General features: G+C 66.6%; 51 protein-coding genes and 2 tRNA genes (1 of these 53 running past the window's edge). 29 read left to right on the top strand and 24 right to left on the bottom strand.

Annotation, left to right across the window (positions count from 1 at the left end):
• Together RIT73_RS12465 and RIT73_RS12460 are read right to left on the bottom strand one after the other, a co-directional pair.
• Positions 1-680 carry the 5' portion of a 5-oxoprolinase subunit PxpA gene (locus RIT73_RS12465; RefSeq protein WP_309132398.1) on the bottom strand. Its footprint begins 136 nt before the window's first position, so the window shows 680 of its 816 coding nt (coding positions 1-680); the start codon lies at positions 678-680; its stop codon lies beyond the left edge, outside the window.
• 2 nt (positions 681-682) lie between these two features.
• Positions 683-1,927, bottom strand: coding sequence for a divalent metal cation transporter (locus RIT73_RS12460; protein ID WP_309132397.1), 1,245 nt, complete (start codon positions 1,925-1,927; stop codon positions 683-685).
• A 68-nt stretch (positions 1,928-1,995) separates the two neighbouring features.
• On the opposite strand from RIT73_RS12460, the gene RIT73_RS12455 reads away from it, so the two are divergent.
• Positions 1,996-2,694, top strand: coding sequence for a GntR family transcriptional regulator (locus tag RIT73_RS12455; protein WP_309132396.1), 699 nt, complete (start codon positions 1,996-1,998; stop codon positions 2,692-2,694).
• Here the strand turns inward: RIT73_RS12455 and RIT73_RS12450 are convergent.
• From RIT73_RS12450 to RIT73_RS12405, 10 genes are all read right to left on the bottom strand, one after another.
• Positions 2,682-3,554: an urea carboxylase-associated family protein gene (locus RIT73_RS12450; RefSeq protein WP_309132395.1), complete on the bottom strand. Its 873-nt coding sequence runs from the start codon at positions 3,552-3,554 to the stop codon at positions 2,682-2,684. The genes RIT73_RS12455 and RIT73_RS12450 overlap by 13 nt on opposite strands.
• 108 nt (positions 3,555-3,662) lie before the next feature.
• A complete protein-coding gene (locus RIT73_RS12445) occupies positions 3,663-4,370 on the bottom strand; it encodes a hypothetical protein (RefSeq protein WP_309132394.1) in 708 nt (235 codons plus the stop codon).
• Positions 4,367-5,653 carry an Nramp family divalent metal transporter gene (locus RIT73_RS12440; RefSeq protein WP_309132393.1) on the bottom strand — a complete coding sequence of 429 codons (1,287 nt, stop codon included), beginning with the start codon at positions 5,651-5,653 and terminating at the stop codon, positions 4,367-4,369. Before RIT73_RS12440 ends, RIT73_RS12445 begins: the two co-directional genes overlap by 4 nt.
• Positions 5,654-5,807: 154 nt before the next feature.
• Positions 5,808-7,193, bottom strand: a complete 1,386-nt coding sequence (locus RIT73_RS12435) for a hypothetical protein (RefSeq protein WP_309132392.1) — start codon at positions 7,191-7,193, stop codon at positions 5,808-5,810.
• Positions 7,190-9,190: a hypothetical protein gene (locus RIT73_RS12430; protein WP_309132391.1), complete on the bottom strand. Its 2,001-nt coding sequence runs from the start codon at positions 9,188-9,190 to the stop codon at positions 7,190-7,192. The genes RIT73_RS12435 and RIT73_RS12430 overlap by 4 nt, the downstream gene beginning before the upstream one ends.
• 208 nt (positions 9,191-9,398) lie before the next feature.
• Positions 9,399-9,474 (bottom strand) — tRNA-Lys (locus tag RIT73_RS12425).
• 149 nt (positions 9,475-9,623) lie between these two features.
• Positions 9,624-9,944, bottom strand: a complete 321-nt coding sequence (locus tag RIT73_RS12420) for a co-chaperone GroES (RefSeq protein ID WP_309132390.1) — start codon at positions 9,942-9,944, stop codon at positions 9,624-9,626.
• Positions 9,937-10,224, bottom strand: a complete 288-nt coding sequence (locus tag RIT73_RS12415; RefSeq protein WP_309132389.1) for a DUF3618 domain-containing protein — start codon at positions 10,222-10,224, stop codon at positions 9,937-9,939. Before RIT73_RS12415 ends, RIT73_RS12420 begins: the two co-directional genes overlap by 8 nt.
• Before the next feature lie 146 nt (positions 10,225-10,370).
• Positions 10,371-11,912: a hypothetical protein gene (locus RIT73_RS12410; protein WP_309132388.1), complete on the bottom strand. Its 1,542-nt coding sequence runs from the start codon at positions 11,910-11,912 to the stop codon at positions 10,371-10,373.
• A 109-nt stretch (positions 11,913-12,021) separates the two neighbouring features.
• Positions 12,022-13,740 carry a hypothetical protein gene (locus RIT73_RS12405; RefSeq protein ID WP_309132387.1) on the bottom strand — a complete coding sequence of 573 codons (1,719 nt, stop codon included), beginning with the start codon at positions 13,738-13,740 and terminating at the stop codon, positions 12,022-12,024.
• Between the two features lie 226 nt (positions 13,741-13,966).
• Between RIT73_RS12405 and RIT73_RS12400 the strand changes: the two genes are divergently transcribed.
• Positions 13,967-14,039: transfer RNA gene (locus tag RIT73_RS12400), tRNA-His, on the top strand.
• Here RIT73_RS12400 and RIT73_RS12395 read toward each other — a convergent pair.
• Complete coding sequence (locus RIT73_RS12395; protein WP_309132386.1) at positions 14,021-15,049, bottom strand: DUF2867 domain-containing protein; 1,029 nt, start codon at positions 15,047-15,049, stop codon at positions 14,021-14,023. The two genes, RIT73_RS12400 and RIT73_RS12395, sit on opposite strands and share 19 nt — an antisense overlap.
• A 56-nt stretch (positions 15,050-15,105) precedes the next feature.
• Between RIT73_RS12395 and RIT73_RS12390 the strand changes: the two genes are divergently transcribed.
• The 5 genes from RIT73_RS12390 to RIT73_RS12370 all read left to right on the top strand — a co-directional run bounded on the left by RIT73_RS12390 (position 15,106) and on the right by RIT73_RS12370 (position 18,895).
• Positions 15,106-15,711 (top strand): TetR/AcrR family transcriptional regulator, encoded by a 606-nt coding sequence (locus tag RIT73_RS12390; protein ID WP_309132385.1) that lies wholly within the window; start codon positions 15,106-15,108, stop codon positions 15,709-15,711.
• Entirely contained in the window at positions 15,711-16,544 is an 834-nt protein-coding gene (locus RIT73_RS12385; RefSeq protein ID WP_309132384.1) for a ribokinase, read from the top strand. The genes RIT73_RS12390 and RIT73_RS12385 overlap by 1 nt, the downstream gene beginning before the upstream one ends.
• A gap of 119 nt (positions 16,545-16,663) precedes the next feature.
• Positions 16,664-17,269 carry an XRE family transcriptional regulator gene (locus tag RIT73_RS12380; protein ID WP_309132383.1) on the top strand — a complete coding sequence of 202 codons (606 nt, stop codon included), beginning with the start codon at positions 16,664-16,666 and terminating at the stop codon, positions 17,267-17,269.
• The gene (locus RIT73_RS12375; protein ID WP_309132382.1) at positions 17,262-17,996 is read left to right on the top strand and encodes a phenylalanine--tRNA ligase beta subunit-related protein; all 735 of its coding nucleotides are present in this window, start codon (positions 17,262-17,264) and stop codon (positions 17,994-17,996) included. Before RIT73_RS12380 ends, RIT73_RS12375 begins: the two co-directional genes overlap by 8 nt.
• Positions 17,993-18,895 (top strand): EamA family transporter, encoded by a 903-nt coding sequence (locus RIT73_RS12370; protein WP_309132381.1) that lies wholly within the window; start codon positions 17,993-17,995, stop codon positions 18,893-18,895. Before RIT73_RS12375 ends, RIT73_RS12370 begins: the two co-directional genes overlap by 4 nt.
• Before the next feature lie 30 nt (positions 18,896-18,925).
• Here the strand turns inward: RIT73_RS12370 and RIT73_RS12365 are convergent, their stop codons facing one another.
• A complete protein-coding gene (locus tag RIT73_RS12365; RefSeq protein WP_309132380.1) occupies positions 18,926-19,744 on the bottom strand; it encodes a siderophore-interacting protein in 819 nt (272 codons plus the stop codon).
• Positions 19,745-19,806: 62 nt separating this feature from the next.
• Entirely contained in the window at positions 19,807-21,120 is a 1,314-nt protein-coding gene (locus RIT73_RS12360) for a glutaminase (RefSeq protein WP_309132379.1), read from the bottom strand.
• 99 nt (positions 21,121-21,219) lie between these two features.
• Here RIT73_RS12360 and RIT73_RS12355 point away from each other — a divergent pair, with 99 nt between their 5' ends.
• On the top strand, positions 21,220-22,032 hold the full coding sequence (locus RIT73_RS12355) for a hypothetical protein (RefSeq protein ID WP_309132378.1): 813 nt from the start codon (positions 21,220-21,222) through the stop codon (positions 22,030-22,032).
• Positions 22,033-22,040: 8 nt separating this feature from the next.
• Positions 22,041-22,874 (top strand): hypothetical protein, encoded by an 834-nt coding sequence (locus RIT73_RS12350; protein ID WP_309132377.1) that lies wholly within the window; start codon positions 22,041-22,043, stop codon positions 22,872-22,874.
• Here RIT73_RS12350 and RIT73_RS12345 read toward each other — a convergent pair.
• The 3 genes from RIT73_RS12345 to RIT73_RS12335 form a co-directional block, all read right to left on the bottom strand.
• Positions 22,868-23,254 carry an antitoxin gene (locus RIT73_RS12345; protein WP_309132376.1) on the bottom strand — a complete coding sequence of 129 codons (387 nt, stop codon included), beginning with the start codon at positions 23,252-23,254 and terminating at the stop codon, positions 22,868-22,870. The two genes, RIT73_RS12350 and RIT73_RS12345, sit on opposite strands and share 7 nt — an antisense overlap.
• 81 nt (positions 23,255-23,335) lie before the next feature.
• Positions 23,336-24,577, bottom strand: coding sequence for a Zn-dependent hydrolase (locus RIT73_RS12340; protein ID WP_309132375.1), 1,242 nt, complete (start codon positions 24,575-24,577; stop codon positions 23,336-23,338).
• A gap of 32 nt (positions 24,578-24,609) precedes the next feature.
• Positions 24,610-26,115: a SulP family inorganic anion transporter gene (locus RIT73_RS12335; RefSeq protein ID WP_309132374.1), complete on the bottom strand. Its 1,506-nt coding sequence runs from the start codon at positions 26,113-26,115 to the stop codon at positions 24,610-24,612.
• A gap of 240 nt (positions 26,116-26,355) precedes the next feature.
• Here RIT73_RS12335 and RIT73_RS12330 point away from each other — a divergent pair, with 240 nt between their 5' ends.
• On the top strand, positions 26,356-26,736 hold the full coding sequence (locus RIT73_RS12330) for a MerR family transcriptional regulator (protein WP_309132373.1): 381 nt from the start codon (positions 26,356-26,358) through the stop codon (positions 26,734-26,736).
• An 8-nt stretch (positions 26,737-26,744) separates the two neighbouring features.
• Here the strand turns inward: RIT73_RS12330 and RIT73_RS12325 are convergent, their stop codons facing one another.
• On the bottom strand, positions 26,745-27,476 hold the full coding sequence (locus tag RIT73_RS12325; protein WP_309132372.1) for a DUF2993 domain-containing protein: 732 nt from the start codon (positions 27,474-27,476) through the stop codon (positions 26,745-26,747).
• 70 nt (positions 27,477-27,546) lie between these two features.
• Between RIT73_RS12325 and RIT73_RS12320 the strand changes: the two genes are divergently transcribed.
• The gene (locus tag RIT73_RS12320; RefSeq protein ID WP_309132371.1) at positions 27,547-28,467 is read left to right on the top strand and encodes a hypothetical protein; all 921 of its coding nucleotides are present in this window, start codon (positions 27,547-27,549) and stop codon (positions 28,465-28,467) included.
• Positions 28,468-28,473: 6 nt separating this feature from the next.
• On the opposite strand, the gene orn is transcribed toward RIT73_RS12320, so the two are convergent.
• On the bottom strand, positions 28,474-29,079 hold the full coding sequence (gene orn / locus RIT73_RS12315; protein ID WP_309132370.1) for an oligoribonuclease: 606 nt from the start codon (positions 29,077-29,079) through the stop codon (positions 28,474-28,476).
• A 182-nt stretch (positions 29,080-29,261) separates the two neighbouring features.
• Between orn and RIT73_RS12310 the strand changes: the two genes are divergently transcribed.
• From RIT73_RS12310 to RIT73_RS12300, 3 genes are all read left to right on the top strand, one after another.
• Positions 29,262-30,881 carry a hypothetical protein gene (locus RIT73_RS12310; RefSeq protein ID WP_309132369.1) on the top strand — a complete coding sequence of 540 codons (1,620 nt, stop codon included), beginning with the start codon at positions 29,262-29,264 and terminating at the stop codon, positions 30,879-30,881.
• Between the two features lie 120 nt (positions 30,882-31,001).
• On the top strand, positions 31,002-31,943 hold the full coding sequence (locus RIT73_RS12305) for a tetratricopeptide repeat protein (RefSeq protein WP_309132438.1): 942 nt from the start codon (positions 31,002-31,004) through the stop codon (positions 31,941-31,943).
• 47 nt (positions 31,944-31,990) lie between these two features.
• Positions 31,991-33,691, top strand: coding sequence for a hypothetical protein (locus tag RIT73_RS12300; RefSeq protein ID WP_309132368.1), 1,701 nt, complete (start codon positions 31,991-31,993; stop codon positions 33,689-33,691).
• A gap of 79 nt (positions 33,692-33,770) precedes the next feature.
• Here the strand turns inward: RIT73_RS12300 and RIT73_RS12295 are convergent, their stop codons facing one another.
• Together RIT73_RS12295 and RIT73_RS12290 are read right to left on the bottom strand one after the other, a co-directional pair.
• Positions 33,771-34,181: a hypothetical protein gene (locus tag RIT73_RS12295; protein WP_309132437.1), complete on the bottom strand. Its 411-nt coding sequence runs from the start codon at positions 34,179-34,181 to the stop codon at positions 33,771-33,773.
• A 50-nt stretch (positions 34,182-34,231) separates the two neighbouring features.
• Complete coding sequence (locus RIT73_RS12290) at positions 34,232-34,582, bottom strand: hypothetical protein (RefSeq protein WP_309132367.1); 351 nt, start codon at positions 34,580-34,582, stop codon at positions 34,232-34,234.
• Positions 34,583-34,697: 115 nt separating this feature from the next.
• On the opposite strand from RIT73_RS12290, the gene RIT73_RS12285 reads away from it, so the two are divergent.
• A complete protein-coding gene (locus RIT73_RS12285) occupies positions 34,698-35,909 on the top strand; it encodes a cysteine desulfurase family protein (protein ID WP_309132366.1) in 1,212 nt (403 codons plus the stop codon).
• On the top strand, positions 35,906-37,099 hold the full coding sequence (gene mnmA, locus RIT73_RS12280; protein WP_309132365.1) for a tRNA 2-thiouridine(34) synthase MnmA: 1,194 nt from the start codon (positions 35,906-35,908) through the stop codon (positions 37,097-37,099). Before RIT73_RS12285 ends, mnmA begins: the two co-directional genes overlap by 4 nt.
• A gap of 247 nt (positions 37,100-37,346) precedes the next feature.
• On the opposite strand, the gene RIT73_RS12275 is transcribed toward mnmA, so the two are convergent.
• A complete protein-coding gene (locus RIT73_RS12275) occupies positions 37,347-39,035 on the bottom strand; it encodes a DEAD/DEAH box helicase (protein ID WP_309132436.1) in 1,689 nt (562 codons plus the stop codon).
• A gap of 509 nt (positions 39,036-39,544) precedes the next feature.
• Between RIT73_RS12275 and RIT73_RS12270 the strand changes: the two genes are divergently transcribed.
• The 9 genes from RIT73_RS12270 to RIT73_RS12230 all read left to right on the top strand — a co-directional run bounded on the left by RIT73_RS12270 (position 39,545) and on the right by RIT73_RS12230 (position 52,936).
• Positions 39,545-41,518 (top strand): prolyl oligopeptidase family serine peptidase, encoded by a 1,974-nt coding sequence (locus tag RIT73_RS12270; protein WP_309132364.1) that lies wholly within the window; start codon positions 39,545-39,547, stop codon positions 41,516-41,518.
• Positions 41,475-42,743, top strand: a complete 1,269-nt coding sequence (locus RIT73_RS12265; protein ID WP_309132363.1) for a hypothetical protein — start codon at positions 41,475-41,477, stop codon at positions 42,741-42,743. Before RIT73_RS12270 ends, RIT73_RS12265 begins: the two co-directional genes overlap by 44 nt.
• Complete coding sequence (ligA, locus tag RIT73_RS12260) at positions 42,740-44,917, top strand: NAD-dependent DNA ligase LigA (protein ID WP_309132362.1); 2,178 nt, start codon at positions 42,740-42,742, stop codon at positions 44,915-44,917. Before RIT73_RS12265 ends, ligA begins: the two co-directional genes overlap by 4 nt.
• Positions 44,918-45,044: 127 nt before the next feature.
• On the top strand, positions 45,045-45,626 hold the full coding sequence (locus RIT73_RS12255; protein WP_309132361.1) for a hypothetical protein: 582 nt from the start codon (positions 45,045-45,047) through the stop codon (positions 45,624-45,626).
• 65 nt (positions 45,627-45,691) lie between these two features.
• The gene (locus RIT73_RS12250) at positions 45,692-48,187 is read left to right on the top strand and encodes a molybdopterin guanine dinucleotide-containing S/N-oxide reductase (protein WP_309132360.1); all 2,496 of its coding nucleotides are present in this window, start codon (positions 45,692-45,694) and stop codon (positions 48,185-48,187) included.
• 220 nt (positions 48,188-48,407) lie between these two features.
• Positions 48,408-48,713, top strand: a complete 306-nt coding sequence (gene gatC, locus RIT73_RS12245) for an Asp-tRNA(Asn)/Glu-tRNA(Gln) amidotransferase subunit GatC (protein WP_309132359.1) — start codon at positions 48,408-48,410, stop codon at positions 48,711-48,713.
• Positions 48,713-50,215, top strand: a complete 1,503-nt coding sequence (gatA, locus tag RIT73_RS12240) for an Asp-tRNA(Asn)/Glu-tRNA(Gln) amidotransferase subunit GatA (protein ID WP_309132358.1) — start codon at positions 48,713-48,715, stop codon at positions 50,213-50,215. The genes gatC and gatA overlap by 1 nt, the downstream gene beginning before the upstream one ends.
• A complete protein-coding gene (gene gatB / locus RIT73_RS12235; protein WP_309132357.1) occupies positions 50,212-51,693 on the top strand; it encodes an Asp-tRNA(Asn)/Glu-tRNA(Gln) amidotransferase subunit GatB in 1,482 nt (493 codons plus the stop codon). The genes gatA and gatB overlap by 4 nt, the downstream gene beginning before the upstream one ends.
• Before the next feature lie 178 nt (positions 51,694-51,871).
• Complete coding sequence (locus RIT73_RS12230) at positions 51,872-52,936, top strand: hypothetical protein (RefSeq protein WP_309132356.1); 1,065 nt, start codon at positions 51,872-51,874, stop codon at positions 52,934-52,936.
• 50 nt (positions 52,937-52,986) lie between these two features.
• Here RIT73_RS12230 and def read toward each other — a convergent pair whose 3' ends face one another.
• Positions 52,987-53,559, bottom strand: coding sequence for a peptide deformylase (def, locus tag RIT73_RS12225; protein ID WP_309132355.1), 573 nt, complete (start codon positions 53,557-53,559; stop codon positions 52,987-52,989).
• 436 nt (positions 53,560-53,995) lie between these two features.
• On the opposite strand from def, the gene cysK reads away from it, so the two are divergent.
• From cysK to RIT73_RS12205, 4 genes are all read left to right on the top strand, one after another.
• Positions 53,996-54,922, top strand: coding sequence for a cysteine synthase A (gene cysK, locus RIT73_RS12220; protein WP_309132354.1), 927 nt, complete (start codon positions 53,996-53,998; stop codon positions 54,920-54,922).
• A gap of 35 nt (positions 54,923-54,957) precedes the next feature.
• Positions 54,958-55,641 carry a serine O-acetyltransferase EpsC gene (gene epsC / locus RIT73_RS12215; RefSeq protein WP_309132435.1) on the top strand — a complete coding sequence of 228 codons (684 nt, stop codon included), beginning with the start codon at positions 54,958-54,960 and terminating at the stop codon, positions 55,639-55,641.
• A gap of 380 nt (positions 55,642-56,021) precedes the next feature.
• The gene (locus RIT73_RS12210) at positions 56,022-56,978 is read left to right on the top strand and encodes a hypothetical protein (protein WP_309132353.1); all 957 of its coding nucleotides are present in this window, start codon (positions 56,022-56,024) and stop codon (positions 56,976-56,978) included.
• Positions 56,979-57,524: 546 nt separating this feature from the next.
• Positions 57,525-57,671 (top strand): LLM class flavin-dependent oxidoreductase (locus RIT73_RS12205; protein WP_309132434.1); only part of this gene is annotated, 147 nt, incomplete at its 3' end.

Below are 57,671 nucleotides of genomic sequence, written 5' to 3'. Positions count from 1 at the left end.
CTGTCACCGTGGAAGCAGATCGACTGGGCGTCGACCTTGACGATGGAACCGTCGACGGCCTCGACCTCCCCGGTCTCGACGAGGCGCAGCACCCGCTCGGCGACGACGGCGGGGTCGTGGAGGACCGAGCCCTCTTCGGTGCGGGAGACCAACGAGCCGTCGGGGTTGTAGGCGCGGTCGGCGAAGGCCTCTGCGGCGACGGTGAGGCCGGCCGCCTCGGCGACCTGATTGGACACGCTGCCGGCGAGGCCGAGGACGACGAGGTTCGGATCGATCGCCTTGATCGCGTCCATCACGACCTTCGCCTGAGCCTCGTCGTGGACGATTCGGTTGTAGAGGCCGCCATGGGGCTTGACGTAGGCGACCGTGCCGCCCACGGCCGTGGTCAGTCCGATGAGCGCCCCGATCTGGTACTCCACCTGCGCCTGGAGAGTGGCGGCGGGGACATCCATCGGCCGCCGGCCGAAGCCTTCGTAATCGTCGTAGCCCGGGTGGGCGCCGATCACGACTCCGCCGCGGGTGGCGGCGGCAACGGTTGCGCGGATGCCCTCGGGATTGCCGGCATGGAATCCGCACGAGACATTAGCGCTGGTGACGAGACCGAGCATGGCCTCGTCGTCACTGACGATGCGGTCAGGGACATTCTCTCCGAGGTCCGAGTTGAGGTCGATGGTTGTCATTGTCATCCTCCGATTCCGATCATTGCGAAGATTGGGCCGATCGACTGCACACCCATGTACCACGTGAGCAGTGTGGCCAGGGTACCGATGATGAGCAGCCAGGTGGGATAGGTGTCCGTATTGAGCAGGCGCGGCCGGAACCAGCCGATGTACATGAAGATCGTCAGTCCGATCGGCAGGATCAGTCCGTTGAAGCCGCCGACGAACACGAGCAGGGTGGCCGGTGGGGTGCCGAGCAGGAGGTAGGCCACGAGGGAGACGACGATGAACCCCACGGTCGCGATCTGCAGCGGCCACCCGGTCGCGAGCCGGTGCGAGAACGAGGAGAGGAACGTCGCCGAGGTGTAGGCCGCCCCGATCACCGAGCTCAGTGCCGCGGCCCAGAAGATCGCCCCGAAGATGCGCATGCCCGCCTCGCCGAGGACGGCGGCGAAGGCCTGACCGGCGGGGTTGGCGACCTGGCCGGTGAGGTCGAGGGTGACTCCGGAGGCGACGACGCCGAGGATCGCGAGGAACAGGACGTAGCGCATGACGCCGGTGACGAGGATTCCGGTCAGCGCTGATCGCATGACGCTCGGGGCCGCCTCGGGGCCGACGTTGCCGGAGTCGAGGTAGCGGTGGGCGCCCGAATACGTGATGTAGCCGCCGACGGTGCCGCCGACGATTGTGGTGATCGTCGCGAAGTTGATGGTGTCGGGGGCGACGGTCTGGCGCAGGGCCTCGCCGACGGGCGGCTGGGAGACGATGGTGACGATGACGGTGAGGACGATCATCCCGATGCCGAGGATCATGACGACGATGTCGACGACCTTGCCGGCGCGTTTGAAGAGGAAGATCGCAATGGCGAGGACTCCGGTGACGAGTCCGCCGAGTTTCGGATCGACGCCGAGGAGGGCGTTGAGCCCGAGTCCGCCGCCGGCGATGTTGCCGATGTTGAAGGCGAGGCCGCCGACGACGATGAGGACGGCCAGCACGATGCCGGAGCCGGGCACCGCGGACGAGGCCAGGGCTTGGGCCCGCTTGCCCGAGGAGGTGACCATCCGCCAGACGTTGAGCTGGATCGCGATGTCGATGAGGATCGAGACGAGGATCGCGAACGCGAAGGCCGCGCCGAGCTGGGCCGTGAATGTGGCCGTCTGCGTGATGAACCCGGGACCGATCGCCGAGGTGGCCATGAGGAAGATGGCGCCGACGACGGCGCTGCGGCTGACTCTGACCGACATTGCCGACGTGTTGGATTGATTCATGGCTGCTCCGATGATCCGACTGTGTGGTGGCGGTGAGCGAGTGGAGGGCGAACAGTTAGATTGAGTGTATGTCCGACTTTCATCTGACGCTTCCCTCGGAGGGGCTCAATGTCCACGCCTACGGTCCCGAGAGCGTGGCGAACTTCCTGCGGGAGACGATTTCGGCAGGTCGGATCCGCCCCGGCGCCAAGCTTCCCGAAGTGCAGTTGACGTCTCAGCTGAAGGTGTCCCGGCATACGCTGAGGAGCGCCTTCCAGATCCTGGCCGAAGAAGGGCTGGTCGAGCGGCAGCCCAACCGGGGGGTCTTCGTCCACACGCCCACCGCCGATGACATCCGGGAGATCTATCGGACCAGGCGGATCGTCCAGACCGGCGTGGTCCGCACGGTCGATCTGACCGAGGCCGACCTGAGCCGGCTGTGGGCGGCAGTGACCTCGGGACAGGAGGCACTGGAGTCCGGCGATGAGACGACCATGGCCTGGGCGAACCAGGAGTTCCACCGGGAATTCGTCGCCCTCGCCCGGACCCGGATGCTCTCCGTGCTCATGGATCAGATCCTGGCGCGGATGCGGCTGGTGTTCCTGGCCAAGGAGGGTGACGGCTCGTACCACGCGGAGTACGTCACCCGGAATCTCGACCTCGCGCGGCTCCTGACCCCAGGCCGGGAGCAGGAGGCGGAGGCCGCACTCCTCGACTATCTCGACCATGCTGAGAGCCAACTGCTGGCTCGCCTCGACGAGGTCGGGCCGGACGCTCAAGCCCGGTAGGGCTCCGCCGCCAGGCCGTGACGACCGTGCTGCCCCTGATACGCCGCTGTCTCCGGCGGCGTCCAATCCGCCAGAACATCGTCGGGCAGTGAGTAGACCTCGACGCCGAGCGGGTGGCAGTGCTCGAGCTGCTCCTCGGTACTCGCGGCCTCCGGGCCCCACATGTGGACCGAGAGGTCGCCGCCGGGACACGTCGACAGAGCGCACAGGAGGTCGACCTCGGCGAAGAACTCGAAGTGGTCGCCGGGTCGGGCCGGGCAGGAATCCATGAAGTACTCGCGCTTGTCGTTGAGTCCGGCGAACTGGAAGACGTTGAGGACGTCATGGACATCGAATTCGGTCAGTCCATGGGGGAGGACTGCGCGGGTGAGATTCGAGTGACAGTGGTAGTCGAAGTCGTAGTCGGCGAGCATGCGGTTGACGTACGGGTCGCAGCGGGTGCCGAGAAGGTCGTGGATCACCTCGGCGTCGGGGTGACCGGCCAGGGAGTCGGCGACGACGGTCGCCAGCGGACGCAGGTAGGGCAGTGTCGACCAGAAGCGATCGTAGGTGGTCATCGAGGCACGTTGCAGCTGCCGGGTCCGGGCGGCCCAGAATCTCTCCCGAGGGTTGTTCAGGTTCCACAGGTTGAGGTCGCCGACCTGCGGGCCCTCGACCGAGTAGAGGCGAACGAGGGATCCCGCCGGCACCTCCCACGCCTGCGCGGAGCGGATCGGGATCTCGAACTGCTGCGTCAGCGTCCTCTCAGCTCCCGCGACTCGGTCGTAGAAGCTCCGGTCCGGATCCAGAGGTCCGCCCGGCAGTGACTGGTAGGCGGCCGGCTGCGTGTAGCTGCGAGGTTCGGAGGGCTGAGGGGGCATTGTGCTCTGCTTTCTGCTGAGGTGGATGACTGGTTAAGGGTTGATGACTGGTGAAGGGCTCCGGTCGATGGCTGGCCCCGCTCAGTCGATGTCGCGATGCCGCTCGCGTCAGTCGCGGCCGGGTGGACGTGCCAGAGGCGCGAGTCGACCGGTGAGCACTTCTCCGACCACCGTGGCGGAAGCCGAATTGCTGCTGATCACCGGCATTCCGGTTGACTTCGAGACTCGCTCCAACTGCGACCTGCTCGGGAGGTTCGTGCAGCTGAGGAGGAGCATATCTGCCAGGTCGTCACCTGCTGCCAGTTCGTGCAGGCGGTGAGAAGTGACGTCTGCGATCGCCGTGTCGTCCGTCAGCCCCAGGCATGCCGAACTCGTGACCTCGAGACCGAACGTGCGCAGGTAATCCGCCTCCAACCGGGTGAGGTCCTGAGTGTAGGGGGTGCGCAGCCGGATCCTCCGCCCGTGCCGCGGCAGAACCTGGGCAAGAGACCAGGCGGTGGTGATCACCGGTGCAGTGACCCGTACTGCCAACTGCGCTGCGAACCAGCGTTCGTGCTCGGGGCCTTTGATGAAGGTGCCGCTCGTGCAGGCGAAGAGCACGAGGTCGGGGGAGACGTCGGCGAGGAGGTCCGCGGCCTCGAGCGCAGAGGCATCCATGGATGCCAGCCCCGCAGGAGTCACCTCGGACAGTCGCATGCGAGCGACATGGAAGCTCGCCGCGTCACCGAGGAACGCCGGTAGCTCCTGCTCAGCGGTCGTATCGGTCGAGGGGATGAGCACGCCGAGGCGCGCAGGAAGTCTCTGAACTGACGTCATCCGGTGACTCCGATGAGGCCGAGCAGGGAATTCAGCGACAGACCGATGACGACGAGGACGATGAGCGCTCCGACCGCATTCTGCAGCTTCGAGTTCGCATGGCGTCCCAGGAGTGTCCGGTTGTTCATCACCAGGAGGAGGGTGATCGCCAGGATCGGGAGGAGCACGCCGTTGGTCGCCTGAGCGAACAGGATCGCGGCGATCGGGTTGTCCCCGAGTGTCGCGACGATCGCCCCGTAGCCGAGGACTGCCAGCCAGATGGCGCGGAATCTCCACGACTTGAGGTCCTGTCCCCATCCCAGGGTCGTGCTGACGGCGAACGCTGCGGCCAGTCCGCCCGCGATCACGCTCGTCAGCCCGGCGGAGAAGAGTCCCGCCGCGAAGAAGTAGCGGGCGCTCGGGCCGAGCAGCGGCTCGAGCTGGGTCGCCATGGTGGCGGCGCTCTCGACGGGTATGCCGGTGGTGAAGAAGGCAGCCGCCGCGGTGGCCAGAATCGCCAGCGTGATCAGTCCTCCGAGCGTGATCGACAGCGCGGTGTCGGCTCTGGCCGACTTGATCGACTCCTTCAGGTGTTCGCCGCGTGGATAGTATTCGATCACTCCGGAGGAGTGGAGGAACAGGTTGTAGCCGACCACGGTCGTTCCGATCAGTCCGATGATGACGAATGCGGAGCCGTCGGGGACCGTCGGGACGAATGTGCCCTTGAGCATCGCGAGAGGATCGGGCCGGACCATGATCGCGGTGGCGACGAAGACGATCGCCATGATCGCGACCAGTACACCGAGGACCCGCATGATCAGGGTGAAGCGGCCCGTGAGCAGAAGGGCGGACACCGCTGCGAAGGTGATCAGCGGCCAGATCTGGGCAGGTGTTCCCGTGGCCTCGGACAGGCCGAGCGCTGTGCCGAGCATGTCTCCCTGAGCGTAGACGGCGCTGCCGATGCCGAGGGCGGAGACGACGAGCACGATGACCACCAGGCGCAGGATGGGCTGAGTGATGGTCCGGCGCAGCGCCTGGCCGAGGCTGAGACCGCTGGCAAGGCCGAGCCTGGCCGCCATCTCCTGGAGGACGATGGTGGCGAGGATGGAGAAGAGCACCGCCCACATCAGGGTCATCCCGAAATCCGCTCCCGCCAGGCTCGCGGTCGTCACCGTTCCGGGACCGACGAAGCAGGCGGTGACCATCAGTGCGGGGCCGGGCTTCCACCATTTGGGTGGGCGAGTCGCCTGGTGAGCTTCCTCCGGCCCTCCGGCAGCGGAGGCGGTGTTCGGTGCATGTTCCATGACTGACCTTTGGGCTCGAAGGCGTTTGCGTGCGGCGGCACGGTGCGTGCGCCGAGGTCGAGCCTATAAGTTGTTCGACAATTCAGTCAAGGGATTGTTGAGCAATATTTCAGGTAGGTGCGATGTCCGGTCGGATGCTCAGATGGTCGAGCGCTCAGGTGGCTGAGTCCGCGACGAGAGCGGCGAGCAGATCGTCTTCGGTCGCGCCGAAGAGCGTGCGCGCCCAGACGGTATCGCGACCGACATAGGGCTCGCCGTCGACTCTCAGCCACTGCGGCTGCACTCCCTTGGCGTGATCGGCCCGGCAGCGCGTGCACGCGGTGAGCCGCACGGACCGGCTTGCACCTGTCACCGCCTCGGCGGAGAGGTTGATCCGAGTGACCGCACTGCCGTGACGAGGGTCGATGGCGCACAGGCCGGTGTCACCCATCGCGACTTCAAGGCCCTTCTTCGCCCGGGAGCCTCTCGTGGTCCGGGAGGTCGGCGTCCCATCGGTGCCCGCGACGGCCTGGAGATCCTTCTCGGCCATGTCGAGCAGCACCAGTGCACCGGCCAGGTCATCTTCCTCGCATCCAGTATCGGCGCTGATCTTCCGAGCCCAGTCGTAGGAGTCGAGCCCATGCTGGACCCGACGCACCTGGGACGGGGCCAGATCCCGGGTCTCCTGTTCCCGCAGCGCAGCAGCCACCCGCGAGCTGTCGGAGTGGACCCTCTGCAGCAGACGCGATCGAGTGGCCTCTGCGGCGGAGGAGAGCACCGCCTCGGGGATCCGGTACTTCCTCGGGTTGCGCGCCTGGCGCCCGGCGAGGACCCAGATCGCCGCGCCCAGAGCTGCCGCGCCGATGAGGCCGATGAGGATCGAGCGGACTGGGTGGTAGACGACGAAGCCGAACACCCGATCGATGAGCGAGAGCTCGGTGGTGCCCACCTGCGGGTCGGCCAGTCGTTCGAGGACATCGAGGATCCATTCGATGTCGGTAATCGAGTGAGCGTCATCGAAGACGTACTGGAGGAACTGGCGCTCGAGAAGGTGGGCGTCGGGATCAGCCGGGTCGACGCTGCCGGCCAGACCCCCGGCCGTCGTCGAGACCATCCGCACCCGGGCCGCATCGCCGTGGAACGCCGAGACAACGGACAGCAGCTGGGTGCTCGACTGATGGTGTTCGTCGTACTCGGGGACGAGGGCGAGATAGACGTCGCCGTCGATCGCCTCCATCCGGGAGCGGATCTCCTCCAGCGTCGACGCCGGGTACATCTGCCGCGCCTGCGGTGAGGCGAAGAGCGGATCTGTCTTCCACTGTTCGGCGATCAGCTGGGCCAGTTCGACCTCGGTAGAAGGGAGGTCGGCCGTCTCCAGCGACGAAGCGGTGATTGCGGTCCCGGTCGGTTCAGCGGTGACCGGAACCGCGGTGGCTGCATCGGCGGCGACCGCGTTTGCTGCGGCCGGGGCGGCGACGATCGGCGTGCCGACGCTGAGCGCGCCGGCGATGAGCGCGCACAGCAGAGCCCGGGTCGGCAGTGGGAATGTGTGGGTGCTCACGGGTTCCTCCCGGACGGTTGGCGGTTCCAGGTCAGGCGGGATCCGAAGATCAGGGCAAGGGCTGCCAGCAGGGTGAGCCCGACGGTCTTGGCGATGCCGATGTTCCGGGCGCGGTCGTAGGCGGCTGTGTCGGGCTGTGGCATGTACTCGTGCATCTCTTCGATCGTGGTCTCGATCGGTGCGTCGAGTTTTTTCGGTGTGTCCGCGGCAGCGAGTGCGGTCAGCGTGGCCGAGACATTGTCGGCGACGACATCGGTCTCGTTCTCGGACCGGATGGCGAAGACATCGAGGGTGGAGCTGACCGGGCGACTCGAGGAGCCGTGGCTGACCACTGTGACGTCCGCGGGGCTCCTCCGCTGGATCAGTGTGGTGAGGGCAACGGATGATTCCATCGGCGCGTATTCCGGTTTGGGCCACACCACGATCGCGGCATCGAGGTCGATGCGGTCGAGAATGGTCCGGTACTCGTCGATGTCCTCCGGGCTGATCGACCACAGCATTGCCGGAGCCACTGCGATCCCATCGTCGCTGAGCTCGGTTCGGATCGTCGTCGCCAGGGCCCGGGCGGCAGGGGCGTCCAGATCGGTGACGCGGGAGAACGCCGGTGAGGCGCTCAGTGCTCGTTGGTCCGAGTTGTGGGCGGCGACCAGACCGGCAGTGGTCAGTCCTGCTGCCACCACTGCGACCAGAGCCGCGGTGGTGACCCACGGACGAGTTGGGCCGAGAGGTTCAGGTTCCGGCCGGTCGCTGCTCTGAGCTGCGTGTGCACGGAGGCCGGCGGACAGAGGCGTGAATGCTCCGAAGCCGCTGCGCGCGAACGCATCGTCCGTGGTCCAATACGGGCGGCCGCTCAGAGTGCCTTCGGCCGACAGGTACTCGGGCGTGCGGCCAGTGTCCAGCACCTCGGCGGCCTCGGCGCTGACGGGAAGCGCGATGTCGGACCCGACCGGCGACCAATAGCGGGTCGTCACGGCAGGGCGATCCGGGCGGAAGAAGCAGCGGGATGACGGGTACCGGCGGGAGGCATGGGCTCGCGTCTCGTCGCCGAGGATGTCCCAGGCGACGAGAACGCGCAGGTCATTGCTTGTCCCGGCAGATGGCAGCGACTGCGCCGCCTCCGCCATGCTCGCGGGCGTCGATCGACGGTTGAGGTGCTGCTGCGCTGACAGGGCTCGTGGGCGCAGTTCCTCCTGGGTGTCCTTGAGCCTGTCGAGTCGTTCACCTCGGTGACGGCGCAGGACCGACGCGACGCCGACCAGCACCAGAACCACGATGCCTCCGACTGCGATGACGACGACGCCGGCGACGAATCCGGGCAATGACAGGCCTGCCGGGGACTCCTTCCCCCAGTCGGAGGCATATCCCGAGGACCAGTCAGGGAGGAGAAGAGCCGGTGCCGCTTCGTCCTCGGTCGGGGTCTCTCCGGAGCCGGCGGGACCGGTGCGCAGTGCGTAGTGGAAGAAGGGACCGGGGACGTCGGTATTGACCTCGAGACCGGATGCAGCGGGAGCGAAGTCACGGACCAGCGCCCCATCGTCGAAGACGGCATAGCGGCTGCGGCCGGGGCTGTCGGGCACCCAGAAGGCGAAGACCGCGTCGCTGACGCCGAGATCTGCGGCGACATCCGTGATGATCTCCTGCCACACGCTCTGCATTTCCCTCGAGCTGACGCTCGAACCATCACGGTTGGTCTGCGGCTCGGCAGGCAGGATCGCCAGGTAGGTGTCGTAACCGGCCGAATGGGACACGGCGATTCCCTCAGCGGTCAGCTTCCGCTGACGCTCGTCCCAGAAGTCGGCGAGACCGGGGGCGATATGGAGGCCCGACTTCTCCAGGTCCGCGCTGAGGATACGTGCCCACGTGTCCTGGTAGTTCTCCTGCGCAGAAGCCATCCGGTCGGACACTGCCGAATCCGGTGCTGGGGCAGCGGTCGCCGGGCCCGCGGTCACCGCGGCTAAGAGAGTGATCCCGACGACGAGGGAGGTCAGAAAGCGCATGGTCGACAGGTTCGGAAGTTCACCCGGACAGTCTAATTTGAGCGAGTGCACAAAGACCAAACAGCCAGTTCTCAGCAAGCGGTGTTGCGTGATTATGAGAACCGCGGATTCTTCGCGTGAATGAGAAGAGTCGCTGACCGGTTAATGCGATCGCCGTGAATGAGAAAACCGCCGGCCGATTCGATCGACTGGCGGTTTTTCTGCTTGGTGGTGCACCCCCCGGGACTTGAACCCGGAACCCACTGATTAAGAGTCAGTTGCTCTGCCAATTGAGCTAGAGGTGCGTTCTTCGCTGTGCAGTTCCCTGCGCAACGAGAATTAATATTACTCAGGTCGATCCTCGTCTTGCAAACCGAAATCCGACCTTTCGACGGTTTGTGATCAAGGTCGCAGATCGGACCAGGTCAGCATGCCTTTGGGGTCGTCGATGGACTCACAGGTACATGCCTGCGCTCGACTGCTCGGCGGGCTCGGCGATGGCGTGGACGTCGCGCTCACGCAGGAGCACATACGCCTGGCCCTCAAGCTCCACCTCGGCGAGTTCCTCCGGATCGTAGAGGACGGTGTCACCGAGGTTCGCCTGCCTCACATGCGGGCCCGCGGCCACGACCTTGCCCCACACGAGACGCTTGCCCATGGAGGCGGTCGCCGGGATGACGATCCCGGCCGAGGACTTGCGTTCACCCGCCTCCTGGCCCGGATCGAGCAGGATCCGGTCGTGGAGCATGCGGATGGGAAGAGCGGCATCAGCCACGCCGGTTCCTTCCGGCCAGACCGATGACGAGTGCGGCGACGCCGAGGACGGAGCCTGCGGCCAGGGCGATCGTGTCGGTCTTGGGCTGACCGTCCTCGGTGACGACAGTGGACTTCGCCCGATCAACGGCCTGGGAGGCGAGCACCTTGGGGTGGATGCGACCCACCAGCTCGTCAATGTTCTCGGAAATGCGCTCTTCGCGCAGTCGGATCGACTCCGCCAGCTGGGCAGGGGTCGCGTTGTCCACGGTCACATCTGAGGTGTAGACGTTGTCAGTCATCGGATCGTCGCCTCCGGGTTGAATGCATTCACGCACGTGGCAGGGAGCCACAGTGCCTCGGCGTCAAGCTTAACCGCTGGATTCTCCAGAGTGGCAGATATCAGGGCGCCTGACGTGAAATGTCCTGCCTGAGCAGGCGCGTTCGATCAGGCCTGCTTGGAGCCGCGGCGTCCCACGAGGTAGATGATGAACCCGACGGCGGCCATTCCGAAGGCGGCCAGGACGAACACGGGCCACGAGCTGACGAGCGTGCTGACGATCGATTCGCCGAACGATGGGGACGGGGGAGTGTTGGCGCGGGGTGCGGGCTGGCTGCCTCCCGTGATGAGGTCCGTTTCGTCATTCGGCATCGAGGTGTCGGGGTTGCTCGGCACGGGGTCGGAGTAGTCCGGGCGTTGGGCCGGGCCATCGCCCGCGGGGACCCAGTCGGCCCCGATGTCACCGGGGATGGTGTCGCGGGTGTCCACCGAGCCGTTGCCCGTCGACGGGTCGGGGACCGATTGATCGCCGCCGCCGGTGCCGCCTTCGCCGCTGCCGTCGTCGCTGCCCGAGGAACTGCTGGCCTCCGTTCCGGGGTCCGAGCCGGGCGACGAAGGGGTGCCGGACTTCCCGGCGTCGTCCGTGGGGGTCGGCGTCGGGGTGCCGTCACTGCGATCGTCGGTGGCATCCTGCGCCGAGGTGATGTCGGAGGAGGCGCTGCTGTCGGCCGAATCAGTGCTGTCCGCGGTGCTGGTGGAGTCGGGATCGGACGAGCTGGTCGACCCGGATGCGTCGGAATCTGCCGAGTCCGCTCCGGCGGTATCGGTTCCGCTCGAGTCGGCGGTGTTGGCATCTGCGGTGCCGTCGGTGGAGGTGCTGTCCGACTCACCTGTTTCCGTGCCAGTGTCGTTGCCGGTCGAGGAGGCATCAGGGTCGGAGCCGGTGTCGGAACCGGTATAGGGCTCGCCGGTGACGCTGATCGTCTCGCCGTTCGAGTTGAACTTCCATCCAGGATCGTTGTCGAACCCCTCGAACTTCATCGGTTCATCACGGTTGGCCGCGTCGACGACGTAGCCATTGGAATCCAGAGAGTATTTCTCCGGTGCAGGTGCCGACGAAGCGGCAACAGGGTTCCCGCTGTCGTCGGTGTCAGTCTTCGACGCATTCTGAGCGGGCACCCTGATGGTGCCGTCATTCGATGGCCCGCTGAAGGTCTGGCCGACCCAGCTGTCGGGGACGTCGGATAAGCGGAGTGTCTGATCGGCGCCCCATGCCGCCGGAACGTCGCTGGCCGGAGAAGGTTTGCAGTTGGGATCCGATTCGAGTGAACACTCCTCGGATGGATCAGGATCCTCGGTCGGATCTTCGGTCGGATCCTTCGACCCGTCGGCCCCGTCCTCAGTGGAATCGTCCGCGTTGGCGGAGTCGGCTCCGGCGGACGCCTCCGCCCCATCCGCCTCTGCGGACGAAGAATCGCCCGAACCCGCGTCCGCCTCGGCGGAGGTGTCCGGCGAGGAAGAAGCGGAGCCGTCATCACCGGAACTCGCGTCTGCCGTGACAGCCGCTGTCGAGTTGGACGAAGTCTCCGTCGGGGGGTGGAGATAGATCGCGTTCGCGGGCGTCGAAATGCCGAATTGAGAGAGGACCAGGAGGGCAAGGATAGTGCCGAGTGCGGCCGCAGTGCGGCAGAGCTCATGGGTCGGGGGCACTGTATTCCTTCGCGATGGGGACTCCGGTCATCGAGCTTTCGGGAGGCCTGACACAGAGGCACGTCGGCCACCATCATAGTGGCATCGTTGAACGCGAGAAAGTTTCGTACTATTTGTCGGGCGTGCCGGGCTTCCTGTCGTAAGCGCGGATCTTGGAATCCGGGCTGTCGACGAGTGCCGTGTTCCCGGAGTCGGTCACGGCCAGCAGACGGGTCTCAGTCCGGTAGGCGTCATTGCCAGCGAGCAGGCACGAGGCGTCGCTCGCGACAGTGCAGGGGACGATCGTTCCCCGGGGCTCAGACAGGTGGATGTCGGCGCGCGAAGTGTCCATGAGCAGCAGGCCCGACTTCATATCGAAGAGGTAGGGGCCGATGTAGGCCCGTTCGCTTCCCTGGCCGCGAACCCATGACATCTCGCCGACGATGTCGGTCGTCGTGGTGACCGTCGACAGGATGGCTCCGTCCTCAAGGGAATGGACGACGAGCTGGATCCGATGCCCGCTGTTCGTCGATGCGCCCTGCTCGCCCCAGAGGGTGATGATCTTGCCGTGGCCGGCGGAGATCCATTTGATGATCTTGAGATTGTCGGAGGGCGCCTCGAGATTGATGTCGCGCTCGTCGCCGGTCTTGATGTTCGTGGCACGAACCGGTCCGTCGTAGTCGGCGCTGTAGAGCTTGTCGTTCTCGACCGCCATCGGGGTCATGCCCGATTCGGGAGTGGGGACGTCGATGAGTCTGTCCGCTCCGAAGGTCGAGAGCTTGTTGCCCGACTTCACAAGCACGCTCGTGCCCGCAGAGGAGATCCGCGCATTGTCCGGGAGCTGGTAGCGAATCGGCTTCTTGTCCCCGTCGAACAGTGCCTCGGCGGAGTCGCCGACCTGCCACAGCAGTGCGGGTCTGCCGTCGATGATCGTGTCGACGGCGAACGTCGGCGGCTGGCTGACCTTGCCTGAGTAGCGCACCTCGCCCGTCCTCGGATCGAGGACCTCCAGCTTCTCGTCGTTGACGACGAGGACACCGCGGTCCGATGCAGTCACCGAGGCGGCCTCGGGGACCTTGGCCTCCCACTTCGGGCTGTGGGCGAATCCGGGGACGACGTCCTTGGTGTCGGCGACGACGATGTCCGAATGGGGATTCGGCTGCGCTTCGGTGCTGATCGTCTGCGGCGCTTCCTCTGCCTGATCGGGCACGAAGTTGGGGATGACGAAGGCCCCGATCATCAGGATCGCGAGGCCGATGAGCACCAGGCCTGGAACGGTGACTTTCTTCAGGTGCAGCGGTCGACGCTGCTTGGGCGGCTTCTTGGCGCGGCGCGGCCGCAGTCGAGGAGCCGGGGCGGTGATGGCGACCGGGCCCGAGAACGGAGTGCCCTGCGGATACTCCTCGCCGCCCGGGCTCAGTTCGGCTCCGCCGGTGCTCAAGTCGTCGGAGTCGACGGCAATCGTGGACTGGGGTCCAGAACGAGCTGAGGAGATCCCGTTCGCCGAGGTGGCTGCGGCTGAGTCGGCGGACGCGTCATCGAGCGTGAGGGGAGTCGCGGTCCCCGTCGCGGCAGGAGAGGCCGAGGTGACAGTGGCGGTCGCCTCGGCGGGGGAGCGGTCGGGAGAGGAGCCGTTCGTCTGCGGGGCAACCTTGCCGAATGCGTCGATGTGGACCTCGACGCCTCTGCTGCCATCGTCGATGGTCACGAACACGGGGGTGCCGGTTTCGCGGGCGTAGTCGCCCAGGTAGGACAGCGCCCGTCCGGCGTCGGAATAGCGGCTCGATGCCCCGTTGAGGGACAGATAGGTGAACCCGTCGTTGGAGACAGAGATCAGCGCACGAGCCATGTACTGGTTTCCTTGAACGATTGTCGGTGACAATGACGACTCAATACTAGTGAACCCGTCCCTGCCGTCCTACCGAATCTCCGAAACCGTTATACGCCGCGACTGAATCGTTGCACGATAGGAGACTTGCATCTCATTCTCGGTCCAAGCCGTTTCCGCGTTTGCTCGCCCGCGCGGGGGCGGTTAGGATGTATCTTGCTGTCTGCGCCTTGGTGCAGAGCATGTGGTGGGTATAGCTCAGCTGGTAGAGCGCCGCGTTGTGGTCGCGGATGTCGCGGGTTCAAGTCCCGTTACTCACCCCGAACGAGGAGCCCCGAGAGTCTTGAGAGATCAAGGTTCTCGGGGCTTCTTCCATGTCCGGCGTGCGAGTTTCCGCCGACGCGGCGCTGCGGTGAGCCAATCGCCTGGCCGCTCGGTTGAGCATGGCGCGGATGACGAACGGGTGGATCGGCCGGACGAGGGCGAAGTAGATCCGACCCCGGAGGTTGTGCATCGTCACGGCTCCGCTGAGGACGACCTGCTCTGATTCGCACCGGACCGAGGTGCGGAAGTCCAGGTGGCCGGCGTCGACGCCGAACAGCACCTCATCGTCGGTGCGGGCGATGGGAGTGAACATCTCGGCGCTTTCCTGATCAAAGCCGAAGTACCCGACCAGACGCTCGCGAATCGTCATCAGCGCGCTGACCCACCTCGGCGGGTCATCGAAGATCGCCTCCGCCCACTCGTCGGCATCGGACGACGTCTCCCGACGGCGTTCGATGGCGAACACGTCCGAGAAGTCGACGCGAGGAAGAGAACCGACGGTCAGCCCGGTCTGCTCCACGTCGACCTCATGGGCCCGCGGGGACTCGAGTCGTCGCAGGAGCCGTGCATAGCGGGAGAGCCGGTGCGGGCGGGAAGGGGGAGTCCCGACTGCAGTTTCGAGTCGATCGAGCACCTGCTCGAGTACCGCGTCGTGAGACGGCTCGATCGCGGCCTTCCATGCCAGCCAGGCCGGAGGCGTCGCGTCGGCGCGGACGACGTGCCTGACCTCGATCCGCTCCGAATCGACAGGGTTCACGGTGAACGAATGCGTCCCGGTGATGCCCAGGCCCGCAGGAAACGTGAACTCGATGAGTTCGCCCGGCTGGTAGGCGCTGATGGTGCCGTGAGTGCCGCTTGCCCCGACTGCCACGCGGCCGTCGAGGCGCATCGGCTCCCACAGTGGAGGGTAGAGTGCGTCGTCGGTCTGGCCTATCGTGTCCAACAGTGATGCGATGGTGCGCGTCGATGCCCTGACGAGCCGTGAATGCGCGTTGTGGATTCGCATGGCGATCTCCTTCCGTACGCCAGCGTATGGTATGGTACATACGCTACCGTATGGGTATGCCATCAAGGAAGCGTCTGACCGCAGACGATTGGACCATCGCCGCTCTCGATGCTGTGGCTGAAGGGGGGCTCTCCGCCATCGCGATCGAACCGCTCGCGGTGCGGCTCGGCTCCACGAAGGGCAGCTTCTACTGGCACTTCTCAGGCCGGGATGCGCTGATCGTCGCGACCTTGGAGCTGTGGGAGCGATTGGACACGGAGGAGGTGATTGCCGAGATCGCCGAAGTTCCGGTCGGCGTGCCTCGGCTGCGTGCTCTGCTCTTCGGCGCCGTCGAGAGCCGAAGCGAACGCGGGGCGCGAGTGGAACTGGCGCTCCAGGCCTCCGCTCAGCACCCGCTCGTCGCGCCGCTGCTCGCACGGGTCACGCGGCGCCGCCTCGACTACCTTGCGGAGCAGTTCACTGCGATCGGCTTCGATGCCGACGAGGCGAGGCAGAGGGCGCAGCTCGCCTACACCGGTTACCTCGGCATCGCTCAGCTCGCTCACGCGACGCCCGCCGAAGCCGATCTCTCACCTGACTACCTGGAGACGATGCTCGACGTTCTCGTGTCCCCAGCGCCTCGCCGTCAGTCCGCCCGCACCGGCCACCACGAAGGAAACTGATGAACATCGATCTCGACCTCACCGTCGTCGGCAGCATCAACGCCGACGTCACCGCGCTCGTCTCCCGCCTGCCGGGGGCGGGAGAGACCGTCGGTGGCGGGCGGCTGGTCCACAGCTCCGGCGGCAAAGGCGCGAACCAGGCCGCGGCCGCCGCGCGTCTCGGGGCGCGGACGAGGATGATCGGCGCCGTGGGCTCCGATGCCGCAGGCCGGGAGATGACAGGGGCGCTCGTCGCCGCGGGTGTCGACATCAGCGGTGTCGAGATCGTCGACGGGGAAACCGGCACGGCCCTGATCGTGGTCGACGCGCAAGGGGAGAATCTCATCGCCGTCTGCGAGGGGGCGAACGCCCACGTGGGAATCGATGCCATCGAGTTCAGTGAGACGGAGACCGTGCTCACCCAGCTCGAGATCTCCCTCGACCTCGTGGCCGAGCTCGCGGAGAAGGTCCGCGGGTACTTCGTCGTGAATGCGGCTCCCGCCCTGACTCTGCCCGCCGAGGTGGTCGACCGGGCCGACCTCATCATCGTCAACGAAACCGAATACGAACTCCTCCCGCAGCTGAAGACCGCGAAGCTCGTCGCCGTCACCTATGGCGCCGATGGTTCGGCCCTGCTGGAAAAGGGGGAGCGCATAGCCTTCGCCCCGGCGGTTCCGACCACCCCGGTCAGCACCGTCGGAGCCGGTGACGCCTTCTGCGCGGCACTGACCATCGCCCTGCGCTCGGGGCTCTCACATGGCGAATCGCTGCGGGTGGCCAATGCCGTGGGCGCCGCGGCAGTGCTCGATCCGAGCGCGCAGCCGGAGTTCGAGGCGCTCGAGAGCTACGTCTGACCGCGCTGTCCTCTCCATCTTGCGGGAGCGGGAGCGCGAGAACTTGCGAGAGCAGGAGCGCGAGCGCCCTAGCCTGTCCGATTTGCCGAGTGCACTGAATAGTGCACTATGATGCACTTATGAGTGCAAGCACCGAAACCCTGGCCGCGGTCATCGGGTCCCGCGTCCGACACGAGCGAACAGCCCGCGGGTGGACGCTCGATCGGCTCGCGGAGGTCGCCGGCATCAGCCGGCGCATGGTCGTCAACGTCGAACAGGGCGCCGCCAACCCGAGCATCGGCACGCTGCTCAGTCTCAGCGACGCCCTCGGGGTCGGCCTCCCGTCGCTCGTCGAGCCACCGGAGCGCCGGCACATCGACATCACCCGCGCAGGTGAAGGCGCCGTCCTGTGGTCCGGGCCCGCGGGCGGGCAGGGAGTGCTCATGGCCTCCACCGCCCCGCCGGACATCGTCGAGCTCTGGGACTGGCGACTGGAGCCGGGGGAGGATCACGAGAGTGAAGCCCATTCGCCCGGCACCCGCGAGCTCGTCCTCGTCCTCGATGGCCGGCTCACCCTCACCGTCGCCGGCGAAACCTCCGAACTCGCTCCCGGAGATGCGATGAGCTTCGCCGGCGACGAACCGCACTCCTACGCCAACCCCGCCGAGGCGCCCGTGCGCTTCTCCCTGTCCGTCTTCGAACCCGGAGTCGGTTCCGACCGTCGGAAGGACAACCCCCATGACTGAGACCATGATCCATTCCAAGGCGAAGCTCGACGACTTCCTCGCCGCCGCGACCGTCGACGCCGAGGTGTTCGAGCTGCGCCCCGACTACCGAGTCCTGTTCCTGGCGGCCTCGGGGATCGAGCCCGGCGCCGGAGATGAGCACAGCGAGGCACTGCTCCGCGCCGCCGAGGAATCGACCGCAGAGATCCTCACCCGGACTCCCATCACCGAGGTCGACCACATCGCGGCATGGCGCGAGGCCTACCGCGCATTCGGGGCCAAACCGCAGAAGACGCGCAACAGCCTCGAGGCACTCATGCGGAGGGCTGAGAAGGGCCTGCCGCGCATCAATCGGCTCACCGATATCTACAACGCGATCTCCGTGACCCATCGGATCCCTCTCGGCGGTGAGGACCTCGACGCCTACCAGGGTGCGCCGAAGCTCATCCGCGCCACCGGAACCGAAGCCTTCGACACGAATGCCGGGGGTCAGGATGTGACGGAGCACCCCGACCCGGGTGAGGTCGTGTGGTGCGACGATGCGGGCGTCACCTGCCGCCGGTGGAACTGGCGCCAGGGCCGGCGGACAGGGCTGCGGGAGACGACCACCTCGGCGCTCTTCATCCTCGACGTCCTCGATCCCATCGACGATGACGCCCTGAACGCGGCAGGAGACTCCCTCGCCGAGGCGCTCGCCACCGTGGGCGAGTCCGTGACGATTGCACGGCGCATGGTGGGCGCTCCATGACCCCGAAACCGGATGTGATCCTTGGGCGCGGTGTCGCCGACGTGCTGCCACCATGGTCGCTCGCGGTCACGGCAATGCTGCTCATCCAGCTGTGCAACGCCTCCTCGGTCGTGCTCTTCGACGAGGTCGGCACGGCGGGAACCGCCTGGCTGCGACTGTGCATGGGCGCGGTCATCTTCGTCGTCATCGCGCGCCCACCCCTGCGGAGGATCCGCAGAGAGGACATTGCACCGCTGCTCGGCCTTGGCGTCGCCAGTGGTCTGATGACGACGGCGTTCCTGGCCGCGATCGACAGGATTCCACTCGGCACCGCGGTGGCGATCGAGTTCCTCGGCCCGCTCGTCGTCGCCGCCATCCGCTCGAAGAACAGGCAGATGCTCGCCTGGCCGGCCCTCGCCCTCGTCGGGGTCGTCCTGCTCACCGAACCCTGGGGCGCGACGTTCGATCCCCTCGGCATCGCCTTCGCCGCGGCTGCCGGACTCGGCTGGGGGACCTACATCCTGCTCACGCAGAGGATCGGGGACCGGTTCACCGGAATCACCGGACTGGCGATCACCATTCCGATCGCCGCGGTCGTGACGACGATCGTCGGAGCTCCGCAGGCGATCGGCGGCATCGACCTGCGGGTCATCCTCATCGCCCTGGGCCTGGCTCTGCTCGCGCCGGTGCTGCCGTTCGGCCTCGAGATGCTCTCGCTGCGGCGGATGACGCCGACGGCGTTCGGGACCCTGATGGCACTCGAACCTGCCTTCGGAGTGATCATCGGGCTCGTGTTCCTGTCCCAGGTTCCGGCGCTGTGGCAGGTTGTGGGCATCGTCCTCGTGGTCCTGGCCGGAAGCGGGGCCCAGCGCGGCGGGCGCAGACCCACCGTGGTGCAGTCGAGCGAGGCGGTCGACTGACCGTCGGACGCCGCGCGCCGGACCCTCTGGTCAGTCGATCTGACCGACGGGTTCGCGCTTCTCGGCCTGGAACTGGTCCTCGGCGCGGCCCCTGGCCCAGTAGGCGGAGATCGACAGGGACTCCCGCGGCACCTGATGGTGCTTGAGGATCTTCCGTACGGACTTGATGGTCTCTCGCTCCCCGTGGGCGAACACCTGGGGAGTGCCCTGCTGCCAGTCGAGGTCGTGCAGTGCGGCCAGCAGCTCGTCGTCGCTGCTCACCCAGATGACGTCGAGGCCGGCCGGTGCGTCCGGCAGCTTCCGGTCCTCGTCGTGCTCGACGGCTGCGAGCACGACGCCGCTCGCGCCGGTGGACATCGCCTCGATCGCCGAGGACACTGCGGGCAGCGCCGTGTGATCAGCGATCAGCAGATGCCAGGGGGCGTCCGTCGTCGGCCGGTACTTGCCGCCGGCTCCGCTCATGGTGAGGGTGTTGCCCGGCCGCGCACTCCTTGCCCAGGGACCGGCGATCCCGTCGTCGCCATGGACGACGAAGTCGATCGTCACAGTCTTCGCCTCGGCGTCGACGTTCCGCAGCGTGTAGGTGCGGTTGCGGGGCAGCTTCTCCGGCGCGAAGTCACGCAGCGAGGCCAGGTCGTAGGGCGGGATGAGCCCATGCCGAGGGTCGGCGAAGAGGATCTTCACGTACTTGTCCGTGCACTCGTTGAGGTTCAGGGCCTCGAAGCCCTCTCCGCCGGCGGTGATCCGGATCAGGTTCGGGGTGACCTCCTCGACCGCGGTGACGGTGAGGACGGCTTGCGGGCGAGGTGGACGCACAGGCGCCTGTGCGGAGGCGGGCGAGGAGGTCAAGCGAAATCCCTTCCGGGGGAGTCGGGGCGAGGGGACGGAATCACCTCGGCGTGAACTAAGGCTTACCTTAGCAAACGTGCGTTCCGGAGCCGCTTGAGGCCCTTGAGCGGTTTGAGGGAGTCGATGAGCTTGACGTCGGGCAGGGGCGAGCCGGGGCCGGCGCACTCGAGCAGGTTCTCCGGATCCATCAGCACGACGCGGACGCCGGCGTTCTTCATCCGCGCCAGAGCCTCGGTGAACAGACGGCGGGCGACGTCGTTGATCGAATACACACGGCGCAGATCGAGGACGAAGACCGTTGTCGTGGAGTCGGGCTCGTCCATGGTGCGCAGGACGTTCTCCGCGCCGCTCCACTGGATCAGACCCTGGAGGCTGCAGATGCGCACCATCTCTCCGTTCGCTCCGACGAAGCGGCGGTCGCGGCGGATGATCGAGCGGGCAGGCTCCGGAGCCTCCATGATGTGCAGGCCCATGTCGTCGGAGAGGGTGTGGAAGATGTTCGTTCCGCGCACGCTCGACCCGTGGCTGTCGAGCCGCGGCGAATACACTGAGATGCCGAGCTGGCCTGGGAGGACCCCGAAGACGCCGCCGGAGACGCCGCTCTTGGCAGGCACGCCGACCTCGGTCATCCAGTCACCGGCCACGTCGTACATTCCGCAGGTCATCATCACGCCCAGCACCTGCCGGTTCACCCGCGGGGACAGCACCTGTCTGCCCGTTTTGGGATTGATCCCGCCGCCGGCCAGGGTCGCTGCCATGAGGGCGAGATCGGCAACCGTGACGAGGACGGAGCACTGGTCGATGTAGCCGTTGACCGCCTCGTCGGGATCATCGGTGATGACGTCATAGGAGCGGAGCATGTTGGCGATCGCGATGTTGCGGTAGGCGCCGGCGCGTTCGCTCTCGGCCACGGAGCCGTCGATGGTCAGCTCCCGGCCGGCGAACTCGGACAGTCCCGCCCGCACGATCTCCGCACGCTCGGCAGCGCTCGACCCCGACGGCCCGAGGAGTGAGTGGACGGTGATCGCACCCGCGTTGATCATCGGGTTGAGCGGTTTGCCCGAGGTCTCGTCGAGGGAGAGCTCGTTGAAGGCCTCACCGGTGGGCTCGACACCGACCCTGTCGAGCACGGCGGACATCCCCAACCGCTCAAGGGCCATTCCGTAGACGAACGGCTTCGACATCGACTGGATGGTGAACGCGTAGTCGGAGTCGCCTGAGGCGTATTCGATGCCGTCGAGGGTGGAGATGCAGATCGCCAGCTTCTCCGGATCGGCCGCGGCGAGGGCGGGAATGTAGTCCGCGGGCGCCCCTGACCGGTCCTGCCGGTGCTTGTCGAGGATCTCATCGAGGTAGTCGGGAATGGGTGATCGCATGGGGGCCAGTCTAGGGGCAGTGACCGATCCGCCACGGCGGTTGCAGAATGGGCACACCCAAGGGGGCCCTGCCGAGCGTCGTCGATCTAGGGTCGAAGCATGAGCTCGACCAGAACCCGGATCATCGCCGTCGCACTGGCGGCGGTGGCGACCGTGATCGCGCTGGTCGTCATCGTCAGCGTGCTCCGCCACCCGCCGATCGAGCCTCGCAGCGACAGCGGCCTTCCGGTCGAGGCGGTGACCCCGGAGGAGATCTCGCTCGACGTCACCGTGCGCAGCGACGGCACGCTCGCGGTCTCCCAGCTGCTCGTCTTCGACACCCCGGTCGGAAGCGAGAGGCCAGTGAGGTGGGCGATCGGCGGCATCGGCATCGGGTGGATCGACCGCGACCGCGACGCACAGTATGCGGTTCTGCCGCGCGTGAGCCAGGTGAGCGCCCAGGACGTGAGCAGTCCCTCCGCCGAGGCGGTCGACCTGACCGTGGTCCGGGACGCCCACGTCGAGGACCTCTTCCACGACGACGTCGTCTTCACCATCGCGCCGCCGGATCGTGGGCGCTGGTCGTCCGGACGTCATGCCGTGACGGTCGACTATGTCCTCGCGGATGTGTTCGTCGCGGTGGAGGGGCGCAATCTGTTCGTGATGCCGCTGCGATTTCCGCATGGGCCCGAGGACGCGCGCAGCTATCGGTCGCTGACCGTCCCTGCCGGTGCGGCCGTCGAATGTCTTCCCAGCAATGTCACGTTCGCCCCTGATGCTTCCTGTCAGGGACTGCGGGAGCCCGACGTCGAATCGGATCCCTCGGTTCTGCGCTGGACCGACGATCCGTTCACGAGAATCGATGCGGTCGCCTTCGCCGCACCCGGTGACGTCACGGCTGCGCCCCTCGTCGTCGACCGCCACCCGTCATGATGGTCGGGATGAGGTGGGCCCAGGCACTCGCCGGGCTCCACGCCGTTCTCGGCCTCGGCGTCGTCCTGATTGCGGCCGGTTCTGGAACCGCGGTCGTCGCGGCGCCGAACCCGGTGCGGTCGAACACGGCGACGCATACGGTGAGCATTCATGCCGACGGGAGCTACCGGGTGTCTATGGAGCAGACCGTTGACATGGCCTTCTCGACCCGCATGACCCTCGGCGGCACCATTCATGACGGCTTCCGGCTCCCGAACAGCGACGGGCCCATCCCTGACTATCTGAGGGCCGAGTATTCCGACCTCGAGGTGACGGTCGACGGCTCGCACCAGGACGCCGAGGTGGACCGAACCGAACATGCGGTCGAGATGGAGGTCGAGGAGGCGCTCGGCGAAGGCGAGCACACGGCGACGTTCGGCTACACCGTGACCGGGGCGAGCGCGATTGCGTCGGGAGGCCGGCCGACCGAGAGAACGGAACGGACTGGTGGCACGCAGAGGACTGCTGGCACAGAGCGGACTGCTGGCACGGAGCGGGCTGCTGTCACGGAGCGAGCTGCTGGCACGCAGCGGACTGCTGTCACAGAGCGGACTGCTGTCACAGAGCGGACTGCTGCGGCAGTCATCCATGTCCGGCCGCTGCGCAGCGGCGATGTCACCGTCCGGTCGGCGGTTCCGGTTGATTCGGTGGGCTGCGTGACCATTCCTCCGGACGTCACACCGTGCGGAAGGAAGGACGCCGGCGGATGGACCGTCGAGCAGGACGAATTCGGCACTGCCGGGGATCTGCGCATCGTCCTCTCCGCAGATCCCCGTTCCACCGCCTCGGTGACGGTTCAGTAGGGACGGGGATCCCCCGGATTCCCACGGGGATCGTGAGGCTCCTCGCCGGGTCCCTGGGAGCGGGGATCACGCGGGGCCTCAGGGCTGCCGGCAGCGGGACCATCGGCGCGACCGGGACCATCAGCGCGACCGGGACCATCGGTGCGACCCGGTCCATCGGTGTGGCTGGGACCATCGGTGCCGACGGCACGATCGGCGGCGTCGCGCGCCTTCTGGATCCGGTCGCGGTGCTTGCCCTTGGTCAGGGAATCAGCCGCACCCGCGGCTTTGTCGAGGAACGAGTCGCTGACCCTCTCGGCCTTGTCCGACTTGAGCTTCTCCCGGACCTTCGGATCGTTGGCGAGGTTCTTGGCTTTGTTGAGGAACTTGTCGAATGACATCGTCGACCCTTCATCGGTGGTGACTCGGACCTTCGAAGTCTATTCGCCGAGGCTGTGTCGGCGCTGGTGGGAGCGTGGCAGTCAGTTGAGCGAGGAGTCCAGGCGCAGCACGGTCTCGAGCAGGACGGAGATCCCGGGCACGATGGCGCTGAGCTCGGTGAACTCCTCCGGGCAGTGGCTGCGGCCGTCATGCGAGGGGACGAAGATCATGCCGGTCTGCGTCTTCGCGGCGATGATTCCCGCGTCATGACCGGCCCCGGAGAACATCGTCGCACGGGAGAATCCGAGGTCGTCGGCCACCCCGGCGACGGTGGAGGTGATCGGTTCGTCCAGGGGGACCGGGGCATCGTCGGTCGTCCACTCCATCTCCACGCTCACACCGCGCTTGGCCGCCTGCTGCGCGGCCGCCTCGGTGAGGCGGCGTTCGGCCTCCTGCAGCCAGGACCCGTCAGGACCGCGGAACTCGCCCTCGACGACTGCGCGGGCGGTGACGACGTTGACGGCCTCCGGGGTGAAGGCGATCTGACCGGACGTGCCGCGGGTGCTGGTTCCCGACTCCGCGATGGCCTCGACGGCCAGGACCGTGCCCGCTGCCGCACACCCGGCGTCGGCGCGGACGTCCATCGGAGTGGTTCCGGCGTGATCCTGCCTGCCGGTGAACAGGGCGCGGAAGTGATTGATGCCGGTGATCGTCTCCACGACCCCGATCTGCCGGTCCATCCGCTCGAGCTCGGGGCCCTGCTCGATGTGGAGTTCGAGGAACGCGCTGACCTTCGAGAAGTCGTACTGCGCGCGCAGGAACGCCTCCGGATCGATCCCGGAATCGGGCAGCGCCGACGCCAGAGTGCGGCCGTGGATGTCGGTTGCCGCCAGGGTCGAGCGGTCGACCCGGCCTGTCATCGCCCGGGAACCGACGCAGAAGAAGCCGAAATCGTTGGGCTCCTCGTTGAAGAACACGACCACGACCAGGTCGTGATCGAGCCGGATGTCGTTCTCGCGCAGCAGCCTGACCACTTCGATGGCGCCGAGGACGCCGGTGATCCCGTCGTAGCGGCCGCCGCCGTCGACCGTGTCGGTGTGTGAGCCGAGCATGATCTCCCTGCCGCCGAGGCGACCTGGTAGGACTCCGATGACGTTCCCGGCGCCGTCGATGCGCGTGGTCAGCCCTGCCTGGTCCATCAGTGAGCGGGCGTAGCGGCGGCCGACGACGTCGACCTCGCTGAGCGCCCGGCGCGTCCATCCCGGCTGGTCGCTGTCGACGAGGGTCGACAGTTCTCTGAGTTCGGATTCGAAGCGGTCGGCTGCCGGCGTGATCGTGCTCATCGTCGAGTCCTTCTTCGGTGGGGCGGTCGAGGTCAGGCGCCCAGGCCGCCCGAGAGTCGGGCGTGGAACTGCTCAGTGTAGGCGTTCATTCCGATGAGTTCCACTGTCTTCCCGTACTGTTCGTACTTCGTCACGATGGCATCGAGCGCTGCCACCGTCGAGGCGTCCCAGACATGGGACTGCGTCATGTCGACGACGACGCGGTCGGGGTCGTGTGAGTATTCGAACTGGGTGGTGAGGTCATTGCTCGAGGCGAAGAAGAGCTCACCGGTGACGGTGTAGTGGACGGTCGCCTCGTCGTCGCTGAGCGTGCGGACGACCGTGACGAAGTGGGCGACCCGGCGGACGAAGAGGACGCTGGCGACGAAGACGCCGACGACGACGCCGATGGCGAGATTGTGGGTGGCGACGACCACGGCGACCGTGGCGAGCATGACGAAGGTCTCGCTCTTGGGCATCATCTTCAGCGTCGATGGCATGATCGAATGCCAGTCGAAGGTGCCGACGGAGACCATGATCATGACGGCGACCAGCGCCGCCATCGGGATGATGCCGACGAGGTCGCCGAGGACCACGACGAGGATGAGCAGGAAGGTGCCGGCGAGGAACGTCGAGATCCGGGTGCGGGCGCCGGAGGCTTTGACGTTGATCATGGTCTGACCGATCATCGCGCAGCCGCCCATGCCGCCGAACAGTCCCGAGGCGACGTTGGCCACGCCCTGGCCCCAGCTCTCACGGGTCTTGTCCGAACGGGTGTCGGTGACGTCGTCGACGAGTTTCGCCGTCATCAGTGACTCCATCAGGCCGACGAGAGCCATCGCCAGGGCGTAGGGGGCGATGGTCGTGAACGTCTCCCAGGTCAGCGGAACCTGCGGGATGAAGAGCTCGGGCAGGCTGCGCGGCAGTTCGCCCTGGTCGGCGACGGTGGGGACGCTGACCGCGAAGGTCACGACCACAGCGGTGACGATGAGGATGGCGATCAGGGGTGCGGGAACGACCTTCGTGATCTTGGGCATGAGCACCATGACGACGAGGCCTGCCGCGACCAAGGGGTAGACCAGCCACGGAACGCCGATCAGCTGGGGCAGCTGGGCGGAGAAGATGAGAATGGCCAAGGCGTTGACGAACCCGACCATGACGCTGCGGGGGATGAAGCGCATGAGCTTGGCGACGCCGCAGACGGCCAGCAGGATCTGGAGCACTCCGGCGAGCAGGACGGTGGCGACGAAGTAGTCGAATCCGTGCTCGCGGGCGACGGGGGCGATGACGAGGGCGACGGCCCCGGTCGCTGCTGTGATCATCGCGGGCCGCCCGCCGACGAAGGCGATGGTGACCGCCATGACGAACGAGGAGAAGAGCCCCACCTTCGGGTCCACGCCGGCGATGATCGAGAACGAGATCGCCTCGGGGATCAGGGCGAGAGCCACCACCAGACCGGCGAGAACCTCACGGGTGAGGATGCGCGGGGACTTCAGCGCAGTGAGCACCGATGGTTCCGGCCGGTAGCGGGTCTTGTCGTCGATGATCGGAGCTGACATCGGTCTCCTCGAATTCGTGGCGGTGTGAGGCCTGATCCAGTTCCAGCGCAGGGCAATGGCGATCAGAGTGCATTCGGTCGAACAGACGGCACGGTGACCAACTTTAACGTAACGGTAGAGTTGAGGCGAGTCGACTAAGTTGGCACTGTCAGCGTCCGTGGGCCGAGAAGCGTCGCCGGCGCTTGCAGAACCGGTTCGCCGATCGAATGGCAGGACCGGACGATGAGAGGGAGGGCGGTCATGCCGGACGAGGAGACGATGCACATCGGGGAGCTCGCCGACCGGACCGGGTTGTCACTGCGCACGATCCGCCACTACGACGAGATCAACCTCCTCACACCGTCCGGCCGCTCGGACGGCGGATTCCGACTGTACACGGAGGGCGACTTCGAACGTCTGATGCTCATCCGGCGGATGAAGCCGCTGGGCTATTCGCTCGAGCAGATGGGCGACCTGCTGCGGGCGATCGATTCGGCCGGGGCGAATGATGAGGCCTCCGCCGACACCCGGCGAATGCTCGAGGACTTCCAGCGGGACGCACTCGAACGCCGGGAGAAGCTGGCCCAGCGACTCGACATGGCCGATGAGTTCCTCGGCCTCCTCGCCGACCGGCTGCGCTAGGGGCGCGATCAGCTCAGCTTGACCCCTGAGCCGCGGAGGTTGACCCGCAGTCCGTCGTCCTCGACGGAGATCTCGGTCAGTTCGAGTCCTGCGGGCAGGAAGCCGAGGTCGATCGTGATATCGGAGATCGCCGAGGTGAGGAAGCCGGGGAGTGAATCGAGGTCGATCTCCGTCGTGCCGAGTCGGATCGACGTGGCCTCGACCGTCACCTGCCTCGACTGTGCCTGCGGATCGATGCCGACCACGAGCGCCTGACCCAGCAGAGACCCGTCGAGGTAGAGCCGGCCGTCGACGACGGAGAAACTCGTTCCCTGCGGCAGAGAAGCATGCTCGGACGCGAGGGACTCGATCGTCGACAGCGGGATGAGCGCATTCGCGTCGATGGTGCCGACCGGTCGGGAGGAGTCGACGGGAACGTCGTAGAGGTGGGCGTCGACATCGGCGAACTCCACGCCTTCGTACTCCGCTTGGTTCGCGCGAACATGGACCGTGCCGAGGCGACCGGCCGCCAACTGGTTGAGGATCGGAAATCCCTCGACCGAGACATCAGCGTCCGCATAGGGTTCGAGTCCCTTCGCGATCTTCTGCTCCGTGGCGTAGTCGACGATGCGATCGGCGGCGATGAGGCCGAAGACAAGGGTGAGGACGACGATGACTGCAGAGACGATGAGTCGTGTGCGGCGCGACCTCCGCTTCGGTTCCGGGTCGTTCGCGTAGCTCAAGGTGTGTGCAGCGCTCATGTTCCCATTCTCGCAGGCAGCATTGGGGACTCCCTATCCAGGTCGTGGCTGCGGCCAGTAGATTGAAGACATGACCTCCCAGCGCACGCAGAACATCAGGACCCTGTCGGGCCGGCTCAACTCCTTCCACTCCGCCGTCTACTTCTCGGACGCGGTGGGAGAGGCGTACGCCCGCCTCGGCTTCGACAAGCGGATGACAGGCAACATCGGCGCCCGCTGTGCGCCGATGGGACGGGTCGGCGCCGGAGTCGTCAACGCGACTTTCTACAACTATTCGCCCTCGTTCATCTCCTCGGTCGTGCCCGGGATCTGGGAGACCGCGAGACCCGAGGCGCTGATCCGGGCCCGATTCGACGGTGTCTCGGCCCACCTCCAGGGCCTGTTCGGCGACCGCGACGACATTGCGCTGCTCACCGAGGCCGCGCGAGAACTGACCACAGCTTTGCGACCGCTGATCTCGGCCATGGACTTCTCCGGCCGGGCGCTCGCCGCAGCCACCGCCGAGGTGATGGCCGCCCATGAGCCCCGCACCGACTTCGAACAGCTGTGGGATCTGGCGACCGTGGCTCGGGAGTTCCGCGGTGACGGGCACGTGGCCTCCCTCGTCACCGCAGGCGTCCCGGGAATCGAGGCTCTGCTGCTCGACGTCGCCACCGGCGCTTCATTCAAGCCGCGGGCCGCGCAGAAGACGCGCGGCTACACGGACGAGGAGTGGCAGGCAGCGCAGGGCCGGCTCGCCGAGGCGGGACTGATCACGATCGGCACCGACGAGCGCGGCTTCGATCTGCCCGCCATCACCGAGGCCGGGCGTGAGCTCAAGGAGCAGGTCGAACAGCTCACGGATGCGACCGTGCGAGCGGCGTGGGACGCGCTCAGCGATGAGCAGATCGAGAGCCTGCTGTCGCCCAGCCGGACTCTGACCAAAGTACTCAGCAACTCGGGCGTGTTCCCGACCAAGGTCTTCGCCCGGCAGCCCCGGAAGAGGAGCTGAGCGCTCCTACTGCTGGAAGGAGGCGACCACCTCGGCGGCGATGGACTTCGCCTGCTCCGAGGTCGGTCCCTCGGCGGAGAACACGGCCCGTCGGTAGTACTTGAGTTCGACGATCGAATCGAGGATGTCGCCCAGGGCGCGGTGACCGCCGTGCTTCTCCGGCGCCTGGAAGTAGGCGCGGGGGAACCACTGCTTGCTCAGCTCCTTGATCGACGACACGTCGATGATGCGGTAGTGGAGGTGGTCGATGAGCTCGGGCATCTGCTTGTTGAGGAAGACCTTGTCCGTCCCCACGGAATTGCCCGCGAGGGGAGCCTTCCCCGAATCGGGCACGTGTTTGCGGATGTAGTCGAGGACCAGTTCCTGCGCCTCGGCGAGCGACGCGCCGGCCTCGAGCTCGGTGATCAGCCCCGAGGCGGTGTGCATCTCGGTGACGAATTCGCTCATCTGCTCGAGCGCCTCGGGGGAGGGCTTGATGACGATGTCGACTCCGTCATCGAGCGGAGTGAGCTCGAAGTCGGTGACGATGGCCGCCACCTCGAGGAGCTCGTCCGCGGCCTCGTCGAGCCCGGTCATTTCGCAGTCGATCCACACAATTCTGTCGTTGCTCACCCACCCACCTTATGCCAGGAGCAGTGCGGGCCGACAGCCGGATGGCACAGCACGGCGGTTGTGCACGCTGACACAAGCTGAACGCTTCCGCAGAGGAAACACTGGTCAAGTGACTTAAACTTGGGGTGTTCGAAGTGGAAGCTTGGGACGACGGACGTTTCGTTGAGTAGAAGGGTGCACAGGTGCGCTACACACTTGCAGTGATACTCATGGTGGTGGGCCTCCTCGTCGGCGGCCTCGGAATTCTGCAGAAGACTCTGTGGGCGCCGGAGAAGACGATCACCGCCACGACCCAGATCGATGCCGAAGCACCGGCCGTCGTCATCGACCCCGGCATGCTCAACCTCTACCAGACCCCGGCCACCCTCACCGTCGAAGGCACGGGTGAGCTGACGATCGCTCAGGCCCCGATCGAGAACATCGACGCCTGGGTGGGCGATTCCGCCGCGGCTCGGGTCACCGGGCTGGCACCCGAGGGCGGGCTCACCGTCAAGAGCCAGGACGGCGAACCCTCGGTCCCCAATCCCAAAGGGGCCGACATCTGGGAGGCCGAAGTCAGCGGAACGGATTCCGCCACCCTCGAGTGGAGGGGCGAGGCGAACCGCACCGGCTTCGTCATCGCCGGCAGCGGAGAGCCCGGCCAGGTGAAGACCGTCACCCTGTCCTGGCCGAACCAGGCCGAGACCCCCTGGGCGATTCCGCTGATGATCGTCGGCGGCGCCATGTTCATCGGAGGACTCGTCATGCTATTCCTCAGCCGCAGGACCGCTCAGCAGGAGGCGAACCGCCGCAAGGCACGCCAGGAGCGGCGCAGGAAGCTCGCCGAATACGGCACCGCATTCGCCATCGTCCCGGTCCTGGCGCTCAGCGCCTGCGGACCCGAGGAGCTGCCGAAGCCCGAGCCCTCCGAGGCGCCGTCGTCGCCGATGGCAGGCGTCAGCGACGATCAGGCGCAGCGAATCCTCGACTCCGTCGCCGGAACCGTCAAGACCGCCGATGAGAAGACGGACAAAGGTCTGCTCGACCCTCGTGTCGCCGGACCCGCACTCAAGCAGCGGCAGACGTCCTATGACGTGAAGAAGAAGGTCGAGAAGCACGAACTCCCGCCGCCGGTCGCGAACCAGGAGATCCTCCTCAACTACACCGCGGCCACGAACTCCTGGCCCCGCATCACCAGCCTCGTGACCTCCAACGGTGAGAGCACCCAGCTGCTCGTCTTCAACCAGCAATCGCCGCGGGAGAACTACAAACTGTGGTCCCAGACCCGGCTGGTCCCCGGCACCGAACTGCCCGAGATCCCCGACGCCCGGCAGGGAGCGCCGTTGCTCGCCCCCGATGCGGACGGCTACGCGGCGACTCCGCAGAAGGTCGTCGACGACTACGCCAAGGCACTGGGCTCGGGTCAGGGCTCGAAGGAGGCGAAGGCCTTCGAAGCCGACGACTTCTCGAAGTCGATCTGGAAGAACCAGAAGGAGCAGAAGGAGAGCGCCGAGCGGGGCAAGGCGAAGGTGGAGTACAAGTACACGCCCGGCAAGGAACTCGTCGCGCAGGGAACGGCGGACGATGCGGCAGTCGTCACCGGAGTGATCGAAGCCCGGTCGACGATCACCCCCGAGTCCGAGGACGGCCGCACCGGCTCCCTGACTCTGCAGACTCCGCAGAAGGAGCTCGTCGGTGAGGACACGACGGAGAAGGCGGTGGAGACCACGACCTACCAGGTGCTGACATTCCTGGTTCCCAAGGAGGGGAAGGCGCGCCTGATCGGCGGACTCGAGACCCTCCAGGGCGCCAAGCTGAAGTAGCCGAGGTGACCGACCCGGGTGGACCCACCCGAGCGCCGGTACGATCTAAGCTGGAGTCAACGCCGATTGTTCTCAGGCTTTCAGACAGACTCATATGCAGCAAAGGAGACCTAAGTGTCTATGGACCCCTCGCAGGACGGGCAGCAGAGCCAGGGACTGGATCTGTCCGCCGTCCGCAGCAAGAACCTGCCGCAGCAACAGGCCGGACACTCTTCGGCGGGACCATCCGCAGCCGCCCATGAGCCCAACGGCGTGCCGCTGCCGTCCCTGGTCTTCGACGCCGACGAAGCCGGTTTCAACGATGTCGTCGCGATCTCCGAGCGGATCCCGGTCGTCATCGACCTGTGGGCCGAATGGTGCGGACCCTGCAAACAGCTCTCACCCATCATCGAGCGCGTCGTCGAATCGTTCGGGGGCCGGCTCGTCCTGGCCAAGGTCGACGTCGATGCGAACCCGCGCCTGCAGCAGGCCTTCGGGGTGCAGTCGATCCCGACGGTCGTCGCCATCGTCAAGGGCCAGCCCGTTCCCCTCTTCCAGGGAGCGCTGCCCGAACCGCAGGTCAAGGCGTACTTCGACGAGCTGCTCAAACTGGCCGCCGAGAACGGCGTCACCGGACACGCCGTCGTCGACGGGGCTGAACCCGAACCCGCCGGCCCGGCCCATCCGGAGGCCGAAGCAGCCCTGAGCCAAGGGGATTTCGACACCGCGGAGAAGCTGTTCAAGGCCGCTCTGGCCGAATCCCCGGCCGACGCCGAGGCGAAGGTGGGCGTGGCCAAGGCCGGTCTCGGCCGTCGCCTCGCCGGAGCCGACCCGTCCGCGCTGATCAGCGCAGCGGACGCGGATCCCAAAAGCCTTGACGCGGCGATGGCCGCGGCTGACGCCGAGATCGTCACGGGCAGCCCCGAACGCGCCTTCGACCGTCTGATCACGCTGATCCGGACGCGCGCGGGCGATGAGAAGGAGACCCTGAGGCTGCGAGTCCTCGAACTCTTCGAGATCCTCGGCGCCGACGATCCGGCGGTGACCAAAGCACGCACAGCACTGATGAGGGCATTGTTCTGATCCAGCTAATCCGCCTCTCCACAGCCATTCTGTTCGCGGTCGCCGCGGTGATCCTGGCAGTACTGGTCGGGTCCGCACTGTCCGTCGTCGGCACCGACGAGGTCAGCGAGACCGAGCCGTTCACCGTGAAGGACGGCGCCTTCGCAGTCACCCTCGACGAGGCGATCGTTCCCTACACGGGAACGGACGTCACCGTGGAGGCCACCAATGCGCAGGGCAAGGAGCTGTTCGTCGGCACCGCCAACGGAGTCGACGTCGACAGCTACCTCGACGGAGTGGCGCAGGAGCAGATCAGCAACGTGAAGTTCCCGAGCGACGTCCAGCACCGGTTCATCCCCGGTGAGCCGGCGCCGGCCGCCGCCATTGCCGATCAGGACTGGTGGCTGAGCCAGGACACAGGGACCGCGGTGTCGAAGACCTTCAACCTCGATGTCGAACCGCAGGTGCTCGTCGTTGCACCCGCGAACGCGGATGAGAACCTCGAGGGGACGACAGTGACGATGAAGATGCGGGTCGAAGGGGTCTTCGGCTGGTCGCTGATCGGAATCGCTCTCGCCATCATCCTCCTCGGCGCCGCACTCTTCTTCGGGCTGCGCTGGTGGAACGGGCGGATCCGGCCCCAGCGGAAGGACAGCGACAGCAGTCGTTCCTCGGGCGGTGCGAGCTCGGGTGCGAAGCCGGACGATGCGAGCCCGGCCGCGAAGCCTGCTGGTGCGGAGCGCTCCCCGGGTCGGTCCGGGACTGTGACCCCGGCATCACCTCGGCGCCGGGACGGGCAGAGGAAGCGGATGTTGCGCGTCGGGACGGCGATGACCCTGGGGTCGGGCCTGGCGCTGAGCGGCTGTGGTGTGCTGCCGATCGCGCAACCGGACAATCCGGACATCACCCCGTATGAGCGCACAGCGATCCGTCCCGGCGAGGCCGGGAAGTACATGACGGAGTACACCGAATCCCTCGACAAGATCCTCAAGGAGGGCGGCAACGGCCTCGAGAGCATCCAGGGCGCTCCGCTCATCGACCGCACCCGGGCCCAGATCCAGATCGCGGAGAAGGCGAAGCAGAAGCTCACAGCTCCCAACTTCACCGAGGTGGTCGCCGGCGGCCCCAGCTTCCAGGAATACCCGATGTGGTTCTACGCGTTCGGCACCACGAACGGGGACGACAAGATGACCCAGGTGCAGCTCGTCACCCGGGAATCTGCAGTCGCCAAGACGATCGTCAGGGCCGCTTCCTACATCCCGGCCGAGCAGGCTCCGACGCTGCTGGCCAATGGGCGCGGCGCGGTCGACACCGCACCGAAGGACTTCACGGATGCGATGGCGCCGTCGGCCGAGAAGGTGTCGGCGTACCTGGTCGACGGCAAGGCCGACAAGAGCCTCGGCGGTCTCGAGGAGGGCGGCTTCAAGTCGTTCCGCGACTACCTGGGGCAGCTGCGGGGCGAGGACTCCGGCTTCGACGAGGTGAACGCCAAGTGCCAGCCGTACTCCGAACTCGACTTCTCCTCGATGACGCTGAAGACCGAGAACGGCGCCATCGGAATGGGGGAGATCCGCTGCACTCTGACGATCAAGGTGCCCGATGACTATTCACTGGACCTCGGCGACACGATCGAAGCGGTGAAGACGAACGACAAGGACGGCAACACCGTCGAAGTCGACACCGCCCACCCCTATGTGCTCGTCAAGTCGGACGACTCTCTCAAGGCGATGGCGATCGACTGGGACGTGACGTCGTCGCGGGTGGTGTGATCGGCTCAGATGGGTGGCGTGATCCGGCTCTGGCGGGTGGTGTGATCGGCTAGGGCGGGTCGTGTGAGTATGGCCCGCCTCAGGCGGAACGCTCCTGCTGCCCCGCACGGACGCTGCGCCCGACGCGACTCAGCCACCACAGGCCGATGAGCGGAAGCACGAGCGGGATGAACCCGTAGCCGATGCCGAACGTCGACCACACCGAGGGCTTCGCGAAGTCCTCGGGGTGGGTGAAGCTGAGAATGCCGACGGCGATGACGCCGACGAATTCGACGATGCATGAGGCGATCGCGATCCGGTGGCTCGCCCGGCTGCCGATGACGAGGCAGATCGTGGCGACGATGTAGATGACGGCGGCGACGAGCGAGAGGGAGTAGGCGACGGGGGCGACGTCGAACTCCCGGATCACCTGGTAGCCGGCCCGCGCCGTGGCCGAGAGAGCGAAGATGCCGTAGACCGCGGTCAGTGCCCGGCCCGGCCCCGTGTGCATCGCCGAGTACGGGGAGCGCTTCGCCGGGCTGGGGGAGGGGTGTGCGTTCCTCAGAGCCAAATCTGGTCCATCCTCTCGATCATCACGGCCACGGTCAGTCCCGCCGCGGCCAGAACGCCCGGACCCCAGCGGCTCAGCTCCGCAAACGCCCAGAACCCGGCCAGAGCCATGACCAAAATCGCGGTGATGACGTAGCCGAAGAAGAGGAGCGGGTCGACGTCGTGCGTCGAGGAGAAGGCGACGATCGACACCACCAGCTGGACGATGAGCAGGAGCAGGAGCAGCGCGGCGACGCCGAGCAGCATCTTCCCGGCGGGGCGGTTGCGAATGGTGTCAACGATCGACCATACGGTCAGCACAGCGGTGACGGCATAGAGCACGATGGTGAATACGGTGAACACCCGCTCAAGTCTAATCACCGCGCCGGCGGCGCCCGAACCGGATCCCGGCGCGATCCGAGGTGAGATCGGGCACTGAACCTGGCCGCACTTGCCTTCACGGCCTAAAATTGGGTCAGTGCCCATCTACCTCGATCATGCCGCGACCTCGCCGATGCCGGAGCCGGTGCTGGAGACCTACACCTCCGAACTGCGCAGGCGGGGCAATCCCTCATCCCTGCACGCGTCCGGCCAGTCTGCGCGGATGCGGATCGAGACGGCACGCGAGGAGTTGGCTGGTGCTCTGGGAGCGTCCACCTCGGCGGAGGTGGTCTTCACCTCCGGCGGCACGGAAGCCGACAACCTCGCGCTCAAGGGCCTCTACCTCTCCCGCAACGGCGGGACCTTCGCCGCGCCGGGCCGACCCCGCGTGCTGACCTCGACGATCGAACACCATGCCGTCCTCGACACCGTCGAATGGCTCGAGACCCAGGGCGCGGAGATCGTCTGGCTCGACGTCGACGAGGACGGTCACCTGATTCTCGACGCAGCGCTGGCCGAGCTGCGCCGTGACCCGGAGCGGACCGCACTCATCAGCGTGATGGCCGCGAACAATGAGATCGGCACCCTCCAGCCGATCCCTGAGCTTGCCCGCGCCGCCGCCGAGGTGGGGGTCCCCTTCCACGTCGACGCCGTCCAGGCGCTCGGCCAGGTCCCCATCGACTTCTCAAGCCTCGGCGCCACGGCACTGTCCGTCAGCGCCCACAAGATCGGCGGACCCGTCGGCATCGGCGCGCTGCTGCTCGACCGCGCCGCCAAACCCGTACCCGTCATCCACGGCGGGGGACAGGAGCGCGGAGTCCGCTCGGGCACCCTCGATGTCGCCGGTGCCCTCGCCTTCGCGAAGGCCGCCCAGCTCGCAACTGAAGACCTCGCCTCCCGCGCAGCGCGCCTGTCGGCTCTGCGCGATCGCCTCATTGTCGGCATCGAAGCCGCGATTCCCGCAGCCCGTCTGTCCGGTCGCCGAGGTGAGGGCCGGCTGCCCGCCAACGTCCACTTCACCTTCCCCGGGTGCGAGGGCGACACCCTCCTGTTCGGCCTCGACGCCCGGGGATTCGCGACCTCGACGGGCTCGGCCTGCCAAGCGGGCGTGTCGCGGCCCTCGCACGTGCTCCTCGCCTGCGGCCGGGATGAGGACACCGCCCGCTCCACCCAGAGATTCACCCTCGGCGCGCAGACGAGCGCTGCCGACATCGATGCGCTGCTGACAGCGCTGCCCACAGTCGTCGAACAAGCACGTCAGGCCGGGATGGTTTCCGCGACCCCGCGCTGGATGCAAGGAGTGTCATGAGAATTCTCGCCGCCATGTCGGGAGGCGTCGACTCCGCGGTCGCCGCCGCCCGTGCCGTCGACGCCGGTCACGAGGTCGTCGGGGTTCATCTCGCGCTGTCGCGGATGCCCGGCACCCTGCGCACGGGATCGCGCGGGTGCTGCACGATCGAGGACTCCCGTGACGCCCACCGGGTGGCCGGGATGCTCGACATCCCCTTCTACGTCTGGGACTTCTCGGAGCGGTTCAAGGAGGACATCGTCGATGACTTCATCGCCGAATACGCCTCCGGTCGCACGCCCAACCCGTGCATGCGCTGCAATGAGCGGATCAAGTTCGCCGCTCTCCTCGACCGCGCCCTGGCGCTCGGCTTCGACGCGATCGCCACCGGCCACTACGCCGAGGTGATCCGCGACGTCGACGGTCACCCGGAGCTGCATCGCGGTGAGGACCTGGCCAAGGATCAGTCCTACGTCCTCGGTGTGCTCACCGGCGATCAGCTCGAGCACTGCTACTTCCCGATCGGGGCGACCGCCTCGAAGGCCGAAGTCCGCGCCGAGGCATCCGAGCGGGGCTTCCCCGTCGCCAACAAGCCCGACTCCTATGACATCTGCTTCATCCCCGACGGGGACACCAAAGCATGGCTCGCCGACAAGATTCCCATGCGCCCGGGTCTGATCAAAGACGCCGAGGGCGAGGTTCTGGGCGAGCACGATGGTGCGATGACGTTCACGATCGGTCAGCGCAAGGGCTTGGGCATCTCGAAGCCGGCAGATGACGGTCGGCCCCGCTATGTCACCGACCTCGATCCGGCGACGAACACCGTCACCGTCGGCTCCCGCGCGGACTTGGCTGTCAGCCACCTGACCGGGATCCGGACCACATGGTGCGGTCAGGCGCCGAGCGATATGGGCGCCGATCCTGCCACCGGAATCGACTGCGAGGTCCAGGTCCGCGCCCACGGTGAGCCGGTGCCGGCCCGGGCCTGGCTCGGCGACTACATCACTGAGGTGCCCGAGCACGAGGCGAACATCGCCGTCGACGACGTGGTCGTGCCGGTGGCCCGTCCTGCCGGCCAGCTCATGCACGTCGACGTCGACGAGGCGCTGTCCGGAGTCGCGCCCGGTCAGACGATGGTCATCTACCGCGGCACCCGCGTGCTCGGTCAGGCCACGATCGACATGACCGCCAAGGACCGCGTCAGCGCCTGAGCCTTTTGGGCTGCGCCGAGCGTCTGCGCCTTCAGCCGCCTGCGCTCGAGCGTCTGCGCCAGCTTCCTACGTCGGGCGTCAGCGCCCGCGCGCATGACCTGCGCTCGAGCGGACGGGTTTCTCCCGAGGGATCGAGCTGCGGCTGGGCCCGTCGAGGGAAACTGGTCCGCTCGGCGAGCCCGGCAATGGAAGCGGGCCCGTCGAGGGAAACTGGTCCGCTGGACGGGCCCGGCCGCAGGTGGTCTGCTCAGCTGCTGGTCGAGTAGACCGTTCGCGAACCGGTGCGGCTGCGGTGACGATTGCGGGTCTCCGGGCTCGAACCCCGAGGCTCCGACATCTGACGGTTGCCGCCGCCGGATCCCTGGCGGCTGCTGCGGGATTCGTCGCGGTTGCCGCGGCCGACGCGGGTTCCCTGGGCGCGGCCCGTCGTTGAGCTGCGGCCGTTCTGACCGCCGCGAGTGCCCTCTCCGCCGCGACCGGTCGCCGAGCTGCGGCCCGTCGTTGTGCTGCGGCTGTTCTGTCCGCTGCGACCCGTCGTTGAGCTGCGGCCGTTCTGACCGCTGCGGCCCGTCTCGGCGCCGCGGCTGCTCTCTCCGCTGGAACCAGTCTCGGTCCTGCGGCCGGACGTTCCCGGGCGACCTCCGCGTCCTCGCTGCGATGAGCTCCTGCGTCCTTGAGCCTGCTGACCCTCGGCCTGCGCTGCCTTCGCTCGCGGCCGAGCGGTCTCCTTGGGCTGCGGTGCAACGAAGGCAGCGATTTCACCCACGAGATCCGACACGGCGGTCGAATCGGCTGTGACCTTCTGGGGTGTCGCCTTGATCGCGGCCCGGCGCAGCAGTGACATGGTGTCCTTGCGCTGCTCCGGCACCATGATCGTCACGACGTCGCCGGAGCTGCCGGCGCGTGCGGTGCGGCCGGAACGGTGCAGGTAGGCCTTGTGCTCGGTCGGGGGGTCGACGTGGACCACGAGTTCGACGGAGTCGACATGCACGCCGCGGGCGGCGACGTCCGTGGCGACGAGTACGCGCACATCTCCCTCGCTGAACGCTGCGAGGTTGCGATCACGTGCTCCCTGGGAGAGGTTGCCGTGCAGGTCGGCCGCCGGAATGCCCTGGGCGGTGAGCTGTCGGGCGAACTTCTTCGCACGATGCTTGGTGCGCGTGAAGAGGATGCGGCGTCCGGAGCCGGAAGCCAGTCGGTGGACGAGTTCGTTCTTGTCGTCCTCGGAGACCTCGAACACGCAATGCGTCATGTCGGAGACGTGTGAGTTGGGATCGTCCACGGTGTGGAGCACCTCGTTGTGGAGGAACCGGTTCACCAGCTTGCTCACGTCGTTGTCCAGGGTTGCGGAGAAGAACATCCGCTGGCCGTCGGCCGGAGTCATCGCGAGGATGCGGGTGACGCTCGGCAGGAAGCCCAGGTCGGCCATGTGATCGGCCTCGTCGAGAACGGTGACTTCGACGTGGTCCAGGGACACCAGACCCTGCTTGAGCAGATCTTCGAGTCGACCCGGGCAGGCGACGACCATGTCGACCCCGGCATTGAGAGCCTTCTCCTGGCGCTTCTGGTTGACTCCGCCGAAGATCGTCGTGGTCCGCATGCCGCAGGCCTGGGCCAGCGGTTCGAGCACGTTCGTGATCTGGGTTGCGAGCTCACGCGTGGGGGCGAGGATGAGTCCGCGCGGAGAGCGGGCTCTTCGCGTGCCGGAGGTCTGAGAGGCGGCCAGCCTGGCCACCATGGGAATCGCGAAGGCGAGAGTCTTGCCGGATCCGGTCTTCCCCCGACCCAGCACGTCTCGACCGGCGAGGGTATCCGGAAGGGTGTCCTTCTGGATCGGGAAGGCATTGATCTTGCCCTCTGCTCCAAGGCGATCGGTCAGGGCGGAGGGAACACCCAGATCGGCGAAAGTGACGAGGGTGTCATCCGTGACGGGAATGTCGACCGCTCGATTTGCGACAGACTCCGGCGGACGAGTGCCTGCGGACTCCGTCTTGGACGGACGGCGCCTGGCGGAGGAGGCGCGAGTGGAAGATGTGCGAGTGGTGCTGGTGCTCTGTGAGGCAGTGATGGGGTGACCCTTCGACGTGCCGGACGACGTGCAGCCGTTGCCATATGGTGACGGGGAGTCGATTCCGGGCTGGGAGTGAGAGCGCCGATTGACGCACTCGAACGCCGAGAGAAGATAGTTTCGCTGAATATGCACCGGGAACTCTCCCAGCTGCTTCAGACGAGGTGTCCTGACGACGCAGGGAACCCGAATACGGGTTCGCAGATGCTTCCAGTCTACATGTTTTTGCATCTGAGGCTGAGCTCGCCGTGCCGAGCGGACCGATTCCTCCCGCGGGAGCGGGTTGCGGCCGGGCCGGTCGAGGGAAACCCACACCCTCGGTGCGACCTGCTCCGATACACGCCGAAACCCGGCCCCGGCGCGATACTGTTGGAGGCATGAAGGAGTTTCTCCAGGAGGTCGTGAGAGCGCCTTACGGAACCTGGACCTCACCCCTGAGCGCCGCCGAGGTGCATGCCGGGTCCGCGCCGATCTTCGACGCCCGGTTCCGCGGCGAGCATGTCTATTTCTCGACGAAGGTCCCCGAGGAGAGCTCTCGCACCGGCCTTGTGCGCACGTGTCTCTCGCATCCCCGGGATCGTGAGCAGGTCCTTCCCGAGGACTTCAACATCCGCTCGTCCGTGCACGAATACGGGGGAGCGGCTTGGGCGATCGATCCGTCCAGCGAGATCATCTACTTCGTCAACGCTGCGGATCAGAGAGTCTGGCAGCTGATCCCCGGCAAGGCGCCCCACCCGCTGACCCCGGACACGTCGGGACGCATCCGCTACGGCGACCTCGTGATGACCCGATGGGGCTTGCTGTGTGTGCGCGAGGACAACCGCAGCACCCGCAAGGAACGCGCCATCGTGCTCCTGACCAGGCACGGCGCGACCAACGTGCTGTCCCGCCATGCCCACTTCATGGCCTGGCCGAGGCTGTCCCCGGACGGTGCGACCCTGGCGTTCATCGGCTGGGAGCACCCGCACATGCCCTGGGACTCGACGAGTCTGTGGCTCATCGACGTGAGAACCCCGCAGATCCCGGTCCGGGCCGTGCTCCACGGCAAGGACGTGTCCCTGCTCCAACCCGAGTTCACCTCCGACTCGACCCTCCTGCTCGGCTCCGACCACGCCGGGCACTGGGCCCTGTACGCGCTCAACTTCGGCACCCGGGCCCAGTGGGACGCGGTGGCCGAGGCCGGGCCGAGGGAATTCCGCATCTCCGACCTCAGGCCGGTCCTCGACACCGGTGCCGAGATCGGGGGGCCGCTGTGGCAGCTCGGTGCTCGCTGGCACCTCAACGCGCCGGATGAGATCTGGGCGCACTCCCAAGCCGACACTGCGCAGTTCGTCCGGGCGACCACCTCGACGGGGAGGGAACCGCACTCCCGGGTCCATGAGGTCAGGGAGGTCGGACGGACATTCGGCAGCATCGAACTCCACGACATCTCCGACTCGCACGTGCTCGCCTCGGCGAAGTCGAGCGACTCGGTCGGCGCGCTCTACGCGATCGACCGGGCCAGCGGAGAGTTCATCGAGGTCGCGGCCGAACGCCATGACGCCCATGGGGAGTACTTCTCCCACCCGTACACACGTGAGCTCGGCGGTGTGCCGGTCGTCATCCACCCGCCGGACAATCCGCGCTTCGTCGCCTCCGAGGATGAGCGCCCTCCCTACGTGGTCGTCGCCCATGGCGGGCCCACCGGGCAGGCCACGGCCGACATGTCGGCGCGCAACAGCTACTTCACCTCCCGCGGCATCGGCGTGATGGAGGTCAACTACGGCGGATCCACCGGGTACGGACGAGCATGGCGCAACCGGCTGCGGGGCCAGTGGGGAATCGTCGACGTCGAGGACACCGTGACCGCCGTCCGCGGGCTCATCGCGGAAGGACTGGTGGACCCGCAGCGCATCGCGATCAGCGGCGCCTCGGCCGGCGGCTGGACGGCGCTGTCCGCGCTCGCCTCGTCCGATCTGTTCGCCTGCGGAACGTCCTATTTCGGGGTCACCGACCTGATGCGGTTCGTCGTCGACACCCACGACTTCGAACGCCACTACATCGACGGGCTCGTGGGGCCGTGGCCGCAGGCCCACCACGAGTACATGACCCGCTCTCCGATCAGGCGGGTGCGCAGCATCACCGTGCCGGTGGCGATCATGCAGGGCGACCGCGACCCCATCGTCCCGCCCAGCCAGGCGCAGGACTTCGTGGGCATGCTCGAGCTCGCCGGAGTGGAGTACATTTACCGGTTGTACAAAGGCGAATCGCACGGCTTCGTCCGCGCAGAGACCATCATCGATTCCTTGGAAAGCGAGTTCGGATTCTATGTCGACGTCTTCGGGATTGCCCATCAACGCCCCCAGTCCTGAGCAGCAGCCGGCTCCTGGCTCTGCGGCAGGCGCTGGGGCGACGAGCACTGGGGCGACGAGCGGCTCGTCTTCCTCGGGCGGCGCGGCGGAGAAGTCCGTCGAACCCTCAGCGTCGACGACGGGAATCTGGATTCCCACAGGCGGCGCCGATGATCTCGAGGCCCGTCCGGCGCATCAAGCCGCCCGTACCGCCTTCGACGTCCTCGGTGACGATCAGCCGCCGCTGCCGCTCGTCGCCCACCGGTCCGCTGATCGCTGGGGCGCCGACGGGATCGGACGCGGACTCGGGCTCCTGCGGGAACTCCACGTCGACCGCACTTCCTTCGGCTGGCGCCTGACCTCGGCCGGAGGCAAGGACGAACGCCTCGAATCCTCGGCCCTCGGCGAGGCCTTCGACGCCCTCGCCGAATCGGGCGAGGGGTTCGCCGGGTCCGTTCAGATGTCCCTGCCCGGACCCTGGACCCTGGTCACCGCCCTGAGCCTGAACTCCGGCGCTCCTGTCCTCGGCGACCACGGGGCTCGCCGCGACGTCATCCAGGCCTACGCCTTCGGGATCGCCGACTTCGCCGAGAAGATCGCCCGGGCGGGGATGCAGCCGGTCATCCGCCTCGTGGAGTCCCGGCTGGAGCCGGTGCTCACCGGAGCCTGGCCCACGGCGTCGGGCTGGCAGACCCTGCCGGCCGTGAGCGAGAATCTCGTCTACGCGGCGCTGCGCTCCACTCAGACACACCTGCCGCCGGTCCTGCTCAGCCTGCCCGACCTCGACCCACTGACCCTGCGCGGCAAGTCCATCCCCGCCGCCGAGGTGATCCGCGGCATCGGTGCCCACGCCGTGTCAGTGCCGTGGGCAACACTGAGAGCACACAGCTGGGAACAGCTGGCCACCCTCGCCGAGGCCGGAGTCGGCACCTGGGTCCAGCTGCCGGCGAGTGCCGGAGCGAACCCGGGGGAGGTGAAACGGTGGCGAGCGCGACTGGTCGAGCCGTGGACGCGGATCGGAATGGGTGCGCGCACCCTGCGCGAGTTCGGCGTGCTCGCCGGTGAGGAGCTGCCACTGAACTATCCGCCGTTCCTGCCCGAGACCGATGCGGCGGCAATGGGATCGTCACGCGCGGGAGCCGGAACAGATTCGGGGTCGGGGCGAGCAGGGGCGGGCCGCGGCCCGAGCCGAGGACATATGATGATTGCCGCCGGACTTCGACGTGCGCTGGAGGAGATCGAATGACCACGACACCCAAGGAATCTGACTTCGACCTCTCCGACGCCTCGGCGCGCGCCCAATACCACGCCGCCCTCGTCGAGACGATCGAGGCGCATCGGGCCGCCTACTATCAGAACGACGCCCCCGTCGTCGCGGACGCCGAATACGACGAACTCGTCCACCGGCTCGAAGCGCTCGAGGAGAAGTTCCCCGAACTCGTCACCGACTCCTCGCCGACGCAGACCGTCGGCGGCAGCGTCGACACCACGACGTTCTCCCCGGTCACCCACCTCGGTCGGATGTACAGCCTCGACAACGTCTTCGACTTCGAGGAGCTGCGCGCCTGGTACGAGCGGGTGCGATCGGCCACCTCGGCGAAGTCGAACTTCCTCTGCGAACTCAAGATCGACGGCCTCGCCGTCAACCTCCTCTACCGTCATGGGGAGCTGGTGCGCGCCGCCACCCGCGGCGACGGCCGGGTCGGCGAGGACATCACGGCCAATGTGAAGACGATCTCCGACATCCCGCACCGGCTCGACACCGAATACCCGCCGGCCGAAGTCGAGATCCGCGGCGAGGTGTTCTTCCCGGTGGAGAAGTTCACCGAACTCAACGCCTCCCTCGTCGCCGAGGGCAAGGCGCCGTTCGCTAACCCCCGGAATTCGGCGGCCGGATCCCTGCGACAGAAGGACCCCGCGGTCACTGCGCGCCGGCCCCTGCACATGCTCGTCCACGGGATCGCGGTGTGGACTCCCGCCGATGACTCGCACCCCGAACCCGAACGCCAGTCCGAGGTCTACGAGCAGTTCCGGTCCTGGGGCCTGCCGATCAGCGAGTACTCGAAGGTCCTCGAGAACCTCACCGATATCGAGGAGTTCATCACCTACTACGGCGAGCACCGGCACGACGTCTCGCACGAGATCGACGGCATCGTCATCAAGGTCGACGACTTCGCCCTCCAGGAGGCACTCGGCTACACCTCGCGGGCGCCGAGGTGGGCGACCGCCTTCAAGTACCCGCCTGAGGAGGTCACGACGAAGCTCCTCGACATCCAGGTCCAGGTGGGACGGACCGGCCGGGTGACGCCGTTCGCGGTGATGGAGCCGGTCACCGTCGCCGGATCGACCGTCGAGAGGGCGACCCTGCACAACGGCTACGAGGTCAAGCGCAAAGGGGTGCTCATCGGTGACACCGTGACCCTGCGCAAAGCCGGCGACGTCATCCCCGAGGTGCTCGGCCCTGTCGTCGCCGCCCGTGACGGCAGCGAGCGGGAGTTCGTCATGCCCACCCACTGCCCCTCCTGCGGAACCGAGCTGGGCGAGCAGAAGGCCGGGGACAAGGACCTGCGCTGCCCGAATGCGCGCTCGTGTCCCGCACAGCTGGCCAACCGGATCTTCTACCTCGCCTCACGTGCGGCCTTCGACATCGAGGCGCTGGGCGAGGAGGCGGCCCTGGCGCTGACCGCCCCGGCAGAGCCCGAGCAGCCCCCGCTGACCTCGGAGGCGTTCCTCTTCGACCTGAAGCCTGCGGATCTCGCCGACGTCCAGATCTGGCGGAACAAGAAGGACAAGGGAGTCGAGACGGGGGAGCGGGAGCTCGTCCCCTACTTCTACACGCGGGGAACGGCGAAGAAGCCGAGCGCACCGACGGCGAACACGAAGAAGCTCTTCGACGAACTGGAGAAGGCCAAGGACCAGGACCTGTGGAGAGTGCTCGTCGCCCTGTCGATCCGGCATGTGGGCCCGACAGCGGCGAGGACCCTGGCCGCGCACTTCCGCACCCTCGAGGCGATCCGGGCGGCGAACCTCGAGGAGCTCTCTGCCGTCGACGGGATCGGCGGGACGATAGCTGCCAGCATCCACGACTGGTTCGCCGTCGAGTGGCACGTCGAGATCGTCGACCGCTGGAAGGCGGCGGGAGTGCGGATGGAGGACGAGGCTCAGGAGTCGGCTCCGCAGACGCTCGAGGGTCTGACCATCGTCGCCACCGGTTCCCTCAACTCGTTCACCCGCGATGGGATCAAGGAGGCGATCCTCGCCGCCGGTGGAAAAGCCGCGAGCTCGGTGTCGAAGAAGACCGATTATGTCGTCGCCGGGGAGAACGCCGGCTCCAAGCTCGACAAAGCCGAGTCCCTGGGTGTGCCGGTGCTCGACGAGGACGCGTTCAGACGGCTGCTCGAGACCGGCAGCGTGGGCTGATCCCAGGGGGGAAGCCTGCGAACTGAATGCTTTCGTTGCACTTTGGTGTCGATTTCGTTACCTGAATTCAAGGTTTGTCTCAGGTGGGGTTGAGATTGAGGTCAGATTGGTCTGCCAGAGTGAAGGCATGAAAGCGATTCCCCGAGCACTTGCCGGTACGGCCGTCGTCCTCGCCGCAGTTCTCACCACTGCACCACTGACCGCAGGCATCGCCGACTTCGTATTGAATCCGGGGCAACCGCCAGGCAAACGACCCGTCTCCGAGGCGCCTCCGAGTGACAGCAGCACCGACGCGCAGATTCCTGCGGCGGTGGCCTCGTCGACCCTTCGGGTCAACCATGCGCGGAGGAGCTCCGCTCGCACCACCGACAGGTCGCCCGAGGCGACTCCGTTGCAGGGTCGCACGCTGATCCCGGCAGAGTCCGGAAATGCAGACGCCACTCGCGGGGCTGTCGCACGCCAGGCTGTCGCTACGCAGAAGGCTGTCGCGGCCCAGGCTGCCACGGCCCCGGCTGCGACGCAGGAGGCTGTCGACGCGCAAGTCCGCGAGGTCGTCTCGGCCGAAGCTCGCATCGCCGAACTCGCCGCAGACCTCCAGGCGGGAGTCGAGGCCGGCGAGATGACCAAGGAAGACGCTGCCCGCGTGCTCGAGGACCTCTCCGGCTACATCCGCGGAGAACGAACCTGGCCCGAGCGCAGGATCGGATGAGCGTGAATGGGGTCACCGGCGAACCGATAGTCTGAGCGAAACTCACATCGTCGTTCGGGGGTTCCATGACCACGGTTCCGCACAGCTCGCATTGGGGCGCTTTCGACGTCGAGGTCGCTGACGATCGCATCGTCGAACTCACCCCGACGGGGAGCGATTCCGACCCCAGCCCGCTCATCCACGACCTCGGGGAGGCCGTGGACTCGCAGGTGCGAGTGCGGCGACCGGCGGTGCGGAAGTCATGGCTCGATGCGGTCCGCAAGCACCGGGCCGTCTCTTCACCCAGTGACAGTTCTCTGCAGGAGCCACCCGCTGATGACGAGCGCCGGCCGGAGAGCCGGGGCGCCGAACCGTTCGTCGAGGTCGACTGGGACGAGGCTCTCGACCTCGTCGCCGGTGAGCTCGAGCGGGTGCACAGACTGCACGGAAACTCAGCCATCTTCGGCGGCTCCTATGGGTGGGCGAGCGCCGGTCGGTTCCACCACGCCCGGACTCAGCTCCACCGGTTCCTCAATGCCTTCGGCGGCCACACCTCCCAGGTCGGCAACTACAGCTACGGAGCCGCAGCCGCCCTCCTGCCTCATGTGCTCGGCTCCGCCGACTTTGCGAACGGCCTGCTGAGCAGCTGGGACGTGGTCGCCGAGCACACCGAGCTGTGGGTGATGTTCGGCGGTGTGGCGATGAAGAACACCCAGATCGAGTCGGGTGGGATCGCCGATCACCCCATCGCCGGTTGGCTGCGAGCGACGCGGGAGAACGGATGCGACTTCGTCTCGCTCTCTCCCATCCGCGACGACGCGCCCGACTTCATCGACCCCACCTGGCTGCCCGTGCGACCCAACACCGATGTGGCGCTCATGCTCGGCCTGGCCCACACCCTCCTCGTCGAGGATCTCCATAACAATGCCTTCCTCGAGTCCCACTGCGTCGGCGGGGAGAGATTCCGCGAGTATCTTCTGACGGGAACCATCCAGACGGGAACCATTGACGGCACAGCCGTCGATGCGGCGAACGGCAGTCGCCCCACATCGACGAAGGACCTGCCGTCCGACCCCGGTGCTGCCCAGGCTCGTGACGCGGACTGGGCGAGCGGAATCACCGGGATCCCGGCGGACACGATCCGAGACCTAGCCCGCTCGATGGCGGCGAAGCGGACGATGATCTCCGTGACCTGGTCGCTGCAGAGGGCCGATCACGGGGAGCAGACCTATTGGGTGGCGGTCGCCCTGGCCTCCATGCTCGGCCAGATCGGTCTGCCCGGCGGGGGCTTCGGCTTCGCCTATGGAGCGACGGGCACGATGGGCAACTGGAAGTATCCGTTCCCCGCCCCGAAGCTGCCCACCGGGACCAACCCCGTGAGTGCCCCGATCCCGGCCGCGAGGATCACGGACATGCTGCTCACCCCGGGTGGCGAGTACGAGTTCAACGGCACTCATTGCCGCTATCCGGACACCCGCCTCATCTACTGGGCCGGTGGGAACCCGTTCCATCACCACCAGGATCTCAACCGGCTGCGTCAAGGGTGGCAGAAGCCGGAGACCGTCATCGTCCATGAACCGTTCTGGACCGCGACCGCCCGACATGCGGACATCGTCCTTCCCGCGACGACGACTCTCGAGCGCAACGACATCGGGGCCGCCTCCGGGGATCCGCGCATCATCGCCATGCACCAGGCGGTCGCTCCTCGCCACAGCGCCCGCTCCGACTTCGCGATCTTCGCCGACCTCGCGCACCGGCTCGGCATCGCCGAGGAGTACACCCGGGGCAGAACGGAGATGGAGTGGATCGAGCACCTCTACGACTCCACTCGGGAAGCCGCGGCGGAACAGGGGATCGAGCTGCCCGACTTTGCGCTGTTCTGGGCCGACGGGGGAGTCGACGTCGAACCGGGGAGCACGGTGCTGCTCGAGGATTTCCGCACCGATCCCGCTGCCCATCCGCTGCAGACGCCGTCGGGACGAATCGAACTGTTCTCGGAGACCATCGCGTCCTTCGACTACGCGGACTGTCCCGGACATCCGGCGTGGATCGAACCGACGGAGTGGTTGGGCTCCGCCGAGGCGAGACCGGGTTCGCTCCACCTCGTGTCCAATCAGCCCAAGCAGCGGTTGCACAGTCAGCTCGACTTCGCCGGGTCGTCCCGGACGAGCAAGGTGGCGGGCCGCGAACCCTGCCGCCTCAACCCTGTCGACGCCGCCGAGCGGGACATCGTCGATGGAAGCGTCGTGCGCGTCTTCAACGAGCGAGGTGCGTGCCTGGTGGGAGTGATCCTGAGCGAGCACATCAGTCGAGGCGTGATTCAGCTGTCAGCCGGGGCCTGGTACCAACCGGAGACGGCGAAGGCCGGGTACTCCGGCGACGGCAGCACCGCCGGCGACGAGAATCCGTTGGAGCTGCACGGCAACCCGAACGTGCTCACCCGAGACCACGGCACCTCCCGACTCGCTCAGGGGCCGGCAGCGCTCTCGACCCTCGTCGAAGTCGAACCCTACGAGCCCCTGGCCCCGCCCGTCACCGTCACCACGAAGCAACCGCCCTTCACCTCACCCGACGCGGACTGAACGACCACACGCCACCGGACGGTCACCTCGGCGAGGATCCGGACGCAGCCCACCGGACGGTCACCTCGGCGAGGATCCGGACGCAGCCAACCGGACGGCACGGCTGTCACCGTGGAGAAGTGCCGGTCACCTCGGCGAAGCTCACATTCCCACCCGCCTCGGCGCAGGGCGCGAAGAGACTAGACTTGTCGGGAGTTATCACGACGATGAAAGGCAGGGAATGACGGAGTCCTCCGAAATCACCCCCGAGCAAGTGCAGCACCTGGCTTCGCTGTCTCGGATCGCCATGAGCGAGGATGAGCTGAAAGCGCTCGCCGGCGATCTGACCACCATTCTGGGCAACGTCGCCAGAGTCAACGAAGTGGTCAGCGACGATGTGCCCGCGACCAGCCACCCGATCCCGCTGTCCAACGTGCTGCGCCCCGACGTCGTCGGCCCGACACTGACCAGCGAGCAGGCCTTGGCTGCAGCTCCGGCCGCGCATGACGGCAAGTTCGTCGTTCCGCAGATTCTCGGGGAGGAATGATGAGCGAACTGATCAGGAGAAGTGCTCTCGAACTCGCCGCAGGACTGAAATCCGGCGAGTTCTCGTCCGTCGAGGTGACCCGGGCTCATCTCGATCGCATCCACTCAAGCGATGACGACTTCGGCTCGTTCATCACCGTCACCGACGACCTCGCGCTCGAGACGGCGAAGGCGGTGGACGCCAAGCGCAGCAGCGGTGAGGAGCTCCACCCGCTGGCCGGCGTCCCCGTGGCGCTCAAGGACCTCGTCGTCACCGAGGGCGTGCGTACCACGGCGGGGTCGAAGATGCTCGAGAACTGGGTGCCGCCCTACGAGTCGACCGTTCACACCAAGGTCAAGGACGCCGGACTGCCCGTGCTCGGCAAGACGAACCTCGACGAATTCGCGATGGGTTCGACCACCGAGCACTCCGCCTTCGGCAACACCCGCAACCCGTGGAACCTCGATCGGGTTCCCGGTGGATCCTCCGGGGGTGCCGCCGCCGCGCTCGCCGGCTTCCAGGCACCCCTGTCCGTGGGCACCGACACAGGCGGCTCCGTCCGGCAGCCGGCGGCCTTCACCGGCACGGTCGGAGTCAAGCCGACCTATGGGTCGATCTCCCGGTTCGGCATCATCGCCATGGCCTCGAGCCTCGACCAGGTCGGCCCGATGGGCCGCGACGTCGCCGACGCCGCCGCCCTCCACGAGCTCCTGGCCGGCCACGACCCGCTCGATTCGACCTCGTTGCCCGACGAGGTGCCCGGGTTCGTCGAGGCGGCTCGCCGCGGTGACCTGAAGGGCAAGAAGCTCGGCGTCATCAAGCAGCTGCGCGGTGAGGGATACCAGGACGGAGTGATCGATTCGTTCACCTCCGCCCTCGACGTCGCCGCCGCAGCAGGGGCGGAGATCATCGAGGTCGACTGCCCGTCGATCTCCTACGCCCTCGACGCCTACTACCTCATCATGCCCTCCGAGGTGTCATCGAACCTCGCCCGTTACGACGGCATGCGCTACGGCCTGCGTATCGAGCCCGACGAGGGACCGGTCACGGCGGAGACCGTCATGGCAGCCACCCGTGCGGCCGGCTTCGGCTCCGAGGTCAAGCGCCGCATCATCCTCGGCACCTACGCGCTCTCCGCCGGATACTACGACGCCTATTACGGTTCGGCGCAGAAGGTGAGGACTCTCGTCCAGCGGGACTTCGCGCGTGCCTTCGAGGAGGTCGACGTGCTGGTCTCGCCGACGGCACCGACCACGGCCCTGAAGTTCGGCGCTGAGTCCGACTCCGACCCGATGGCCCTCTACCTCGGCGATGTCACGACCCTGCCGGCGAACCTCGCCGGAATCCCGGGACTGTCGCTGCCCTCCGGTTTGGCCGACGGAATGCCCGTGGGTCTTCAGATCCTCGCCCCGGCTCGGCAGGACATCGCCCTCTACGAGGTGGCCGGACCTCTCGAGGCCGCACTCACTGCGGCCGGCGGACGTGTGCTCGATACTCTCGCGGAAGGACTGACCGCCAAGTGAAATACGAAGACGCGATCAAGAAGTACGATCCGGTCATCGGCATCGAGGTCCACGTCGAGCTGGGCACGGTGACGAAGATGTTCGACGCCGCCCCCAACTCCTTCGGCGGCGGACCGAACTCCAACATCACCCCCACCTCTTTGGGACTGCCGGGGTCGCTGCCGGTCGTCAACGAGAAGGCCGTCGAGTACGCGATCAAGATCGGCCTGGCGCTCGGCTGCGACATCGCCGAGTCCTGCCGCTTCGCGCGCAAGAACTACTTCTACCCCGACGTTCCCAAGGACTTCCAGACCAGCCAGTCCGACGAGCCGATCGCCGCCAACGGTGAGGCCGAGGTCGAGCTCGAGGACGGGACGATGGTCACGATCCCCATCGAGCGCGCCCACATGGAGGAGGACGCCGGCAAGAACACCCACGTCGGCGGCGCGACCGGCCGCATCCACGGGGCCGATCACTCCCTCGTCGACTACAACCGGGCCGGCGTCCCCCTCGTCGAGATCGTCACCCACCCGATCGAAGGCACAGGGGAAAGGGCCGCCGAGGTGGCCGCCGCCTACGTCCGCACCCTGCGCGACATCTTCCGCGCCCTCGGAGTCTCCGAGGCCCGGATGGAGCAGGGCAACGTGCGCGCCGACGTCAACGTGTCCCTGCGCGAGAGCCCGGATGCACCCCTGGGCACTCGTACGGAGACGAAGAACGTCAACTCGTTCCGTTCGATCGAACGCGCCGTCCGCTATGAGATCGCGCGGCAGGCCACCGTCCTCGAGGCCGGTGAGAAGGTCGTGCAGGAGACCCGCCACTTCCACGAGGACACCGGGGAGACCACCTCGGGGCGGGTGAAGTCCGACGCCGACGACTACCGGTACTTCCCGGAGCCGGACCTGGTGCCGATCGTGCCCAGCCGCACCTGGATCGAAGAGCTGCGGGCGACCCTGCCGGAGCTGCCGGCGCAGAAGCGCCGCCGCCTCGCAGGCGTGTGGGGGTTCTCGGACCTGGAGATGCGTGACGTCGTCAATGCCGGTCTGCTCGAAGCCATCGAGGACACCGTGAGCGCCGGCGCCAAACCGTCCGCCGCGCGCAAGTGGTGGACCGGGGAGGTCGCCCGTCTGGCCAAGCAGCAGGACCGGCACCCGACCGAGCTGGTCACCCCGGCCCAGGTCGCCGCCCTCGCGCAGCTGATCGCCGATGGCAAGCTCAACGACAAGCTGGCCAAGGACGTCCTGGCCGGAGTCGTCGCCGGAGAAGGTGAGCCCGCCGAGGTGATGGCCGCCCGTGGACTCGAGATCGTCGAGGACACCGGTGCCCTGGAAGCCGCCGTCGCCGAGGCGATCGCCTCCAACCCCGATGTCGTCGAGAAGATCAAGGGCGGGAAGATGCAGGCCGTCGGTGCGCTGATGGGCCCGATCATGAAGGCCACCCGGGGTCAGGCCGACGCCGGCAAGGCCAGGGAGATGATCCTCGCGCAGATCAACGGCTGAGCCCTTCACCCGCCTGGGCGGGGGAGCTTCCGCTCGGTGGGGGAGTCTCAGGATTGATCCAGCCGCACCCACTAGACTCGGACGTCAAAGACGTCGGTCTGGGGGTGCGGCTGTTCGCATTCCACGGGAAATCGGTCAGTGCGCTGAGCAAGCTCGGGCGGTGCGGGAGGTGGATGTGATGTCACGTTCATGGAAGTCATTGTGGAAGAGCGAGTGCGGCTCGATGGTCCCCGTCTACCGTGTCCTCGTGCCCGAAAGCGTCAACGAGGAGATCCTGCAGGCCTGGAACTCTCGCGGCTACCGGTGCGCAGCCGGTGCGCCGAGCGCCATCATGCTCACCGGCGGAATGCGCAGGAACCTCTTCCGTTCGAGCGTCCTGTTCAAGGGCGGCACCGGGACGGGCGCCGCGGTCACCGCCGGCTTCGGGGGTCCCGCCGGTATCGCGTGGCTGTCGGGCTTCGGTGATGCGGCCCTGGCCCTCGGTGCGGCCGGAGGGGTGAGCGCCGTGGGCACGGGAGTCGTCGCTGCGGTCCTCGGTCCCAAGTACTTCAAGGATCCCAAGCGGCTCAGCCGCAAGAATCGTCGGAAGGCCGCCGAGGCGCAGTGGATCACTCCGGCAGCCCTGGGTTTCGTGCCGGGACGCAAGGATGGTCGCGACACCGACGAGCAGAGGCTCTTCCATCTCGCGGTGACGATCGCGAGGAAGATCGTGCGCACTCGCGCTTGGACGCATCCCATCCTCACCGACCATGTCTCGCGAGTCGACCTCGATCATGCCGTCTCATCGATCGGTGTGCGTTTGGGCGAACTGGTCAGGCTCCGCGAAGAGATCGAGAGCATCAGGGACGAACGGACATCGGCCACCGTCGAGGCCTACCTGTCGAAACTCGCCATCGCCTTCACCTCGATGGCGAACCGAGTCGTCTCGATGCATGAGTACTACGAACGGCTCATCGCGCTCGACAGGCAGCTGATGCTGCTTCACAACTCGGAGAAGTCGCGGGAGCTGGGCGACCGCGTGCTCGACGTCCTGTCGAGGACCGCCGCGGACGATTCCGCGGACTGGCAGTTCCGAGAGCTGCGGATCGATGCCGAATCGCAGTCGGAGATCATCTCCGGGCTGGTCGCCGAACTCGATCAGACCGCTGACACCTTCGACGACTTCGACAGCCGGCTCGCCGCTGCCCAGGAATCGCTCCACGCTCTCGATCCCTCACCTCGGCGAGGGACCGACGTCGGCTGAGCGCGATCGATCCCTCACCTCGGCGAGACACGGACGTTGGGTGAGGATTCTCAGTGTCCGAAGGGGTCGGGGTCGACCCCGGGCATCCAGGAGTTCCCGGGCTCGTTGTAGCCGTTGGCGATCTGAGCCTTCTTCCATTTCCTCGACCACCGCTTGTCGAGGCGATCGACGTACAGGGTGCCCTGCAGGTGGTCGTACTCGTGCTGCATGATCCGGGCGAACCATCCTTCGGCGGACAGTGACACCTTTTCGCCTTGTTCGTCGACGCCGTTGATCGTGACTCTCTCGGCACGCTTGAGCGGAAAGTCGAGGCTGGGAACGGACAGGCACCCTTCGGACTCGTCCTCGGGATCGGGACGGGTCTCCGGAATCTTCGACGCGACGAGAACGGGGTTGATGAAGACTCCGCTCCTGCGCACTCCGTGGTCATCGTCGGCGTCATAGACGAAGATCTGCTTGCCGACGCCGATCTGCGGAGCGGCCAGTCCCACCCCGTTGCTGGCTTTGAGGGTCTCATACATGTCGGCGACGAGGGTTCTCAGGTCGTCATCGAATTCGGTGACCTTCTCGGCTCGTCGATGCAGAACTGGTTCGCCGTAGATGACGATGGGGTGAATAGCCATGAGGATCATCGTATCGTTTCGGCTCTGCCCGGGGTGCCTGGCGGTGGGAGGAGGGCCGGCTCGGTGTCGCAGGGCTGAGGTCGAGAGGGGGCGGGTGGCGTCCGCGGGGCAGGCAGGCGCGGCAGGGCTGAGACCGAGAACGGTCAGTCGTCGCAGAATTGCTCAGCTGTTCCTGTTCGACTGTCGCTGATCACCGATGGCGCCTCCGCGTGGTATCTGGGCGGTTTCACCGTATGACGAAAGTTTCGCTGACAGTGAACGCGAATTGTTGAGCAACATTTCGGGAACACGTTCGAACCGCTCGTGGTTATGATGAGCGGGAACCGCCTCGCCCGGAGATGGCATCAGCAGCTGAATCCATTGGCTGATTGTTCAGTGGCGAACTGACCACTGCTCCCGGGCTCCTCGAATGCTCGCATGTTTGAAAGGACACGACTTGACCATCTACAACAACGTCTCCGAACTGGTCGGCCGCACGCCGCTGATTCGTCTCAACAAGGCCAGCGAGCGCTCAGGCGCCGAGATCGTCGCGAAGCTCGAGTCGTACAACCCGGCCAACTCGGTCAAGGACAGGATCGGTGTCGCGATGATCGACGCCGCCGAACAGTCGGGACAGCTCCAAGAGGGCGGCACCATCGTCGAGGCGACATCGGGCAACACCGGAATCGCTCTGGCCATGGTCGGCACGTCGCGTGGATACAAGGTCGTGCTGACGATGCCCGAGTCCATGTCGAAGGAGCGGCGCGCGCTGTTGCGCGCCTTCGGTGCCGAGCTCATCCTCACCGACAAGTCCCTGGGTATGAAGGGAGCTGTCGCGAAGGCCGAAGAGGTTGCCGCTGAGGGAGCCGTGCTCGTCCGCCAGTTCGAGAACCAGGCGAATGCCGCCATCCATCGCTCCACCACCGGACCGGAGATCCTCGCCGACACCGACGGTGAGGTCGACATCTTCGTTTCAGGAATCGGAACGGGTGGAACCATCACCGGTGCGGGCGGGGCCCTGCGCGAAGCCAAGCCGGACATTCGAATCGTCGCCGTCGAGCCGTCGACCTCGCCGATCCTCTCCGGCGGAGACCCCGGGCCGCACACCATCCAGGGCATCGGCGCCAACTTCGTGCCCGGCGTGCTCGACACCGACATCTACGACGAGGTCGTCGCAGTCGACAACGACGACGCCTTCTCCCGCGCCCGTGACCTCGCTCGAGAGGAAGGTCTGCTCGTCGGAATCTCCTCCGGTGCTGCTGTCGTGGCCGCTGAGAAGGTCGCCGCTCGCGAGGAGAACGCAGGGAAGCGCATCGTCGTCATCCTGCCCGACTTCGGTGAGCGCTACCTCTCCACCCCGCTGTTCGCGGAATACATGGACTGAGCGGGCTGACTACGACGATGAAGACGATCTGGACCATGGCGGCGGCTGCAGCTGGAGCGGCCGCCTATGGCCTGACCCGACCGAGCGTTCGCGCGACACTGCGAGAGGATCTCGACACTGTGCGCAGGCGGGACCCAGCCGCGACGAACGGCCTGGTCTCGATCGTCTCCTACCCCGGCCTCCATGCGATCTGGGCGCACCGCGGCCTGCACAAGCTGTGGCAGAACGACTCGACGAAGGTTCCCGCGCGACTGCTGTCCCAAGCGGTTCGCACTCTGACCGGAGTGGAGATCCACCCGGGAGCCCAGATCGGCAAGCGCTTCTTCATCGACCACGCCAATGGGGTGGTCATCGGAGAGACCGCCGAGATCGGTGACGATGTCATGCTCTACCACCAGGTGACGCTGGGTGGAACGTCGATGGCGCAGACCAAGCGCCACCCGACGATCGGCAACAACGTCCTCGTCGGCTCCGGGGCCAAGATCCTCGGTCCTGTTGTGGTCGGCGATAACTCTGCGATCGGAGCGAACGCTGTGGTCGTCAAGGATGTTCCCGCCGATTCGAGCGCTGTCGGAATTCCCGCCAAGGTGAGGCCGAAGAAGGCCGCTCGCGTGGGCGCGGAGTCCGAGTTGCCGGAGCCGCTGACGCGGACAGTGGGTGCTCCGACGTACACGAAGTACCCCGAGTTCGAACTCGTCGATCCTGCCATCTGGATCTGACGAAGCTGCGGCTGCCCGTTCGGCGGCTCGGGGGCGACGGCGGATCGGCCGAGACTTGCACAGTCTCGGCCCGATCCGCCGTTTCGCTTTCCCAACCCAGGGCCGACTTGCGCGTGCTTGCTTGTGCAGCGGAGCCCTCTTCGGGTCGCGGGCCAAGTGTCACGTGTGGTCGAACTGTTCGAGACCGGACGTCGAAGGCGGTCCATGAGCCGAACCGGAGTTCGAAGGGGATTGAGCCAATGCCGTGTCGCACTCTGCCGCTGGTGATCCACAACCTCGCTGACACTCGGGTGCAGGGGATCTGTGCGCAGCTGGGGTTCGTCCACAGGTCAGGGACCGACTCTTGAGGTCCGATGGGTTGTCGGCCAAGGTGAACGGTCATGTGGAACTCTCTGAGTGCTTCGGTGATCTTTCAGCCCGCGCCTGTTCCCTTCACTCGGCGGGACCTCGCTCGCAGAGGGATCACACGCTACGCCCTGATGACGGATCCGCGATACAGGCAGATCCTGCGGGGTGTGTGGATCGACACGCGTCCCGACACTGCCGTGCCCACCCCTGCCTGGGCAGAGCGAGAGTGGCTGGAAGAGTGGGTGAAACTCAGAGGGATCAGCTTGCTGTATCCCGACCTGGTCGGCAGTCACCTGTCTGCGGCAAGGATCTACGGGCTGCCGATTCCGTCTCGCATCAAAGACAGGCGAGCACATGTCTCCACCCGGTCGTACCGCAAGAAGATCGAACGACGGGGTTTGCTGCTCCATTACAGTGCCGGCTTGGCCTACGAGCACTTGGAGGCATTCGATCTCCCGCTCGTAACGGTGCCCCAGCTGATGATTGACTTGGCCCCGATACTGAGCGCAGAGGAGCTGGTGCAGATCGGCGATGCGGCGATCAGTCGTCAACGCAGTGGCCCGTACACGACGCTCAAACTGATGCGTGACGAATGCGAGAAGCGGCGGCCGTTGAAGTTTCGAACCAAACTCGAGCGGGCGCTCGATCTGATCCGCCCGAAGGTTGATTCGCCGCGGGAGACGTGGCTCAGGCTGTGGATCATGTCATGTGGCCTTCCCGAGCCGGACGTTCATCCGCCAGTGCAGTGCTCGGTCCGCAATATCGTCCTCCACCCGGATCTCGGCTACCCGGAGCTCAAGTTGGCCATTGAGTACGAGGGAGACCACCATCGCACCTCGGCGAGACAGTTCGCCGACGATATCGAGCGTCGGCAGCTGCTCGAAGCAGAGGGTTGGACCGTGCTGCGCGTATCCAAAGGGACTAATATGGCAACATTCGCTCAGCTGTTGGCAGCCTGTCTCAACCGGCAGCAACGCTTAAAATCCTGAGAAGATACCCGATGGGTCCTCAAGCCACGGATAGCTGTTAGTTGAAATCGCGCGAGACCCCGACTCGGGATCGAAAACCAGTCAGGAATCGAGCCGCAGTCGGGGTCCTGCGCGGTTTCAACTACTTTCCGGAGGTGCCCGCCGGTCCGAACCGGGGTCCGGACCCCGAGGTGCTGGCCGGGTCCGAACCCGGGTCGCCGACGAGAGTCCGATGTCGGAGTCGGGATCCGTCGATGAGGATCCCGGCGCAGAGAGGATCGCGGGGGAGAGCGGAGAGTATCTGTTCGCCCCTACGGGCTCGCGGGAATACATCCGCCACCCTCTCTGTTAAACTTTCAACTAAGTACTTCAAAATTGAAGTTATCAGCTTCGGCACCAGGAACAGCCTGCCGACCGCCGAGGGTTCAACACCACGAGCACTCGAGGAATCGAGCACTCGACAGATCGAGCACTCAACACTACGGGCACTCGACGAATCAAGCGCCCAACAGCTTGAGAGTGAAACAGCTCGAGCAGTCAGCCAGGTCGGCGAGCAGAGGGGAAGACATGGAATTCGGAATATTCACCATCGGAGACGTCACCACCGATCCGACGAACGGCACGACCGTCTCGGAGCACCAGCGGATCAAGAACACGGTGGAGATCGCGAAGAAGGCCGAAGAGGTCGGACTCGACGTCTTCGCGACCGGCCAG

The organism is Brevibacterium sp., assembly GCF_031179145.1.
In the GTDB taxonomy this organism is placed as follows: domain Bacteria; phylum Actinomycetota; class Actinomycetes; order Actinomycetales; family Brevibacteriaceae; genus Brevibacterium.
Note: the sequence above shows the minus strand (reverse complement) of the source record. Positions and strands in the feature narration are given on the sequence as shown.

Coding starts and splice junctions, on each gene's coding strand:
- RIT73_RS12380 (WP_309132383.1), top strand. CDS start 16,664: ATGAGTGCAAGCACCGAAACCCTGGCCGCGGTCATCGGGTCCCGCGTC.
- RIT73_RS12325 (WP_309132372.1), bottom strand. CDS start 27,476: ATGAGCGCTGCACACACCTTGAGCTACGCGAACGACCCGGAACCGAAG.
- RIT73_RS12320 (WP_309132371.1), top strand. CDS start 27,547: ATGACCTCCCAGCGCACGCAGAACATCAGGACCCTGTCGGGCCGGCTC.
- RIT73_RS12345 (WP_309132376.1), bottom strand. CDS start 23,254: ATGTCATTCGACAAGTTCCTCAACAAAGCCAAGAACCTCGCCAACGAT.
- RIT73_RS12330 (WP_309132373.1), top strand. CDS start 26,356: ATGCCGGACGAGGAGACGATGCACATCGGGGAGCTCGCCGACCGGACC.
- RIT73_RS12405 (WP_309132387.1), bottom strand. CDS start 13,740: ATGGCTCGTGCGCTGATCTCTGTCTCCAACGACGGGTTCACCTATCTG.
- gatA (WP_309132358.1), top strand. CDS start 48,713: ATGAGCGAACTGATCAGGAGAAGTGCTCTCGAACTCGCCGCAGGACTG.
- RIT73_RS12340 (WP_309132375.1), bottom strand. CDS start 24,577: ATGAGCACGATCACGCCGGCAGCCGACCGCTTCGAATCCGAACTCAGA.
- RIT73_RS12375 (WP_309132382.1), top strand. CDS start 17,262: ATGACTGAGACCATGATCCATTCCAAGGCGAAGCTCGACGACTTCCTC.
- RIT73_RS12370 (WP_309132381.1), top strand. CDS start 17,993: ATGACCCCGAAACCGGATGTGATCCTTGGGCGCGGTGTCGCCGACGTG.
- RIT73_RS12255 (WP_309132361.1), top strand. CDS start 45,045: ATGAAAGCGATTCCCCGAGCACTTGCCGGTACGGCCGTCGTCCTCGCC.
- RIT73_RS12395 (WP_309132386.1), bottom strand. CDS start 15,049: ATGCGAATCCACAACGCGCATTCACGGCTCGTCAGGGCATCGACGCGC.
- RIT73_RS12295 (WP_309132437.1), bottom strand. CDS start 34,181: ATGCACACGGGGCCGGGCCGGGCACTGACCGCGGTCTACGGCATCTTC.
- RIT73_RS12455 (WP_309132396.1), top strand. CDS start 1,996: ATGTCCGACTTTCATCTGACGCTTCCCTCGGAGGGGCTCAATGTCCAC.
- RIT73_RS12270 (WP_309132364.1), top strand. CDS start 39,545: ATGAAGGAGTTTCTCCAGGAGGTCGTGAGAGCGCCTTACGGAACCTGG.
- RIT73_RS12390 (WP_309132385.1), top strand. CDS start 15,106: ATGCCATCAAGGAAGCGTCTGACCGCAGACGATTGGACCATCGCCGCT.
- ligA (WP_309132362.1), top strand. CDS start 42,740: ATGACCACGACACCCAAGGAATCTGACTTCGACCTCTCCGACGCCTCG.
- gatC (WP_309132359.1), top strand. CDS start 48,408: ATGACGGAGTCCTCCGAAATCACCCCCGAGCAAGTGCAGCACCTGGCT.
- RIT73_RS12460 (WP_309132397.1), bottom strand. CDS start 1,927: ATGAATCAATCCAACACGTCGGCAATGTCGGTCAGAGTCAGCCGCAGC.
- RIT73_RS12335 (WP_309132374.1), bottom strand. CDS start 26,115: ATGTCAGCTCCGATCATCGACGACAAGACCCGCTACCGGCCGGAACCA.
- RIT73_RS12210 (WP_309132353.1), top strand. CDS start 56,022: ATGTGGAACTCTCTGAGTGCTTCGGTGATCTTTCAGCCCGCGCCTGTT.
- RIT73_RS12445 (WP_309132394.1), bottom strand. CDS start 4,370: ATGACGTCAGTTCAGAGACTTCCTGCGCGCCTCGGCGTGCTCATCCCC.
- RIT73_RS12355 (WP_309132378.1), top strand. CDS start 21,220: ATGAGCTCGACCAGAACCCGGATCATCGCCGTCGCACTGGCGGCGGTG.
- RIT73_RS12360 (WP_309132379.1), bottom strand. CDS start 21,120: ATGCGATCACCCATTCCCGACTACCTCGATGAGATCCTCGACAAGCAC.
- def (WP_309132355.1), bottom strand. CDS start 53,559: ATGGCTATTCACCCCATCGTCATCTACGGCGAACCAGTTCTGCATCGA.
- RIT73_RS12265 (WP_309132363.1), top strand. CDS start 41,475: ATGTCGACGTCTTCGGGATTGCCCATCAACGCCCCCAGTCCTGAGCAG.
- RIT73_RS12230 (WP_309132356.1), top strand. CDS start 51,872: ATGTCACGTTCATGGAAGTCATTGTGGAAGAGCGAGTGCGGCTCGATG.
- mnmA (WP_309132365.1), top strand. CDS start 35,906: ATGAGAATTCTCGCCGCCATGTCGGGAGGCGTCGACTCCGCGGTCGCC.
- RIT73_RS12250 (WP_309132360.1), top strand. CDS start 45,692: ATGACCACGGTTCCGCACAGCTCGCATTGGGGCGCTTTCGACGTCGAG.
- RIT73_RS12415 (WP_309132389.1), bottom strand. CDS start 10,224: ATGACTGACAACGTCTACACCTCAGATGTGACCGTGGACAACGCGACC.
- RIT73_RS12440 (WP_309132393.1), bottom strand. CDS start 5,653: ATGGAACATGCACCGAACACCGCCTCCGCTGCCGGAGGGCCGGAGGAA.
- RIT73_RS12305 (WP_309132438.1), top strand. CDS start 31,002: ATGGACCCCTCGCAGGACGGGCAGCAGAGCCAGGGACTGGATCTGTCC.
- RIT73_RS12430 (WP_309132391.1), bottom strand. CDS start 9,190: ATGCGCTTTCTGACCTCCCTCGTCGTCGGGATCACTCTCTTAGCCGCG.
- RIT73_RS12350 (WP_309132377.1), top strand. CDS start 22,041: ATGAGGTGGGCCCAGGCACTCGCCGGGCTCCACGCCGTTCTCGGCCTC.
- RIT73_RS12450 (WP_309132395.1), bottom strand. CDS start 3,554: ATGCCCCCTCAGCCCTCCGAACCTCGCAGCTACACGCAGCCGGCCGCC.
- epsC (WP_309132435.1), top strand. CDS start 54,958: ATGGCGGCGGCTGCAGCTGGAGCGGCCGCCTATGGCCTGACCCGACCG.
- RIT73_RS12385 (WP_309132384.1), top strand. CDS start 15,711: ATGAACATCGATCTCGACCTCACCGTCGTCGGCAGCATCAACGCCGAC.